This window comes from Campylobacter magnus (genome assembly GCF_028649595.1).
GTDB lineage: Bacteria > Campylobacterota > Campylobacteria > Campylobacterales > Campylobacteraceae > Campylobacter > Campylobacter magnus.
Genome location: NZ_JAQSLK010000004.1, coordinates 114,195 through 164,776, shown reverse-complemented (window position 1 = coordinate 164,776; position 50,582 = coordinate 114,195). Strand labels below are relative to the sequence as shown.

47 protein-coding genes and 1 tRNA gene are annotated in these 50,582 nt (G+C 38.2%); 25 read left to right on the top strand and 23 right to left on the bottom strand.

Annotated features, from left to right (window positions below; translation table 11 throughout):
* Nucleotides 1-263 precede the first annotated feature (263 nt).
* Together PTQ34_RS06340 and PTQ34_RS06335 are read left to right on the top strand one after the other, a co-directional pair.
* Nucleotides 264-407, top strand: coding sequence for a hypothetical protein (locus PTQ34_RS06340; RefSeq protein WP_273932693.1), 144 nt, complete (start codon nucleotides 264-266; stop codon nucleotides 405-407).
* Nucleotides 404-547: a hypothetical protein gene (locus PTQ34_RS06335; RefSeq protein ID WP_273932692.1), complete on the top strand. Its 144-nt coding sequence runs from the start codon at nucleotides 404-406 to the stop codon at nucleotides 545-547. Before PTQ34_RS06340 ends, PTQ34_RS06335 begins: the two co-directional genes overlap by 4 nt.
* 536 nt (nucleotides 548-1,083) lie before the next feature.
* On the opposite strand, the gene PTQ34_RS06330 is transcribed toward PTQ34_RS06335, so the two are convergent.
* The 8 genes from PTQ34_RS06330 to PTQ34_RS06295 all read right to left on the bottom strand — a co-directional run bounded on the left by PTQ34_RS06330 (nucleotide 1,084) and on the right by PTQ34_RS06295 (nucleotide 5,569).
* A complete protein-coding gene (locus tag PTQ34_RS06330) occupies nucleotides 1,084-1,248 on the bottom strand; it encodes a hypothetical protein (protein ID WP_273932691.1) in 165 nt (54 codons plus the stop codon).
* 403 nt (nucleotides 1,249-1,651) lie between these two features.
* The gene (locus tag PTQ34_RS06325) at nucleotides 1,652-2,809 is read right to left on the bottom strand and encodes a hypothetical protein (protein ID WP_273932690.1); all 1,158 of its coding nucleotides are present in this window, start codon (nucleotides 2,807-2,809) and stop codon (nucleotides 1,652-1,654) included.
* Entirely contained in the window at nucleotides 2,790-2,939 is a 150-nt protein-coding gene (locus PTQ34_RS06320; RefSeq protein ID WP_273932689.1) for a hypothetical protein, read from the bottom strand. The genes PTQ34_RS06325 and PTQ34_RS06320 overlap by 20 nt, the downstream gene beginning before the upstream one ends.
* Nucleotides 2,940-2,941: 2 nt before the next feature.
* Entirely contained in the window at nucleotides 2,942-3,211 is a 270-nt protein-coding gene (locus tag PTQ34_RS06315; RefSeq protein WP_273932688.1) for a hypothetical protein, read from the bottom strand.
* A 4-nt stretch (nucleotides 3,212-3,215) separates the two neighbouring features.
* A complete protein-coding gene (locus PTQ34_RS06310; RefSeq protein WP_273932687.1) occupies nucleotides 3,216-3,434 on the bottom strand; it encodes a hypothetical protein in 219 nt (72 codons plus the stop codon).
* A gap of 2 nt (nucleotides 3,435-3,436) precedes the next feature.
* Complete coding sequence (locus PTQ34_RS06305) at nucleotides 3,437-3,718, bottom strand: helix-turn-helix domain-containing protein (protein ID WP_273932685.1); 282 nt, start codon at nucleotides 3,716-3,718, stop codon at nucleotides 3,437-3,439.
* Between the two features lie 403 nt (nucleotides 3,719-4,121).
* Complete coding sequence (locus PTQ34_RS06300) at nucleotides 4,122-5,300, bottom strand: tyrosine-type recombinase/integrase (protein ID WP_273932684.1); 1,179 nt, start codon at nucleotides 5,298-5,300, stop codon at nucleotides 4,122-4,124.
* A 191-nt stretch (nucleotides 5,301-5,491) separates the two neighbouring features.
* Nucleotides 5,492-5,569 (bottom strand) — tRNA-Met (locus tag PTQ34_RS06295).
* Nucleotides 5,570-5,638: 69 nt separating this feature from the next.
* Between PTQ34_RS06295 and PTQ34_RS06290 the strand changes: the two genes are divergently transcribed.
* The 4 genes from PTQ34_RS06290 to PTQ34_RS06275 all read left to right on the top strand — a co-directional run bounded on the left by PTQ34_RS06290 (nucleotide 5,639) and on the right by PTQ34_RS06275 (nucleotide 8,112).
* Nucleotides 5,639-6,370: a hypothetical protein gene (locus PTQ34_RS06290; protein ID WP_273932683.1), complete on the top strand. Its 732-nt coding sequence runs from the start codon at nucleotides 5,639-5,641 to the stop codon at nucleotides 6,368-6,370.
* A gap of 8 nt (nucleotides 6,371-6,378) precedes the next feature.
* A complete protein-coding gene (locus PTQ34_RS06285; RefSeq protein WP_273932682.1) occupies nucleotides 6,379-6,585 on the top strand; it encodes a hypothetical protein in 207 nt (68 codons plus the stop codon).
* A gap of 653 nt (nucleotides 6,586-7,238) precedes the next feature.
* Entirely contained in the window at nucleotides 7,239-7,757 is a 519-nt protein-coding gene (locus PTQ34_RS06280) for a type II secretion system protein (RefSeq protein WP_273932681.1), read from the top strand.
* Nucleotides 7,758-7,989: 232 nt separating this feature from the next.
* A complete protein-coding gene (locus tag PTQ34_RS06275) occupies nucleotides 7,990-8,112 on the top strand; it encodes a hypothetical protein (RefSeq protein ID WP_273932680.1) in 123 nt (40 codons plus the stop codon).
* A gap of 121 nt (nucleotides 8,113-8,233) precedes the next feature.
* On the opposite strand, the gene ruvC is transcribed toward PTQ34_RS06275, so the two are convergent.
* Nucleotides 8,234-8,713 carry a crossover junction endodeoxyribonuclease RuvC gene (gene ruvC / locus PTQ34_RS06270; protein ID WP_273932679.1) on the bottom strand — a complete coding sequence of 160 codons (480 nt, stop codon included), beginning with the start codon at nucleotides 8,711-8,713 and terminating at the stop codon, nucleotides 8,234-8,236.
* Nucleotides 8,714-8,807: 94 nt separating this feature from the next.
* Between ruvC and dnaA the strand changes: the two genes are divergently transcribed.
* The 8 genes from dnaA (at nucleotide 8,808) to PTQ34_RS06230 (ending at nucleotide 19,509) form a co-directional block, all read left to right on the top strand.
* Nucleotides 8,808-10,115: a chromosomal replication initiator protein DnaA gene (gene dnaA / locus PTQ34_RS06265; protein ID WP_273931050.1), complete on the top strand. Its 1,308-nt coding sequence runs from the start codon at nucleotides 8,808-8,810 to the stop codon at nucleotides 10,113-10,115.
* A gap of 130 nt (nucleotides 10,116-10,245) precedes the next feature.
* The gene (gene dnaN / locus PTQ34_RS06260) at nucleotides 10,246-11,313 is read left to right on the top strand and encodes a DNA polymerase III subunit beta (protein ID WP_273932677.1); all 1,068 of its coding nucleotides are present in this window, start codon (nucleotides 10,246-10,248) and stop codon (nucleotides 11,311-11,313) included.
* 8 nt (nucleotides 11,314-11,321) lie between these two features.
* The gene (gyrB, locus tag PTQ34_RS06255) at nucleotides 11,322-13,634 is read left to right on the top strand and encodes a DNA topoisomerase (ATP-hydrolyzing) subunit B (RefSeq protein WP_273932676.1); all 2,313 of its coding nucleotides are present in this window, start codon (nucleotides 11,322-11,324) and stop codon (nucleotides 13,632-13,634) included.
* Nucleotides 13,635-13,654: 20 nt separating this feature from the next.
* The gene (locus PTQ34_RS06250; protein WP_273932675.1) at nucleotides 13,655-14,041 is read left to right on the top strand and encodes a DUF4878 domain-containing protein; all 387 of its coding nucleotides are present in this window, start codon (nucleotides 13,655-13,657) and stop codon (nucleotides 14,039-14,041) included.
* A gap of 713 nt (nucleotides 14,042-14,754) precedes the next feature.
* The gene (gene queF / locus PTQ34_RS06245; protein WP_273932674.1) at nucleotides 14,755-15,168 is read left to right on the top strand and encodes a preQ(1) synthase; all 414 of its coding nucleotides are present in this window, start codon (nucleotides 14,755-14,757) and stop codon (nucleotides 15,166-15,168) included.
* Between the two features lie 9 nt (nucleotides 15,169-15,177).
* Nucleotides 15,178-16,401 carry an HD domain-containing protein gene (locus PTQ34_RS06240; protein WP_273932673.1) on the top strand — a complete coding sequence of 408 codons (1,224 nt, stop codon included), beginning with the start codon at nucleotides 15,178-15,180 and terminating at the stop codon, nucleotides 16,399-16,401.
* A gap of 405 nt (nucleotides 16,402-16,806) precedes the next feature.
* Nucleotides 16,807-18,159 carry an MATE family efflux transporter gene (locus PTQ34_RS06235; RefSeq protein ID WP_273932672.1) on the top strand — a complete coding sequence of 451 codons (1,353 nt, stop codon included), beginning with the start codon at nucleotides 16,807-16,809 and terminating at the stop codon, nucleotides 18,157-18,159.
* Nucleotides 18,160-18,828: 669 nt separating this feature from the next.
* Nucleotides 18,829-19,509: a hypothetical protein gene (locus PTQ34_RS06230; protein WP_273932671.1), complete on the top strand. Its 681-nt coding sequence runs from the start codon at nucleotides 18,829-18,831 to the stop codon at nucleotides 19,507-19,509.
* A 453-nt stretch (nucleotides 19,510-19,962) separates the two neighbouring features.
* Here the strand turns inward: PTQ34_RS06230 and PTQ34_RS06225 are convergent, their stop codons facing one another.
* The 11 genes from PTQ34_RS06225 to PTQ34_RS06175 all read right to left on the bottom strand — a co-directional run bounded on the left by PTQ34_RS06225 (nucleotide 19,963) and on the right by PTQ34_RS06175 (nucleotide 33,896).
* Nucleotides 19,963-20,931, bottom strand: a complete 969-nt coding sequence (locus PTQ34_RS06225; RefSeq protein ID WP_273932670.1) for a DUF2603 domain-containing protein — start codon at nucleotides 20,929-20,931, stop codon at nucleotides 19,963-19,965.
* Entirely contained in the window at nucleotides 20,855-21,778 is a 924-nt protein-coding gene (gene argF / locus PTQ34_RS06220) for an ornithine carbamoyltransferase (protein ID WP_273932669.1), read from the bottom strand. Before argF ends, PTQ34_RS06225 begins: the two co-directional genes overlap by 77 nt.
* 113 nt (nucleotides 21,779-21,891) lie before the next feature.
* The gene (gene hemB, locus PTQ34_RS06215) at nucleotides 21,892-22,854 is read right to left on the bottom strand and encodes a porphobilinogen synthase (protein WP_273932668.1); all 963 of its coding nucleotides are present in this window, start codon (nucleotides 22,852-22,854) and stop codon (nucleotides 21,892-21,894) included.
* Between the two features lie 45 nt (nucleotides 22,855-22,899).
* The gene (locus PTQ34_RS06210) at nucleotides 22,900-23,523 is read right to left on the bottom strand and encodes a MotE family protein (protein ID WP_273932666.1); all 624 of its coding nucleotides are present in this window, start codon (nucleotides 23,521-23,523) and stop codon (nucleotides 22,900-22,902) included.
* On the bottom strand, nucleotides 23,513-23,944 hold the full coding sequence (locus tag PTQ34_RS06205; RefSeq protein ID WP_273932665.1) for a flagellar export protein FliJ: 432 nt from the start codon (nucleotides 23,942-23,944) through the stop codon (nucleotides 23,513-23,515). The genes PTQ34_RS06210 and PTQ34_RS06205 overlap by 11 nt, the downstream gene beginning before the upstream one ends.
* A complete protein-coding gene (locus PTQ34_RS06200; RefSeq protein ID WP_273932664.1) occupies nucleotides 23,941-25,200 on the bottom strand; it encodes an adenylosuccinate synthase in 1,260 nt (419 codons plus the stop codon). The genes PTQ34_RS06205 and PTQ34_RS06200 overlap by 4 nt, the downstream gene beginning before the upstream one ends.
* A 61-nt stretch (nucleotides 25,201-25,261) precedes the next feature.
* Nucleotides 25,262-26,104 (bottom strand): ATP phosphoribosyltransferase regulatory subunit, encoded by an 843-nt coding sequence (locus PTQ34_RS06195; RefSeq protein WP_273932662.1) that lies wholly within the window; start codon nucleotides 26,102-26,104, stop codon nucleotides 25,262-25,264.
* Nucleotides 26,105-30,247, bottom strand: a complete 4,143-nt coding sequence (locus tag PTQ34_RS06190) for a diguanylate cyclase domain-containing protein (RefSeq protein WP_273932661.1) — start codon at nucleotides 30,245-30,247, stop codon at nucleotides 26,105-26,107.
* A 210-nt stretch (nucleotides 30,248-30,457) separates the two neighbouring features.
* Complete coding sequence (locus tag PTQ34_RS06185; protein WP_273932660.1) at nucleotides 30,458-30,943, bottom strand: ankyrin repeat domain-containing protein; 486 nt, start codon at nucleotides 30,941-30,943, stop codon at nucleotides 30,458-30,460.
* A gap of 202 nt (nucleotides 30,944-31,145) precedes the next feature.
* Nucleotides 31,146-32,570 (bottom strand): catalase, encoded by a 1,425-nt coding sequence (locus PTQ34_RS06180; RefSeq protein ID WP_273932659.1) that lies wholly within the window; start codon nucleotides 32,568-32,570, stop codon nucleotides 31,146-31,148.
* A gap of 381 nt (nucleotides 32,571-32,951) precedes the next feature.
* On the bottom strand, nucleotides 32,952-33,896 hold the full coding sequence (locus PTQ34_RS06175; RefSeq protein ID WP_273932658.1) for an RluA family pseudouridine synthase: 945 nt from the start codon (nucleotides 33,894-33,896) through the stop codon (nucleotides 32,952-32,954).
* Between the two features lie 86 nt (nucleotides 33,897-33,982).
* On the opposite strand from PTQ34_RS06175, the gene purB reads away from it, so the two are divergent.
* Nucleotides 33,983-35,311, top strand: a complete 1,329-nt coding sequence (gene purB / locus PTQ34_RS06170; protein WP_273932657.1) for an adenylosuccinate lyase — start codon at nucleotides 33,983-33,985, stop codon at nucleotides 35,309-35,311.
* Nucleotides 35,312-35,520: 209 nt separating this feature from the next.
* Here the strand turns inward: purB and PTQ34_RS06165 are convergent, their stop codons facing one another.
* Entirely contained in the window at nucleotides 35,521-35,712 is a 192-nt protein-coding gene (locus tag PTQ34_RS06165) for a hypothetical protein (RefSeq protein ID WP_273932656.1), read from the bottom strand.
* 140 nt (nucleotides 35,713-35,852) lie between these two features.
* On the opposite strand from PTQ34_RS06165, the gene PTQ34_RS06160 reads away from it, so the two are divergent.
* The 5 genes from PTQ34_RS06160 to PTQ34_RS06140 all read left to right on the top strand — a co-directional run bounded on the left by PTQ34_RS06160 (nucleotide 35,853) and on the right by PTQ34_RS06140 (nucleotide 44,152).
* A complete protein-coding gene (locus tag PTQ34_RS06160) occupies nucleotides 35,853-36,845 on the top strand; it encodes a DUF4885 family protein (protein ID WP_273932654.1) in 993 nt (330 codons plus the stop codon).
* 184 nt (nucleotides 36,846-37,029) lie between these two features.
* Nucleotides 37,030-38,292, top strand: a complete 1,263-nt coding sequence (locus tag PTQ34_RS06155) for a (Fe-S)-binding protein (protein ID WP_273932653.1) — start codon at nucleotides 37,030-37,032, stop codon at nucleotides 38,290-38,292.
* A gap of 251 nt (nucleotides 38,293-38,543) precedes the next feature.
* Nucleotides 38,544-38,756 (top strand): 30S ribosomal protein S21, encoded by a 213-nt coding sequence (gene rpsU / locus PTQ34_RS06150; RefSeq protein WP_273931231.1) that lies wholly within the window; start codon nucleotides 38,544-38,546, stop codon nucleotides 38,754-38,756.
* 131 nt (nucleotides 38,757-38,887) lie between these two features.
* Nucleotides 38,888-40,237 (top strand): cytochrome c oxidase accessory protein CcoG, encoded by a 1,350-nt coding sequence (gene ccoG, locus PTQ34_RS06145; RefSeq protein ID WP_273932652.1) that lies wholly within the window; start codon nucleotides 38,888-38,890, stop codon nucleotides 40,235-40,237.
* 171 nt (nucleotides 40,238-40,408) lie between these two features.
* On the top strand, nucleotides 40,409-44,152 hold the full coding sequence (locus tag PTQ34_RS06140; protein ID WP_273932651.1) for a S8 family serine peptidase: 3,744 nt from the start codon (nucleotides 40,409-40,411) through the stop codon (nucleotides 44,150-44,152).
* Nucleotides 44,153-44,281: 129 nt separating this feature from the next.
* Here the strand turns inward: PTQ34_RS06140 and PTQ34_RS06135 are convergent, their stop codons facing one another.
* On the bottom strand, nucleotides 44,282-44,683 hold the full coding sequence (locus tag PTQ34_RS06135) for an HP0495 family protein (protein WP_273932650.1): 402 nt from the start codon (nucleotides 44,681-44,683) through the stop codon (nucleotides 44,282-44,284).
* Nucleotides 44,667-45,149: a cyclic pyranopterin monophosphate synthase MoaC gene (gene moaC, locus PTQ34_RS06130; protein ID WP_273932649.1), complete on the bottom strand. Its 483-nt coding sequence runs from the start codon at nucleotides 45,147-45,149 to the stop codon at nucleotides 44,667-44,669. The genes PTQ34_RS06135 and moaC overlap by 17 nt, the downstream gene beginning before the upstream one ends.
* A gap of 52 nt (nucleotides 45,150-45,201) precedes the next feature.
* On the opposite strand from moaC, the gene dnaG reads away from it, so the two are divergent.
* The 5 genes from dnaG to PTQ34_RS06105 all read left to right on the top strand — a co-directional run bounded on the left by dnaG (nucleotide 45,202) and on the right by PTQ34_RS06105 (nucleotide 50,529).
* On the top strand, nucleotides 45,202-46,923 hold the full coding sequence (gene dnaG / locus PTQ34_RS06125; protein ID WP_273932648.1) for a DNA primase: 1,722 nt from the start codon (nucleotides 45,202-45,204) through the stop codon (nucleotides 46,921-46,923).
* The gene (locus PTQ34_RS06120; RefSeq protein WP_273932647.1) at nucleotides 46,924-47,925 is read left to right on the top strand and encodes a 7-cyano-7-deazaguanine synthase; all 1,002 of its coding nucleotides are present in this window, start codon (nucleotides 46,924-46,926) and stop codon (nucleotides 47,923-47,925) included.
* A gap of 178 nt (nucleotides 47,926-48,103) precedes the next feature.
* Nucleotides 48,104-49,081: a tetratricopeptide repeat protein gene (locus tag PTQ34_RS06115; RefSeq protein WP_273932646.1), complete on the top strand. Its 978-nt coding sequence runs from the start codon at nucleotides 48,104-48,106 to the stop codon at nucleotides 49,079-49,081.
* Nucleotides 49,078-49,512 carry a ribonuclease HI gene (rnhA, locus tag PTQ34_RS06110; protein ID WP_273932645.1) on the top strand — a complete coding sequence of 145 codons (435 nt, stop codon included), beginning with the start codon at nucleotides 49,078-49,080 and terminating at the stop codon, nucleotides 49,510-49,512. Before PTQ34_RS06115 ends, rnhA begins: the two co-directional genes overlap by 4 nt.
* 459 nt (nucleotides 49,513-49,971) lie before the next feature.
* Nucleotides 49,972-50,529 (top strand): type II secretion system protein, encoded by a 558-nt coding sequence (locus PTQ34_RS06105; RefSeq protein ID WP_273932644.1) that lies wholly within the window; start codon nucleotides 49,972-49,974, stop codon nucleotides 50,527-50,529.
* Nucleotides 50,530-50,582 lie beyond the last annotated feature (53 nt).

Genomic DNA, 50,582 nt, shown 5'->3' with positions numbered 1-50,582 from the left:
AATAATTTTAAATAATAACAAAAAAGCCTAAAATTATTGCTATTTCGTCATTTCAGTAAGTTTGAATAATTTTTGATAAAAGAATATTTTTGTGAAATGGTGCCTAAGGGGTTTTAAGCATTGAATACCCTCTAAATACCATAAAAACATTATTTCAAGCGTCTAATTTTTTCAATATACCCGCTAAAATACGAATTCCCACCGCCATTTACTATTATTTACTATTGCTAATTTTATCATAATTTCTAAAATAAAATCGGTTTTTGGCTTATACTTGGTGGAGATTTTTGCTAGGTGTGAAAATCTTTTTTTTCACTGCCATACACTCGCAAAAAGTGCCAAATTTGGCTATTTTTTTTAAGGTTAGCGTGCTTTTTGGCTTGGATATAATCTCAAAAAGGGTGTGAAAATCTTTTTTAAAATGCGACTATTTCATCATTTCAGGCTATTTTGTGTGTCGTTTGTATTGAAAACTACAATTTTCAATACAAAAAATTATAAAAGTCCTTCAAATGATGAAATAGCCGTGCTTTGTGGGCTTTGTTAATTTTGTCTTTTTTGCTTTAAGGTTTAGAGATTTTCACACTTAGGGGTGGTCTATGTGAAAATCTCACGGCTATTTTGTGAATTTTTTTAATGGTTTCAAGGCTTGTAGAATTATAGCAAAAAATCTTAGGTTTTATACTAAAAAAGCAAAAATTCTTTTTCAGTGGTTAAAGCTCGCTCGCTCTCTTACTCTTATGTTAGATTGCTCTTAGTCTAGGAGCGTGCTAATGCTGTGGCAAATTACTCTTAGTCTATGCTTTCCCAAATGTTGCTTATTCTTTCCCAAATATACGCTTAAATGCTTGAATACTCGCTTTTGTCCTTTGTAAAAGCTTTCCACTTATGCTAGATTGCGCCTTGATTGCGTAGGTGCTATGTATGTTTTCGCAAATGCTGTGTATATTGTCGCAAATATAGGCGCAAATGCTGAAATGCTCGCTTTTTGCTTTTGCGACAATTTATCCCTTAATGCTGTGGCAAATCTCTCATAAAAGCAAAAATCTCTTTTAAGCTATCTAGCAGGCTCGCTAATCGCTTTCAGCCCTTTTGCCTTATGTTGTATCGCATTGCTATACTTTTAGCGATTGTAGCGAGCGATTTTTTTAATGCTTTTTGCGTGGTATGAGTTAAGGGCTGTTTTTGTGCTTTTGAAACTACTATTCCAGCTAATGCTGTTTTTATGGTGCTTTGAGATAGTTTCACTCTATGAAACTATGATGAAACTATTGAAACTAAGTTTCTTTTATTTGCGTGTATATCGTGCTTTGAGATAGTTTCACTCTTTGAAACTACTATTTTTAAAAAATGATGAAACTACTCGCAAACGCTGTTTTTATGGTGCTTTTAGGGCTGTTTAGTTTCAATAGTTTCAGCTAGTTTCAAACAATGAAACTATTCTTAAATGCTGTTATTTTCGTCTTTGCTCGGTTTCTTAGTTTCAAGTTTCTTTATTTTTTTTTTTTTTTTTTTTTTTTTTTTTTTTTTTGAATACTATATTAAATAAAGGGTAGCTTAATAAGACAAAAATTGTCTTATTAAGCTACTTTTAAAATATAACCTAGAATTCATAAATAAGAATTCTAGGTTTATGAGCTTTTAGCTGTGGTTAGTTTGCTATCGGTTCATAAATGACAGGCTCGCTGTCTAGCTTTTTGCTTTTGAGCTTGTAGTAGGTATTTACGCCCTTTTTGTATGTTTCTATGAGCGAGCTAAACTCGGTGGTATCTTTGAGCCTGTAAAGCTGTGTCTTACTTATTACACTCTCTAACTCGCTCGCAGTCTTATCGCCTTTGCTTAACTCTGCTCTAATCGCTCGCAGTGCTTCATTTTGGCTGTCGGTAAAGCCGTCCACGCTATCCAAATAATCGCATTTGAATAGCCGTTCACCCAGTGGAGCAGTCAAATCAAAGCTAAACGCAAAATAATCGCCGTTCCCGTGTCTATCCTTTGTAGGCTCTACATTTAGCAAATCTTGGTTTTTTAACGGCTTTGATATCAGTGTAAAATAGTCAGTTTTGCCTTCTAACTTATGAGAGCCTGCATAGTTTCTTTTTCCTGTGCCATTGTCTTTGGTTAGGTGGTTTAGGTAGAATATAGACGCCCCTTTGTTTGTGAGCGGTCGTAAAATGTTAAAGAAAATCGGTTGAATAATCTCAGCTTTCCCAGCGTCAAACAAATCACTAAGACTATCTATAACAATAGCAGTGTCTTTTAAGTCGATATCGCTACTAAGTAGCACAAACTCTAACAAAGCCAAAAAATCGCATTTATAAATGAGCGTTTGAAGTCTATCGGCTTTGCCTTTTAGCTCGCTGTATAAAGGCGCATTTATTCCACTTTCTAGCTGTTCGGCGGTGTGGTTTTTTTCTAGCGTGGCAATGTCTGCTTTTATGTTTGCTAGCTCGTTTTGGCTTTGTGTTAAGATTATCTCATCAGTAAGCACAAAAAAGCTGTCTAGCTGTTGGATGAATTGCGCTTGATTGCGCTTTTTTAGCGTGGTGTAGTTATTATCTAGGTCTATCCAAATCACGCTTTTTAATTGCTGTGTGTGTAGCAAATAAAGCATAATTTCATTTAATACTAGACTTTTTCCAGTGCCAGCCTTACCATTTAGCGCATTTATGCCTGTCTTTGTAAAGGCGTAAAATGTAGAGAATTTGCCACTCTCTTTGAATTGAAAAAACTCTTTTTCTTTGTTTATTTCTAGTTTTACCATCGTAGAAATCCCGCCTATAAAGTTTAGGCTATTGCTTTGTAATTCCATTGTGTAGCCTTTCAGCTTTTGCCTTGTTTTTGCTTATCAGCTCATAATATCGCCGTGCTATTATTTCGGCTCGGTAGCGTGCTATAATCTCAGCGAATACGCTATTTTTAATGTTGGTTAGAATATCCATTTTTAGCCTTTGTGGTTGAGGTTCATAAGCTCTAATAAATCGGCGTGGTCTGCTTTTAAGTCTTTGATTGTTTGTCTTAGGCTCTCAATTTCGGCTTTATAAAAAGCATTTGCGCTACAAAAAGCCCCCCTTGCTTTTAGCTCGGTTTGTAATTCCATATCGTCAAAAGCTTTTAGGATATCCCTACGGCTTTCAGCGGTGGCGGTTATGATTGTGTTTTTTATGCTGTTTAGCTCTTTTATTGTAAGCTCGTTTTTTGCCTTGATTTCCATTGTTTTACCCCTTTATTCTTTTTTCTAATTCTTGGTTTTTAGCTATCACGCTAGCGCATTTGCTAGCTAGTTTTTTGGCGTGCTTGTTGGCTAATGAAGTAGGGCTTTTGCCACTGGCTTTTTTTTCAGCGTCTTTGACTTCATAGTAGAAAATAGCCCTTTGCTCTATATCTTGGCTAAATAGCCAGTCTAGCACGCTTTTTCTATCGTATAAGTCTAGCATTGCTAGCCCCTTACCATATTGCGTTCAATCCACGCTAGCACATCGCTCTTTTTGTAGCGTATGCTTTTGCCAGCCTTGAAAAATGGTAAAAAATCAGCTCGCAAATTACCGTCTTTGTCTTTATTATAGCTGTCAAATCTCAGCTTAGCTAGGTAAGAATTGCTTACTTTTAGGATTTTTGCGACTTCGTCAGTGGTCAAAAAATCGTTTAAATCAGCATAAAAATCAAGCTCTTTTGGCTCTCTTGTTTGTGTAGCGTGGTCTAGATTTTCTTTGTTACTCATTGTATATCCTTTGTTTTTGGTTTTAATTTGTTAAATTGATTTTGCTTGCTTTGTGCCAAAAAAAAGGATTTTAGGTATAGAATAGAATAAGAAGTAATTTAACATAACTTAAAAAAATGTAATAAGAATACAATTTTTAAGTTTATATTGACTAAACTTAGTATACAATTACTATACCAAAAAAGGATGCTTATTTTTTGGCTAATCGCTTAGTGAAGTGTTCCAGCACTTTACTAAGCACTCTTTTAAATTATCTCACATTTTTTTCCCTTTCTATTGGTTTTTAATTTTACTCGCAATTATAGCGAATTCTTTATTCTTAATGAATTTTACCTAGAATTATAATGTTTTTTTACTAAGAAATCTAATAACTTTTTCTTAATTCTAGTTTATTTTTGTCATTCTAGTCTATCTCACCTAGCAAATCAGCCCAAAACTGATATAACTTAGCTTTTAACCTTTCAAAATTGGCGTGATTGTATGAGCGTGCGACGCTATCGCCTATCTTATGAGCTAAGCACGCTTGAATAATATTATCGCTTAGCCCGTGTTCGTCTTGTCTATCGTTTAAAATAGTGGTAAATGTAGCCCTTACGCCGTGAGCTGTAAAAATATCGCCGCTATATCCTAGCCTTTTTAACATTGCATTTATCGCATTTTCGCTAAAAACTCCGCCCTTTAGACTTTTGAATATATAGTCAGTCTTTTTGTGAGCGTGGACGCTTACACGCTCCAACATTTCCCTTATTTGCCTGCTTAATTGTATGGTGTGAGCCTCTCTCATTTTCATTTTATGCGCTGGTATAGTCCAAATTCCTTTTTCTAGGTCTATCTCGCTCCATTGCGCTAGCCTTGCTTCACTTGGCCGAGTAACATTATATAAAAGAAAAATTGCTAGCCTTTTTAAGGGCGGTGTAGCTCTACTAGCTAGAATTCTTTCTTTTAGCTCTTTTACCTGTGCTAGCTCGCTAAAATAGCTTATGTGCTTTGTCTTTATCTTGGTAAAAAGTGGTTTAATTGCTATTTTGCTAGCTTGATTGATTTCGCAATAATTATATAAAATTGCGTGATTAAATACTGCTTTTAGCACGCCTAATGCTTTCTTAAAGCTCTCTTTTTTTTGCTCTTTTAGGTAGTCGTCTAACGCTCGCATAATATCGCCTGTGCTTATATCTCGCATTCTTTTATTCTCAAAGTCTACAAAATACGCTTTATTGTAGTAATCCCAGCGTGAGAGTGTATCGGTAGCGGTGTGGTCTATTTTGGTAGATATCCACTCTTTAAACACTGCTTTAAAAGTGATTTTTAGGTTATGCGCAGTGGTTTCTTTTGGTATGCTCTCAATTTCAGCCCTTTTGATTTTTGCTAGCTCTCTAGCTTCTTTTAGCGTGATTTTTCCCAGCTCACCTAGGGCTTTGCTAATACGCTTTCCACCATAGCCAAAAACTAGGTTAAATAGCTTTTTGCCATTTGGCTGAATAGTAAGGTAAAGCCCTGCGCCGTCGTTTAATAGGTAAGCTTTATCCCTTGGCTGTGCTAGCTCGCATTGCTTTTGGTCTAGCCTTTCAATCACTTTTGCCATAATCTGCCTTATGATATACGATATTAAAAAAATCTAATATACGCACTTAATATAAGTTTTTTGAATTATAACATAAAAATAAATTGTAATATACAATAATTTTAAATAATAACAAAAAAGCCTAAAATTATTGCTATTTCGTCATTTCAGTAAGTTTGAATAATTTTTGATAAAAGAATATTTTTGTGAAATGGTGCCTAAGGGGAGACTTGAACTCCCGACCTCCGGCTTATGAGACCAGCGCTCTAAACCAGCTGAGCTACCTAGGCACAAATTAAAAATAGAAAGGTTATTTTAAACAAAATTAGCTTATAATTTGCTTTAAAAAAGGAGAAAAAATGAAAAATTTCTTATTTACAATTCTTGGTGGCTTTTTAGCCCTTATTGTTTTCGTGCTTGGCTCGCTTTTTGGCGAGTTTGTAAATGTGCTAAAAGGCTCACAAAGCTCACAAAGCTCTAGTAGCGAACTAGTGATAAACGAACAAATCAGCGCTAGTATAGAGGCTACGCCTGATATTTACATCTCTTATCCTAGCTTTTATGCCAAAAATATCAGCGATGATGATAAAAGCATGATAAATGCTCATTTTAGCGGTATTTTAACGCTTGTTAAAGAAAATGGGCTTTGCACAGGCGGTGCGTATCAAACCTATAATGAAATGAATAAAGATGGTCTAAATTCGCTCTCGCTTAGCTCTGAGTTAGCTTGTAAGTTTAGCGCTAACAAGCTAGAACAATACAACAAACTAATCGCTGATATAGAAAATCTAATCAAATCAAGCGTGGTAAAACTTCATCTAACTGCGATAAATCCAGCATTTAGCGCTGAAGCTGAGGCAAAAAATCAAAGCGAGCTAAAAAGCGCACTTAGCGCAGCAGCCACTAACGCAGCACAAAATCTAAGCAGCGATTTTAACAAAACTTGCGTTTTAAATGAGCTAAACTTTAATGGTGCTAGCTACTACCGCACAAGCCTAGCAGAGGGTGGCGCAGCAGCAAAAATCTCAGCCCCAGAACTAAAAAGCAAAAGCCTAAAAGCTAGCGCAGACGCAAAATATATTTGTAAATGAGGCAAGGCGTGAGAGCGATTATAGCGTCATTTGCGCTGTTTGTTTGTGCTTTTGGAGGCGAGGTTGATTTTTTGCAAAATGACTGCATCAACGACTGCATTAAGTCGTATTTGCCACAAAAACCAAAACCAAAGCTAAAAGCCAAAGATAAAGCAATGTTTAATGGCATTTACAACAACTACCAAGCAAAAGACAGAGTAGAAGGCAAAATGTAATTCTAGGAATTCTAGATTTGGCTTAGGAATTCTAGTTTTTGGGGGTTAGGGGGTATTTTTAGCTTTTTTATAGTTTTAGGAATTCTAGAATTCTCGTCATTGCGAGGCTTTAAAAAAAGAGGGAGCAATCTCGTTCAAAATTCCGTCATTGCGAGGGAGAATTCTAGATTTTAGCGGGGTTTTAGGGGCGGCAGCCCCTAAGGGTTTAGGGCGTAGCCCTTATAAAATTTGCGAGCAGTGGGGCTTGCCCCACTAAAGCGAGCTAAAAAAGAATTCTAAAATTCCGTCAAATTCGTCATTGCGAGCGAAGCGAAGCAATCTCATTCAAAAATTCCGCTTAAAATTCCGTTCAAAATTCCCTAAGCATTGTGTCATCCCCCGACTTGATCGGGGGATCTCATTATAAATAAATTTAGAATTTCTATAGAGATCCTCGGGTCAAGCCCGAGGATGACATAATAGGGAATTCTAGAATTCCTAGTAAAATTTTAGAATTCCCTAGAATAAATTCTAGAATTCCCTAGCAAAAATACTTTAACAAAAAAAATACTTAATAAAACATTAACAAAAGCAAAAAAATAGCTTATTTTAAGTAAAATTTAATAATTAAGATAGTAAGATTGCGCCACATTTAACATTTAAAGGAGTTAGCCATGAAAAAGGGCTTTACAATGATAGAGCTGATCTTCGTGATCGTTATATTAGGAATTCTAGCTAGCGTAGCTATCCCTCGCCTTGCTGCTACAAGAACTGACGCTGAAGTCGCAACTACTGTCGCTAACCTACGCACACTACTAAACGACGTTGCTAGTTACTATGCAGTAAAAGGTGAATTTGGTGCTACTGTTAAATGGAATGAAATTACAAATGTGCCTCTAGAACATGCTGATAGACCAGCGACTGCCAGTGGTGCTGACAATGATGGTATCCTAAAAGTTGGTGGTGAAAACTGTATCGCTATGAAGCTAGTAGATAGACCTGCCACTGGCACTGCACCAGCTTACATTGTCTTTGCTAAAAATAGCACAAATAAAAACAGAGGTGTTTGCAAAGAAGTTCTAGAAGCAGATGTTGTACAAGCTTATTTTGACTCAAGAATAGAAGTACAAGGTCTTGTTTTAAACAATGATAAAGGTGCTATAGCTATCGGCTCAAGCACAACAATTTATTAACAAAAATCATAAGCTAAAATATTTAGCTTAAAAAGCTAGGGAATTCTAGAATTCTTAATTCTAGAATTCTAGAATTCCGTGTGAAATTCTAAAATTCTAAGAATTCTTTGTGATGAGATTGCTTCGCTTCGCTCGCAATGACGGAATTTTTAAATGAGATCCCCCAGTCAAGCTGGGGGATGACATAGTAGGGAATTCTAGAATTCTTAATTCTAGAATTCTAGAATTCTTTTTGATGAGATTGCTTCGCTTCGCTCGCAATGACGGCTATTTTAGAATTCTAGAATTCTTTGTGATGAGATTGCTTCGCTTCGCTCGCAATGACGGAATTTTGAGGAATTCTAGAATTCCCTAAACTAGAATTCCTTAAAATAAAAAATACCCCCTAACCCCCAAAAAGCCTAAGAATTCTAGAATTCTTTGTGATGAGATTGCTTCGCTTTGCTCGCAATGACGGAATTCTAGAATTTCATTTTCTAACGCACAGAAAAAGAATGCGCTAGCGCAATGGCAATAGCATCTGTTATATCAAGAGGCTTAATCTCTTTTTGAATTCCCAAAAAACGCCGTACCATAAAGCTTACTTGCTCTTTTGCTGCCTTGCCATTGCCAGTAACTGCCTTTTTTACTTGCAGTGGCGTGTAGGCTGTGAATTTTCCGTGAAGTTGCATGATTTTAAGCAAAAGCGCACCACGAAATTGCGCTAGTTTTAGCACGGTTTGAGGATTATATGCATAAAATATATCTTCGATTGCGACCTCATCGATTTTATGCTGGCTAAAGATGAGATCAATTCCCTCGCACATCTGCGTGATTTGATATTCTAGACTTTCTTTTGTGATTTTTATTAGCCCAGCTTCAAGTAGCTTTTTTGAGGATGAGACGCCGCCATTTCCACGCTCTAAAAGAGCATATCCGCAGTTTCTAGTGCCAGGGTCTATGCCTAAGATTATCATTGATTTTCCTAATTTTTTTTAGATTATAATAGACTTTTTTTTAAAATTTTGTTAGAATAAGGCTATTTTTTATATTTTCAAAGGGTAAAAATCTGTGTTAGAGGTCGCAAATAGCGTAATAGCAAAGCTATCTAAAAGTGAAGCTAAAAACTACATTTCGCAAATAATTTTTGATGAATCACGCTCAAATAGCTCTGAGGTCGTATTTATCGCACCAAATGCTTTGGTGGCAAATTATATCCGCACAAAATTTTCTAGCCTGATAGCAAATACCTTTGAGAGCCTAATAACACATAAACCAGCTATAAAAATCATCTGCGCTAGCAGCCAAGGCGAGCAAAAAAAGAGCGTACTTCTAGCCCAAAATAAGCAAAACCGCGCCCAAATCTACGAAAACTACACCTTTGAAAACTTCATCGTAGGTCATAGCAATCAGTTAGCCTTTCAAGTCTCACAGATGGTGGCGACAGAACCTGGCAAAAAATACAATCCGCTTTTTATCTACGGCTCAACAGGCCTTGGCAAGACACATTTGCTCCATAGCATCGGCAACTACGCATTAAATCATGGTCAAAATGTGATCTGCGTGACATCAGAGCAGTTTTTTAACGACTTTGTGGTAAATGTGCAAAACAAAACCATGCAAAAATTCAAAGAAAAATACCGCACCTGCGATATTCTTTTAATCGATGATGTGCAATTTCTTGCCCAAGAAAAATCAGAAAAAATTAGAGAAGAGTTTTTTCACACCTTTAACGACCTGCGTGAAAAAAAAGCGCAAATCGTGCTAACTAGCGATAATCCACCAAAACTTCTAAAAGGCTTTGAAGAACGCCTTGTAAGTAGGTTTGAAAGCGGTCTTATAGCAAATATCACCCCACCTGAGCTTGATACCAAAATCCGTATTATAAAGGCAAAATGCGAGTTTGACGGTGTTAGCTTGGATAATGAAACGATTGATTACATAGCTACAAATATGGGCGATAATATCCGTGAGATTGAAGGTGCTTTGCTTAGCTTAAATGCTTTTGCTAGGCTAATGAGCCAAAAAATCACTTTGGAATTTGCTAAAACTGTGATAAAAGATCAAGTAAAAGTGCAAAAAGACAGCAGCAGTATTGATGAAATAATAGCACTTGTAGCAAGTAATTTGAATGTGAAAATCTCTGAGATTAAATCAAAAAGTAAAACTAAAAAAATCGTAGAAGCAAGGCGCATTTGCATCTATCTAGCAAAGAGTTTGACACCAAACTCAATGCCAGCTCTGGCTGTGAACTTTGGGCTAAAAGATCATAGTGCTGTTTCACATAATATCAAAAAAATCAATGAGCTTATGAATAACGACTCAGTTTTTAAAGCTAAAATTGAAGAAATAAAAAACAAAATCTTACAAAAACGGTGAAATTATGTGAAGAGAATTTAAAAGTTTTTCACGCCTAAAATGTAGGAATTCTAGATGTTTTAAGTAGATTTTCACATTTTCACAGGACACAATAACAGCAAAAAAATAAAACTAAATAAAAGGACAAAAAATGAAGTTTACAATAAAAAGACAAGTTTTAGAAAAATACATTTCAAACTTGAATTCCTTTACTGAAAAAAAGGATCAAAGTGCAGTAAACTCACATATTTACTTTAAAATTGATGAACAAGGCTTGGTGCTAAAAGCTACTGATAATGAAATAGGTCTAGAATACCTAGTAACTGATGTAGAGCTAAAAGAAAGCGGAGAAGCCACAGCGCATGGTAAAAACTTGCTTGATATCATAAAAAATCTAAAAGATGGAGAAATCACACTAAGTAGTGAAAATGATAATTTACATGTAAAGCAAAATCGCTCACAATTTAAAATAGCAATGCAAAGAGCAAGTGATTTTCCATTTTTCCCTAGCTTAGAAAATAAAGATAAATTTGATATAAACGCAGGAATTCTAAGCCAAAGTCTAAAAAAAGTAGAATACTGCATAGACCCAAATAATCCAAAATATGAGTTTACTGGTGCTTTGCTTGATATAAAAGAAAATGGCATGAACATAGTAGCATCAGATGGCAGACGCCTAGCAGTATATGAACTAAATATAAGTGCTGGCAAAAACATAAAAATCATCATCCCAAAAAGAGCAATAACAGAGATACAAAAACTACTAACTCAAAATATAGAAATTTTCTATGATGAGACGATTTTGATGGCTAGGGCTGAGAATTTTGTATTCTTTACAAAGCTAATTAACGGCACATATGCTGATTATGAAAGGCTGATTAACTCAAACTTTGCTAACAAAATCACGCTAAATCGTAATGAAATAATAGATGGTATAAAAACAGTAAAACTACTAAGCGAGGATATAAAAATCAGTTTTAGCAAAGAAATAATAAACTTTTCAACTCAAAACCAACTAGGTGAAATCGCTCAAACCGAAACCGAAACAAATCTAGAAATCGCTGGGAATTACGATATAAAAGTAAAATCAAAAAATATCCTAGATTTTTTGGGGGCTATTGAGAGTGATAGCTTTGAGTTTAACTACAACGATGCTGGCATGCCAATCATGCTAAAGAGTGAAAACCTACGCATAATGATAGTTCAAGTATCTAAATAAGGCAAAATATGGAACACAATTACGGAGCAGATAATATCAAGGTCTTAAAAGGCCTAGAAGCAGTTCGCAAACGCCCTGGTATGTATATAGGCGATACAAATATCGGCGGTCTTCATCACATGATTTATGAAGTAGTGGATAATAGCATTGATGAGGCAATGGCTGGCTTTTGTGATACTATAAATGTAACTTTAACGCGTGATGGCTCAGCAAAAATCAGCGATAACGGCCGTGGAATTCCAGTAGCCATGCACCCAACTGAAAAAATCAGCGCAGCCACTGTCGTTTTAACCGTGCTTCATGCTGGTGGTAAGTTTGATAAAGACACTTATAAAGTCTCAGGTGGACTTCACGGCGTGGGCGTCTCAGTAGTAAATGCTCTAAGTAAAAAGCTGATTTTGGATATACAGCGAGATGGATATTGCTGGCATGAGGATTTTGCAGCTGGAATTCCCCAAAATGAACTAAGCCAAGGCGCAGCTACTAAAAAAACTGGCACTTGCGTGGAGTTTTGGCCTGATGATAGTATATTTGAAATAGTAGTTTTTGATAGAGAAATTCTAGCAAAACGCTTTGCAGAACTTGCTTATCTAAATCCAAAAATTACCATAAATTTCAGCGATGAAAGAGATGGTTTTAAAAAGAGTTATCATTTTGAAGGCGGTCTTACTAGCTTTGTTACTGATATGAACAAAACTAATGCACTAAGCAAGGCTGTAAGCTTCTGCGGCGGCGAAGATGATGTGATAGTAGAGTTTGCGCTTCTTTATAATGAAAGTTATAGCGAGAGCTTACTAAGCTTTGTAAATAATATAAAAACTCCAGATGGTGGAACGCACGAGGCTGGATTTAGAGCTGGGCTTACAAGAGCGATTACAAACTACATCGCAGCAAACGCAAGTGCTAGAGAAAAAGATACCAAAATTACAGGCGATGATGTGAGAGAAGGACTTGTAGCAGTAATTAGCGTAAAAGTGCCTGAGCCACAATTTGAAGGGCAAACAAAAGGCAAGCTAGGATCAAGCTATGTAAAGCCAATCACGCAAAAAATGGTTTTTGAAACCTTAGTAAAATACTTTGAAGAAAATCCAAACGAAGCAAGAGCTATAATGAATAAAGCTCTTTTAGCAGCGCGTGGTAGAGAAGCAGCAAAAAGAGCTAGGGATCTTACTCGCAAAAAAGACAATATAAATAGCGTAGGCACGCTGCCAGGCAAGCTAGCAGATTGCCAGAGTAAAGAAGCTAGTGAGTGCGAGATCTACCTTGTAGAGGGTGATTCAGCTGGGGGTTCAGCTAAGCAAGGCAGAGATAGAGGATTTCAAGCTATCTTGCCACTTCGTGGAAAAATCCTAAATGTAGAAAAATCACGCCTTGATAAAATTCTTCAAAGCGAAGAGATAAAAAATATGATCACCGCCTTTGGCTGCGGGGTGGGTGAGGAGTTTGATGAAAACCGCCTAAGATATCATAAAATCATCATTATGACCGATGCTGATGTGGATGGCTCACATATTCAAACCTTGCTTCTCACATTTTTCTTCCGCTTTTTGACGCCGATAATAGAAAAAGGCTATGTATATCTAGCCCAACCGCCACTTTATCTATACAAAAAAGGCAAGAAAAAAATCTATTTAAAAGACGAACGAGCCTTAAATGAGTTTTTAATTGAAACTGGCATAGAAAGCCGTGAGTTTGAGGGCGTGGGCGGTGCTGATTTGATTGATTATCTAAAACTTGTGGCGCAATACCGCTCTATGCTAAATGAGCTTAAAAAACGCTTTAATATAATAAGCGCGATCCGCCATATGATAGAAAATCCTGATCTTATCGGATTGCCTTACCCTGAGCTTTTTGATGAGATTAAGGCTAAGATTGAAAGCGATGGATTTAATATACTAAATAGTTATCTAAATGATGATGAAATTCGCATTTACGCACAAACTGCAAACGGACTTGAAGAGCTTGTAATTAGCGATTTGCTCTTTACAAATGCGATTTTTGAAGAGGCACTTCACATTCATAGCAAGATGAAAGAGCGTGGCTTAGACCTTGGCTCTGATCCGGTTGCTATATTAGATGAGATAGAAGAAAGTGCAAAAAAAGGAGCAGATATACAACGCTACAAAGGTCTTGGCGAGATGAATCCAGACCAACTGTGGGAGACAACGATGAATCCTGAAAATCGCCGCTTACTTAAAATCAGCATAGAGGATATGCAAAAAGCCAGCGATATTTTTGAGTTATTTATGGGCGATGAGGTAGAGCCTCGCAGAGACTACATCCAAGCCCACGCAAAAGATGTCAAGCACCTTGATGTATAAGTAATTTTATAGATTTTAAAATGAAGTTTACAAGATTACTTCTTATTGCTATTTTGACATTTTTTATTACTTGTGGGCAGGACTCACCAGAGGATGTGGCACTAAATGCTATAAAAGCATTGATTTCAGGTAATGATAAAAAGCTAAGCGAGTATTTTGCTCTAGATGAAGTAACAAAAAGCCAAGGTGAACAAAACGCTATAAAAAGCAAGCTAAAAGAAACTAGCCAAGAACTTCAAGAAAAAATAGCCAAAAACGGCGGCTTAAAAGACATACTAGTGCTTAATAGCACAGATGAAGATGATGGCATAGTAGTAGAAATAAATATGCTTTTTAATAACGAAAATAGCGAAAAAAGCCAAGTAAAATTAGAAAAAATAAATGGCAGATGGGCTGTAAGCTTTTAGCTTTGTATAACTAGAATTTCTAGCATAAATCTAGAATTCCCAAGTAAAAATCACTAGGAATTCTAGAATTCCAAAAAAAAGACAGCCCCTAACCCCCAGAAAATCTAGAATTCCCCCAAAAACGCAGATAAAGCAATTCCAGATTTTAGTGGGGTTTTAGGGGCGGCAGCCCCTAATGGTTTAGGGCGTAGCCCTTATAAAATTTGCGAGCTAGGCTAGATTTATCTAGCCTAAAAGCGAGCAAAATTCTAGAATTTCTAAGCAAATTCTAGAATTTCCTAAAAATTCTAGAATTCCCAAGGCAAAAACACCAAAATTCTAGAATTCCTAAGGCTAAATTCTAGAATTCCTACGCTAAATTTGTCTAAGAATTCTAGAATTCCCCCAAAAACGCAGATAAAGCAATTCCAGATTTTAGCGGGGTTTTAGGGGCGGCAGCCCCTAATGGTTTAGGGCGTAGCCCTTATAAAATTTGCGGGGCTAGGGGCAAGCCTCACTAAAGCGAGCAAAAATCTAGAATTCCTAGAGGCTTTTTGCGTTTATATCATTTAAGAATTCTAGAATTCCATATAGAGATCCCCTAAAGGGGCTGGGGGATGACATAGTAGGGAATTCTAGAATTCCCAAGGCAAAAACACCAAAATTCTAGAATTCCCAAAACACTAAATTCAAAAATTTATGCTAAAATCACTAAAAAATCAAAAGGAAATAAAATGCGCTATGGTGAAGAAATAATAAGCAATTTTGATGTAAAAAAAGACCTTGAGCTGTGGGAGAATTCCAGCCCTAACGACTATTTTATCCATATCACCTTGCCTGAGTTTTGTGCGCTTTGTCCCCGTTCTGGCTATCCTGATTTTGCTACAATCAGCCTTAGTTATGTGCCTGATAAGCTAGTTGTCGAGCTAAAAGCGATAAAACTATATATAAATAGCTTTATGCACAGGCACATCAGCCACGAAAACGCTGCAAATGAAATATACAACACGCTTTTTAACGCTTTAAAGCCAAAATACATGGAGCTAAGAGCTGATTTTAACCCTAGGGGCAATGTTAATACCATAATCGAGCTAAACTCAAATCAAAGCGGACAAACTAGCTATAATATCCAAAAAAACACATTTTAAAGAGCAAAAATGATAAATCCTAGCTTAATTGAACATATTTTCAAAGCCGCAAGCATAAGTCGCTGGAATGACTATCCAAAAATGGTTGATATTAACGAGCTTGATAAACAAGCCCATAAGGTGTTAATTGCGTATTTTCTAGCTAAGCTTGAAGGGGATATTAACATGCGAGTTATCGTAGAATACGGCGTTTTTGAGTTTTTAAGCCGTGTTGTAGTAACTGATATTCGCCCAGATGTGCTCCACTACATCCAAAAAAGCAAGGCTAGCGAGCTAAACTCGTGGATAAAAACACAACTTGATAAAATCATTGATAGCGAAAATGAGCTGTTTAAAGAGCGGCTTGATAACTTTTTTAAAGGCGATGATACTTATAAAAAAGAGCGTCTTATCCTAAAAGCTGCTAGCTACCTGGCTACAAAATGGGAGTTTGCGATAGTATATCAAACTAGTAAGTTTTTAGAGGGCATTGATGAGCTAAAAGCAAAGGTAGATGAAGAGATTGAAGATTATTTTGAGCTAGGTAGTATAAAAGAGCTTTTAGCTAGCACAAAGCTTTCAAAGCTAATTGATTTGTGTGGTCGCTTGCGCTTTCAAAGGCGCTGGGCGCAAACACAGCGAATTCCGCAAACAAATGTTCTAGGACATATGCTTGTGGTAGCGATTTTTTCGTATTTTTACAGCCTTGAAGTAAAAGCTTGTGATAAAAGACTTGAAAATAACTTTTATTGCGCTCTTTTTCACGACTTGCCAGAGTCACTTACAAGAGATATTATAAGCCCTGTTAAATACGGTGTAAAGGGGCTTGATGACATCATCAGCGAATATGAAATGAGACTGATAGAAGAGCAAATTCTCCCCCTTGCTCCAGCTAGAATTCGCTCAGAGTTTGCCTACATTTTAGGCGTGCGAAAAGATGGAAATAAGCGCATAAAAAGCGAGTTTGAAAACCGCATAATGCCAAATAACGAAAGCCTAAGCCTAAGTGCTGCGCTAAGTCAGTATAATACAAACGAATACAACGCAATTGATGGTAAAGCCCTAAAATGCTGTGACCGCCTAGCTGCGCTTATTGAAGCAGGACTATCGATTAGCTATGGTGTTCAAACCACCGAGCTAAAAGAGGGCTTTAAACAAACTTATAAAAAATTTGTAGAGAGTCCCACTTGCGAGGGAGTGGATTTTAAGGCGGTTTGTGATACTTTTAAAGAGCATTTTGGCTTAGAATTTTAGAACTTAAATATTTAGGCTCAGCTTGCGGACGCTTTTTACGAATTCTTGCTTGGACAGCCCAGCTTGTTCTGGCGAAACTTCTACGGCAGTTTCCTGCGCAAGCCGCCGATTTGTTTTAGTGACTTGGGCGGCTTGCTTGAAATTCTACCGCAGAATTTCGCCAGCCACTACCGTGGACACAGCCCCACGGCTAGTCCTGCGCAAGAATTCGTAAAAATCGCCTCACAATCTTGGAGCCTAATTGTGGTGTATTTATATGAATTTTAATTTTTATAAATTTATAAGCGAAGTGGCTAGAGAGATAAGTCCTAGCCTTTAACTTCAAGATTATTATAGCAAAAATACTAAATTTTTGTATAATTTTACTAAAGAATTCTAAAATTCCCTAAAAATAAAAGAAAGCAAATGAGTAAGCATCCAGATATTTCAACTTCATTTAAAGCGATTTTTGCGCTGCTGTGGCCGCAAGTGCTGATGATGTATGTTATCTGCGTGATGAATGTAGCACCTATTTGGGCAGCTGGCAAGATGAGTGCTGATGTCTCAGCTGCGCTTGGAGTAAGTATGCAAATGCTCTTTTTATTAGGCGTTATCAATATAGCCTTAAACTCAGGAGCCACCGCAGTCATCAGCCAGTCCATAGGTGCTAAAAAACTTGATAGAGCTAAGTTTTATGTCTTTATGACCTTGCTTTTAAACGCTCTTTTTGGCGTGGGCGTGGGCGTGCTAGCTTATATTTTCTCTGGGCAGATTTTTGCGCTTTTGGGGCTAAAAGGTGCGGCGCTGGATATCGCAAATGAGCTGTGGGCGGTGCTGCTTTTTAGCCTGCCTTGTAGCTTTTTGTTTAACTCAGCTATGGTGGTATTTCGCTCGTTTAGAGAGGTGATTTTGCCACTTATCATTACTATTATTGTTTGTGCTTTTTATTTGTTTTTTATATTTAAGCTTAGTTTTTCTCATTTTTTCATGGGGCGTGAGTATATGGGTTTAGCCTACTCAAATCTTATCTCTCAGGGCATTGCGGCATTACTAGGTGCTTTTGCGCTAATAGCAAAAGGGCATATAAGTGCTTCTTTTTTGCCTTTTGCTTGGCTACGGCTTGCCATGCCAAAATTGCTAAAAACAGCACTTCACTCAGGGGCAACTAGCATAGTTTGGCAAGCTGGTTATATTACTCTTTATGCTATTGTGGGTTTTTTGCCACTGCACTCAAACGAGGCCTTGGGCGGACTTGCCTCAGGGCATAGGGTGGAGAGCTTTATATTTATGGTAGGCGTGGCATTTCACATGAGCGCTAGCGTGGTCGTTGGCAACTGCTTAGGTGCAAAAAGAGCGGCTGAAGCTAGGCGAATTGCCGCTATTTTGGTATTTAGCGGGGCGGCTGTGATGAGCGTGGTAGCAGGAATTTTGTGGTGGTTTATGAGCGATTTGGCAGCTTTCATGAGTGATGATGGCTTGGTGCAGTTTTACATCGTAGAGTATCTTAAATACAACTTTTTAAGCACGCCATTTTCTATCATTTCTACTATTTTTGCTGGGGTGATGATAGGGGCGTCTGCGGCGCATTTTAACTTACTTATTTTTGGGCTTAGCTTTTGGGTTATTCGCATACCGCTAGCTTATGCGCTGGGGCATTTTGTATGGGGAGATGCGACTGGGGTTTTTGTAGCTATGCTTATCTCTCAGGTTATCCAAACAGCACTTATGCTTTATGTTTTTTACCGCGTTGATTGGACAAAATACGCTTTAAAGCACTAGGAATTCTAAAATTCCGTCATTGCGAGGGAGTAAAGCAGAGGGAGCAATCTCTAGGGAATTCTAGAATTTGCTTTTAGGAATTCTAGAATTCCTAAGCCTTGTGTCATTGTCCGGCTTGACCGGACAATCTCTATAAAAATCCTCCGACTTGCGTGTTAGTGTGTCATCCCCCGACTTGACCCTAGGATCTTATCATAAATAAATTTAGAATTTCTATAGAGATCCTCGGGTCAAGCCCGAGGATGACATAGTAGGGAATTCTAGAATTCCTAAGATAAATTCTAGAATTCCCTAAGGATGAATTTAGAATTCCTAGAGATTGCTTCGCTTCGCTCGCAATGACGGAATTTTAGAATTCCCTAAGATAAAAATACCCCCGCACCCCCAAAAAAACTAGAATTTCATATAGAGATCCCCCCAATGACTGCGAGGGCTAAATTCTAGAATTTAGCTTAAAAAGTTCTTTTTTGCTAAAATGCGGATTTTGGTTTTTTAGAAAATGATTGTTTGGTTAAATTCTAGAATTTATAGAGATTGTCCGGTCAAGCCGTACAATGACAATGCGTGGGTTGTTGCTTTGTTTTTGTTGTGGCAATGTGAGACTGAATTCTAAATTTAGAATAAAGTTATAATAAATGGTTAGATTACTCTTTTTTAAAAGGTAGTATTTTGTTAGTTTTGATTTTTTTATTTTTTCTAGGTTCTTTTATCTTTTTAATTTTGATTTTCTCTTATTGTTGGGCTGTGATTATATTTAGGCTTTTTGGCACAGATAGTAAAAGAGATAAAATTATTAGATTTTTTATTTACATAGCTATTTTTTATTTTGCTTTTAGTATTTGGGGTTTTCTTATTGATATATTTATAATTTTATGGATTAAGGATTTTAAAAGTAAGGCTATTTATTTTCGTTTAAAGTGGCTATTAGGTAATGTTATATTTGCTTTATCAATTCCTGTGTTTGTATATACTGCTTGGCAAATAAATATTCCTCAAAATATTTTTTTAAATATAGGTAATTTGCTATTAAATCAAAATGGTTCTAGATTTGAAATTGTAGATAAAAATTTTAGCAAAGAAAGCGATTTTTCTAGACAAGATACAAGGGAATTTTTGCTTTGTAACGAGAGGGGAGAATTTTGCCCTTTATTTAGCCTAGAATATCCTATTTTTGACATATACGCTGAGTATAATGGAACTAAAAAAAATATCGCAAAAGAATATGCGGTAGTCTATAAAAATAGCTATATTGTCCGTTTGCTAAAATATCTTATGCCAAGTAATTACTACTTAGAATATAGTGTAGGTGATTTTGAATATATAAAATTTAAATTAAGGAGTAATCAATGAGTAACAATATCTCATTAAACGAAGTAAAAAATGGTGCCTTTTTGGCTAGTGAAAGTTATAAACATGCTGTAGATAAAATTGAAAATTCCAAAACTGAAATTTAAAAAATGGAATAATCACCAACCCTGCTACAAATTCTAGTTTTGAAGTTATCGACCAAACAGAATCTGCTAATGGTTTTAGCACTACTGTATTTAGAAATCCCCCAAAGAGGCTGAGGGATGATATAGTGGGGAATTCTAGAATTCCTAAGGCAAGGCAAATCTAGAATTCCTAGAGATTGCTTCGCTTCGCTCGCAATGACGAATTTAGGGAATTCTAGAATTCCCTAAGGATGAATTTAGAATTTCTAGAGATTGCTTCGCTTCGCTCGCAATGACGAATTTTAAGGCTTAATAATGAGATTGCTTCGGTCGCTTTGCTCCCTCGCAATGACGCAGGGAATTCTAGATTTTATTCTCCAGCAATAAAGCTTGTCATATCCACAAAAAGATTTGGATGTTCTTGCTTGATTTTAGCAATTAGCTTCTCAAGGTCTGGTTCTTTGGCAAAATTACCGCGCGCTAGCTCGTCCATCGCCACACGCCAAACATCACCAAAATCAATAGGCATATGCTGCCAAATGCTGCGCTCCAAGCGTAGCTCAAAGCTTTCTTTTTGAGCTGTGCGCAACATGCGAAAAACCATATCCAAAATCTCAGCTGGCATAAATATATAAGGCTCTTCGTTTTTTATCGCAAACCACGGAGATTTAAAGTTTTTCGTGCCATTTACGATGCGAACTCTAAGCTCGTTTGAGCTAACTTCTTCTATATCAAAAGTGATGCGCTCTCTATCGCTGATGCCAAGAGTGTGGCTTATGTTTTCAATGATTTTTAGCGAGTTTATGAGCTTTTTGCTAGTGGAGTCGCTTTTTGCTAGTTCTGTGCTTTTTTGATTGTTAGCTTTTTTTATGCTATCAAAAGCATGAGCGCTACTTGCTTTTTGGCTCTTGGGGCTACTTTTTTCTATAGCGCTTTGGCGTTTGGCTTTGGCAGGATTTTGCCTAGGTGTGATTTTTGGCTTTTTTAGCTCTTCATTTTCCACGCTAGTAGGCAAGCCAAAAGTGCTAGTTAGAGCCCCTATATTCTCAGCTTTTTTAGTAGCTATTTTACTCTCAGTTTTGCTAGCTGGCTTTTTAGTAGCAGTTTTTGTGGCTGTTTTAGCAGCAGGCTTTTTAACAGCAGTTTTTGTACTAGCCGTGCTACTTTTGCTAGCGGCAGCTGACTTTTTGACAGCAGATTTAGCGGCTGTTTTAGCGGCTGGTTTTTTAACAGTAGTTTTTGTAGTTTTTTCGCTCATTTTTTCACCTATTTTGATCGCACCAGACCATGATGCCTTTTTGGGCGTGAAGGCGGTTTTCAGCCTCAGCAAATATCTCATCAGCATGGCTTTCAAACACCTCTTCGCTCATCTCATATCCACGATACGCTGGCAAGCAGTGTAAAAACACGCTTTTTTTGCCACTCATCTCCATTAGCTTGCTATCTATACAAAAGCCCTTAAAATCAGCGATACGCCCTTCTTTTTCATCTTCTTGCCCCATTGAAATCCAAGTATCAGTTACTACTACATCAGCGTTTTTTATAGCTTCTTTTGGCTCATTGCTTAGGCTGATTTTTGCACCACTTTGCTTTGCCCAGCTCTGCGCTATTTCAAGCACTGCGCTACTTGGCTCGTAGCCTTTTGGCGTAGCGATTGCTAGCTCAAATCCTAGCTTGCCAGCAGCTTCAATGAAGCTATTTGTCATATTATTTCCATCGCCTATGTAGCACATTTTCATCTTTTCTATATTTAGGCCAAGCTCTTGTAAGGTTAGCAAATCAGCCATGACTTGAACTGGATGAAAATCATCGCTAAGCCCGTTTATCACAGGCACGCCTGAGTATTTAGCAAGCTCTTCAAGGTCGCTTTGTTTATAGACGCGCGCCATTATCATATCCACCATGCGACCAAGCACACGCGCAGTATCTTTTACTAGCTCACCTCGCCCTAGCTGGATATCCTTTGAGCTAAGAAAAAGCGGATGCCCGCCAAGCTCGATCATACCAACCTCAAAGCTAACTCTCGTTCTAGTTGAGCTTTTTTCAAAAATCATAGCTAATTTTTGATCTTTTAAATAAGGCTTAAATTCCCTTGCCTTAGCTTCTTTTTTTATCTTGCTAGCAAGCTCTAAGATGCTTAAAATTTCAGCCTTGCTAATATCTGCAAAATTTAAAAAATGTCTCATAGTAAGCCTTTTAGTTTATAATCATTGTCTTTTAACTCATTTAAAATTTGAAAATTATTAGAAAAAATAATTTTCATTTGCCACTTGCTGTTTTGTGTAGCTGCGTGCTAAAACTACAAAATTTTTGCCACTTCTTTTGCGTGATAGCTTATTATCATATCAGCTCCGGCTCTTTTTATACCTAGCAAGGTCTCCATCATCACTTTTTCATAATCAATCACGCCAAGTTTAGCCCCAGCTTTTAATAAAGCATACTCGCCACTTACATTATACGCGCAAAGCGGCAGTAAGCTACGCTCTTTTATATCACGGATGATGTCTAAAAAAGCAAGTGCTGGCTTTACCATTAAAATATCAGCGCCCTGAGCTTCATCTTCTAGGCTCTCTCTTATTGCCTCAAAGCGGTTTGCGCTATCCATTTGATAGCTTTTTCTATCCCCAAAGCTTGGGGCTGACTGCGCCACATCACGAAATGGACCATAGTAAGCACTAGCAAACTTCGTAGAATACGCCATCACAGGCAAGTTCTCAAAGCCATTTTCATCCAAAGCCTCCCGCAAACAAGTAATAATTCCATCCATCATTCCACTTGGTGCTATCATATCTGCGCCGTTTTTTGCGTGGATTAGGGCTTGTTTTGCGCTGATTTCTAGCGTGGCGTCATTATTCACAGAGCACTCATCTAAAACTCCGCAGTGTCCGTGATCTGTATATTCACAAAAGCAAAGATCAGTAATAACAAGCAAAGAGCTGCCAAACTCAGCCTTTATAGCCCTTAGCGTGCGAGCGATTATCCCATCATCACTTAGAGCGTCACTGCCTACGCTGTCTTTTAAGCTTGGAATTCCAAAAAGCAAAATGCTCTTTATCCCAAGGCTTTTTAGCTCGTAGCATTCTTTTAAAATCTCATCAATGCTAAGCTGAAAAACGCCTGGCATGCTTGCTATTTCATTTCTTACCCCCTCTCCTTCAACCACAAAAAGCGGATAAATAAAATTATCCAAATCAAGTCTAGTCTCACGCACTAAATCACGCACCAAAGGATTTAGCCTAGTTCTGCGAAGTCTATTAAACATTTTTGCTCCTTTTTATAATTATAGCAGAGGAAATTCTAGAATTCCCTAGTTTGTGCTAGCATTTTCATCGCCATTTTGCGATGAATTATCTTTGCTAGAATTTTCATCAAAAATCTTGCCTTCTTTTATAAGATTTGTTAGCTCCACAGCCTTAGCAGCGTCCATTTTAGCTAGCACGGCTGAGATTTTCTTTGCTTCCATGCGGTATAGTAGCTTTGCAGCGTCTGTGGCATCCATAGCGCCAAGCACCTCAGCGATTTTTCCATCTTTCATTTTGACATAGGCTTCAAGCATTTTGTCGTTATTGCCTTTTTTTAGCTCGTTTAAAATCGCTTCATTTTTGGCTAGCATATCGGCTACTTTTGCCTCGCTTTTAGCATTTGCCTCACTTATATTTTGCTCTTTTTGAGCAATTAGCGCAAGTGTGGCATTTAGCTCGGCTTCTTTGGCTAAAAGCTGAGCTTGGCGCTCATTAAATAGCCGTTTTGTAGCCTCCCTGTAGCTATCAAGCTCTGATTTTGCGGCTTCTAGTTTTTCATATTCGCTTAAAATCTGCTCCCTTTTTTGCGCTGTGATGATCTGCTCATCTGCGCCAAAACTAAAACTAAAAGCACAAAATAACAAAAATAATCTAGAATTCCCCAAATTAAAAAACACCTTAAAACTCATTTTCTTTATTCCTTCTAAAATACCCCATAACAGCGATTTCATCAAGCTGGGCTTGATTTTTCTTTTCAATCTTTTTTAGCATATTTTTTACTTCTGTATTGTGTAAAAACTTTATTTTCTCGCATTCTTTGTAGGCTTCTTTATACTCGTTTTCTAGTTCTGTGATTTTGCCATTTGCTGCGATGATTTTTTGTTTTAAAAGCTCGCTTTCATCGATGCGCTGTGCGTGAGTAAAGCTAAAAAGCTGCATAGTGCCAAAATCGCCTGAGCTAGGGAATTCCTCGTGCGCTAAATCATCTTTTATGCTAGCAAGCTGGGCTTCAAGCGAGCTTTTGTGTGAACGAGCATTAAAAAGGCGAATTTCAATATCGCTCATTTTTTGCTCTTTGATTTTTAGCACGGGGCTGTATTTGCTTTTCATCTTATTATAGTGTCGTTTCGCTCTGGGCTAGTTGAGATTATACCTACTTTTACGCCGGTTAGCTCTTCAATTCGCTCTATGTATTTTTTAGCATTTGCTGGTAGCTTTTCAAAGCTGCGAATGCCTGCTATACTATCCCAGCCATCCATTTCTTCATAAATAGGCTTAGCATTTTCTAGATCACTTGGGAAGTAGTTTATGCGCTCTCCTTTATACTCGTAGGCTACGCAGATTTTGACCTTAGGCATACCATCAAGCACATCAAGCTTCATCAGCGCAAACTCATCGCAACCATCTAGCCTAGCTGCATATCTGGCGCACACAGCATCAAACCACCCAGTACGACGCCGCCTGCCAGTTGTAGTGCCAAACTCCCTACCTACCTCACAAAGCCTATTGCCGTCGCTACCAAAGTCCTCGCTAGGAAAGGCTCCATTGCCCACTCTTGTGGTGTAGGCTTTTACTATGCCTATTACTTTGCCTAAATCTTTTGGGCTTAGTCCAAGACCTGTACAAGCCCCAGCAGCAATAGTGCTAGAGCTAGTCACACACGGATATGTGCCATGGTCAATGTCAAGCAAAGTGCCTTGCGCTCCCTCGCACAGCACCTTTGCGCCGCTATCAAGCTTGCTCCAAAGCAGCTGAGTGGTATCAGCGATAAATGGAGCTAAGATATTTTTATACTCGCTAAACTCTTTTTCTAGCTCGCTTTGATTTGGGAATTCTAGATTTAACGAGCTAAAATACGCCTTGTTTTGCTCAAAATCAGCTATGATATCGCTAGCTAGCTTAGCTGGGTTTAATAGCTCGCCTACTCTATGACCTGTGCGACTGATTTTATCGCTGTAGCTTGGCCCTATGCCTTTTAGCGTAGTGCCTATTGCGTTTTTGCCTTTGGCTGCTTCTTTTGCCTTATCTATTTGAGAGTGAAATTCTAGATTTAAATGCGCTCTATTTGAGATAAAAAACCTACCCTCAAACTGCGAAATATCGCCAAATTGCTTTAACTCTTCAATTAGCACGGCTGGATTTAGCACGACGCCGGTGCCGATTATATTTGTAGTATTTTTGTGTAAAATTCCGCTTGGCACCAGATGAAGTGCGTATTTTTTCTCACCCACTACGATAGTGTGACCTGCGTTATGTCCGCCGCCACTACGACAAACTACATCGTAGTTTTGGCATAGCATATCTACGATTTTGCCTTTGCCCTCATCGCCCCACTGGATACCTATTACTAAATCAGCTTTGTTCATTTCTCATCCTTATAAAGTTATTAAAAATCTAGAATTTCTAGGAATTCTAGTTTTAGGAATTCTAGAATTCCTTTGTCAAACTCTCTATTAAATTATCACAATGCACAGCAAAACCTGCGCAAGTAAGAGCTTCTATCTCATACACGCCGCCACTTGCTAAAATGCTATTTTCTTTTAAAAATCTAAAAAACAGCCCCTCATAATAGCGCATTTTTGAGTAATAAATAGGCGCATAAACAGCGTTTTTATAGTCTTTGCCAAGGCTAAGCATAAGCTCTAAGCTATCTTTTAGCTCTGCTGGGACTAGACTTAGAAGTGCTTTTATATCGCTTTTTGTGCTAGCTTTTACAAGTGCGCTTAGCCAAGGGATATTTTTAGCTAGCAAAATTTCTATGCGACCTTGTTCAAATACGCTCATATCAAGCCCTAAAAGCTCGCACAAAATATGAGGAATTCTCATATTTGAAATCTGTAAATGCGTGCTAAGCTCAAGCTTAGAAAGTAGTTCATCAGCAATGCTTACACAAAGCCCAAGCTCACTGCTACCAAGCATCTCAGCACCTATTTGATAAAACTCCATGCTAGGATAGCAAAAAACAGGCTGGATATAAAACCACTTGCTCTGATTTTGCCCTTTTAGACGGCGCGTGGCTATACGAACGACATCAATGGTAGAATCACCCCTTAGGCTTACTTCATGATTGCTCTCATCGCTTAGGCGAAGTAGCTTTTGCTCTTTTAGCCCAAAGCGCTGATGATAGCTAAAAAACGGCGTGATAATCTCGCTAAAGCCCTTTTCTTCTAAAAGCTCGCTAGCAAGTCTTTCAATACGCCTTTTTATCTTTGCGCTCTTGCCAAAATACAGCCTTGAGCCGCTGGGAATTTCATGCTCGTATATTTGCATTTACTCTCCTGATATTAGGTTTATGAGCCTGTTTTGCTCGTTTATGATCTGCTGTTTGATTGCGCTGATGTCGATATTTTCATCAGCTTTTAGTGTGGTTTTAAGCTTTAGGGTGTTTTTGATTATTTCATTTGCATCATCACAAACAAAAGCTAGATCCTCATCTTGCGCTTCACGCAAGCTAGCAAAGGTATTTTCATACTCATTTTTGTTAAATAATTTTAGGTTTTTGTCATTTATTAGCTGCAAGATACTCTCAAGCTCATAAGACATAAATATCAAAAATTTAAACAAATTTATCATGCTTGTTTTGCTTTTTGAATCACTGCTAGCAAGTTGTGTGAAAATATTTTCTTTTTTTGATAGTTCAAGGGTAGCTTTATTAAGCTCCCCGCCACTAACAGCCGGATATATAAAATCACCTGTCATAAACTCAAATCCTATCAAAGAAAGAATTTTAAAGATTTGAGCATTTTCTACATTTTTGGTACAAAGGATTTTATTCTCAGCCTTACAAGTAGCTAACATATCGCTTAGCTTGTCTATGATACCAAGTTCTTTTAATAGCCCTTTTGTATAAGCTCTAGTTACACGCATATTGCTTACTTTTAGCTCGCTTGCTAGCTCTATTGTCTTCTCATCTAGCTCATCTACCATAAAATCAATGCCAAACTCTTTATATCTATTTACCACCTCATTTACTTCGTTTGCAGGATTTCTCATAGTAAAGATATCATTAACTAGAATTCTCATATTACCAAGGTATTTATCCTTAGCAAATTCTTTAAACTTTCTATAAAAAGCATTTGAGTTTAGCTGAGATATAGGGATGTTTATATAAATATTTACATCATATAACCCATTTTTTCTAAATGCTTCATAAGCAGATTTTATAATCCAAATATTTAGGTCTACAAACCAGTATTTTTGGCTTAGCAAGTTTGAAAGATCGCTTGCACTTAGTTTGGTTTTAGTATCTTTTAGATTTATGCTAACTTCAAAAGCAGGCACTTTTTTCCTTGCTATATCATAAATTGGCTGATAAATAACGATAAAGTTTTCTTCATCAAAGGTCTCAAAGCGAGAAAGCAGGTCTTTATACTCTTTAAATATCATAGCACTAGTATCGTTAAACTCATAATAGCGGTTTTTGCCAGCAAGCTTGGCTTGATACATAGCCCAATCAGCTTGTTCTAATAAAACATCAGTATCTACAATATTACTTTGCGGATAGTAAGTTATACCTATGGTTGCGCCTATGTAGACATTGTAATTACCTATAATAAAGGCTCTGCCTATGCGGTCAATTATTTCATTTGCTAGCTTGCGGACATCGTTTAGATCATCAAAGTCTTTTATAATAAGCACAAACTCATCACCACCAAGGCGAGAGACTATATTACCTTTATGCTCCATTATTGATACCATGTCGTTTTTCTTGTGTACTATGGTTTCTAGTCTATTTCCTACAAGCTTTAGCACCTCATCGCCACAGTTGTGTCCGTAGGTGTCATTTGCTGCCTTAAAGCCATCAAGATCCATAAAAAACAAAGCAAATTTTTTATTATTTACAGTAGCTTCTTCTATATTTTCCTCAAGCAGTTTTAGGAACTTTCTTTTATTTGGAAGTCCTGTTAGTGCGTCGTAATAGGCTATTTTTTCTAGCTCGTTTTCTTTTTGTTTTAGGTTTGTGATATCAGTTGAGATACCGATATAATTTGTGATTTTTCCGGTTCTATCACGCACTGCTGAGACACTTAGGATTTGTGGGAATTCTGTGCCGTCTTTGCGGATATCGTAGATTTCACCTTTCCATGAGCCTGTTTTTTCTATAGATTTCCACATGTTTTTAAAGAAATCTTTATTATATCTGCCCAAGTTTAGCAGTGATGGGTGCTCGCCAAGCACTTCATCTTCGCTATATCCAGTAGTATCTGTAAATGCACTATTTACTTGTATGATATTTGTTCGCTCATCAGTGATTATAATGCTTTCTTTTGAGTTATCAAAGATAGTTGCTAGTAGATTTAGTCTAGCTTCTTCTGTTATTTTATCGCTGATGTCTTCTAGTACGCCTAAGACGACTTCTTTTTCTTCTTCGTCTTTGGTTTTTATCTTAGCAAAGTGCCCTTTAAACTTCAACCACACATCTACTTGTAGCCTTGAAGTAGCTTTTAGTTCTATATCTATGGTGTGTTTGTGGTTTTTTATGGCTTGTTCGATTTCTTCTATTAGCAAGTCTACATAGTTTTTTTCTATGTATTTTGGCAGGATTTTTGCTGTAAGAGCGGTATTAAGCTTATCTTGTCCTAGCAAGTCAAAAAAGCTAACAGGCAAGTCAAAAAGCCCAGTTTCGACATCGTATTGCCACGCCATGAGCGAGCTTCCTTGTAGCTGTTCTCGCTGCAACTCTAAATCGCTTTTTAAAGCTCTTAGTTCTTTATATATGCTTGAAACATCTCTAAAATACGCATAAGCCCAAATATCCCCACTAGCTCTTTTTTTATCATCTAAAGGCTCAAATCTCATTATATGCCATACTTTTTGTCCATTTTCTCTATTGATTTGTAAAACATCATCAATCACAGCATCTGAGTGAGAGTTAAAGTGTCTCTCAAGGTCAGCTAGCTTACCTTTATCACTTATAATATCGCTTAAGCGCAAGGTTTTTTGGATGATATATTCTCTATTATATCCTAGGGTATCTATTATATTTTGCGTTGCGCCGATTACTTCTAGTTTTTTATTTAGGCTTAGGATTAGACAAGGCCCTGTTTGTGCTATATTTACCATATCTTTGATCATAGAGTGCAGGCGAATAATATTTGTTAAATCATTTATCACATACACATGAAAAGCCGCTAGGTCTTTTATCATATGTCCACGGCTAATGCTTACAAATCTGCGCTCGCCAAAGCGAGTTTTATGAACATGAACAACATCAACCGAGTTTGTAAAATCAGCCAAATACGATGAATACAGGCTCTCATCTTCTAAATCAAAGAAGTTTTTAGTAAGAAACTCATCTTCGCTGTATTTATAAAACTCCAAAGCAGCGTTTGAACAAGATACTATTCTATCATCCTTAGCATTTACATAAATTATTATCAAATCACTGCTTTCAAACAAAAGCTCGTGTTCGTTTTTGTAAAAGCCTAGGTCTTGTTCTAAGTTTTTGATATTATAAAAAATCCTAGATAAGCGGTCATAAAACTTTGAAAAATCGCTATTTTGCCCAAAGTCTTGGACGATAAATTTGCCTTTTTCAAAGTTTTTTAAGAAAACTTTAAATTGGCGCAGTGGCACAATAATGTAGTTTTTAATATAAAAAAACAACTCAGCCAAAATAAAAAACAAAAGAGCTAAACAAACAAATATCAAAACGCCAACTAATAAATATCTTTTAAAAATCTCAGATATTTTTACATCTGAAAACACAGCGATTTTTAGATTTGGCAGGTAATCTACTGCGTAATACACCCACGCATCCTTGCTTTTAAAGACGCTAAAATCAGCATGGGAGTTTTTCCAATCATCATCCAAACTAAGCTCGTCATAAATATTTAACCAAGCATTATCATTTACTCCATCATAGATAAAGCCATCTTTATCCACCATATAGCTATTTTTAGATCCATTAAGCACCAAGCGAGCTATTTTTTTGATATTTAGTAGCATGATTGCGGTTTTATCACCAAGATTATAGGCTACTAGTTCGTAGACTTCGCTATCTTTGTTATCATCGTAGGCAAATTTATCTATTAGAATTTCACCACTCTCTAACTCGCTTAGCAAGAAGTTTGGCTCTACTATATAATCATCATTTCTTGTATAGGAGTTTAGTATTTTATGATTTTTATCTAGCAAATAAACAGCATGCAAAAACTCATGATTTTCAAAAAGCATGCTAGATCTTTGCTCTAAAGTATTGCTAGCTAAACTTACTTTTAGCTCGCGAAGTGCGCTATCTATGCTGCTTACTAGCAAGGTTGAGTAGTGCTCATTTTTTAGTTTTAGCTCGTTTTTTTCTTGGTTTATTGCCATATAAATTACTATCACAATAAAAAAGATAGTAAAAATAGAGCTAAGTACAAGAGTGCTATAAAATCTTTTTAGCAAGTTGTGTTCTATTGTATTATTCATAATTTTGCCTAATTATTTAACTATAAAAAATGCCTTAATTTTAGCAAAAAAATAATATTTTGTAGCTTAAATACTTTATAAGTTAAAAGTGAATTTTTTAAATATTTGTGGGAATTTTAAAAAAGGTTCTAAGGAATTCTAGAATTCCTTAGAATTCCCTAGAATTTTTCTAGAATTCTAGAATTCCCTAGGCTTGGGGAATTCTAGAATTTATTTGCTAAATAATTTTAAAATCTTTGCGCTTATGCGTTTAAATAGTGATTTATTTGTGGTTTTTTCTAGCAAATACTGCGCGATATCACTGCGCTTAAACATAAGAGCAAAGCTATAAGGCGTTAAGCCCATGCCGTTATTTGCATCAATATCAGCTCCATTTTCTACTAGCAGTTTTACCATTTCAAGATCACCCTTAAAGCACGCGCCAGCAAGCGGAGTTTGTCCCCTGTCATTTCGCTCATCCACATTTGCACCATGATTTATTAGCATTTGTGTGGTCTTAAAAGCACCATTGTAGCTAGCAAGCATTAGCAGAGTATTGCCTTTGTGGTTTTTTAGATTTACAGGCAGACCTGCGTTTATCATTTTCTCAAGTTCTTTGCACTCATCAGATCTTGCCATATTAAAAGCCATCTGGCAAAGCTCTTCGTAGCGTTTTTCTTCTTCTTTTGTGATTTTGTTATTTATTTCTTCATTCATTTTTACTCTTTTATGCTGTTTAAAAATCATAGCATTTATGATCTAAAAATTCTAAAATAATTCTATAAGTTTAAAATCTAAGAAATTTCAAAATTATAGAATTCTAGAATTCTAGAATTCCAAAAACTAAGGAATTCTAGAATTCTTGCGATTTTAGCGCCCAGCAGGTTGCCCAGCAAAATAGGCGCACAAAATAAATCGATTACTTGCCTAGCGCTTTACGAACGCCATTAGCATACTCTGGGCTAATTTGCTCAAATAGTCCAAGTGCTCTATCAATTATTTTTTGCTCTACGCCGTCCATGCTCTCAGCGATGTTTGAGTATAGTCTTTCTTTCTCATCGCTTGGCAAGATTTTATATAGATCGATTGCACCCATGAAATCATTATCATGTTGATCGTATTTATCAGCTGCACCCTCAATTGCCAAAGCTGGCTCAAGGTATTTTTTATCCTCAGTAGGTCCATTATAACTATTTGGCTCGTAGTATACACCGCTTTCTACATTGTAGCTGCCATTATTCATGCTACCACCACGGTAAGAGTTATTTACCTCTACAATTGGTTTATTGACTGGCAATTGTTGATAATGCACACCTAGGCGGTAGCGTTGTGCGTCTGGGTAGCTAAAAGTTCTAGCTTGTAGCATTCTATCAGGGCTTATGCCGATACCTGGGACTATATTACTTGGGCTAAATGCTGCTTGCTCTACTTCGTTAAAGTAGTTTTCAGGGTTTTTATTTAAGGTCATCACACCAACTTGAATTAGTGGATAGTCTTTGTGTGGCCATACTTTTGTTAGATCAAATGGGTTAAATGGGCACGCTTTTGCTTGTGCTTCTGTCATGATTTGAATTTTAAAATCCCATTTAGGAAAATCGCCTTTATCAATCGCTTCATATAGATCTCTTTGGTGGCTCTCACGGCATTTACCGATAAGCTCAGCAGCTTCTTTGTTTGTTAGGTTTTTGATACCTTGGCGAGTTTTGAAGTGGAACTTAACCCAAAATCTCTCACCTTTATCATTTATAAGACTATAAGTGTGAGAGCCAAAGCCGTGCATATGGCGGTAGCTAGCTGGAATTCCGCGGTCACTCATTAGAATCATTACTTGATGCATTGTCTCAGGATTTAAGCTCCAAAAATCCCACGCTGCGTTATTTGAACGAAGATTTGTGCGAGGGTCACGCTTTTGGCTGTGGATGAAATCAGGGAATTTAAATCCATCACGGATAAAGAAAGTTGGAGTGTTATTTCCCACTAAATCCCAGTTTCCTTCTTTTGTGTAAAACTTAATGGCAAAGCCACGAACATCACGCTCAGCGTCCGCTGCACCAGCCTCGCCTGCTACTGTTGAGAAGCGGATGAAAAGTTTAGTTTTCTCGCCTTTTTTAAATAGACTTGCTTTTGTGTATTTGCTGATATCTTCTGTGATTTCTAGCTCGCCGTATGCGCCAGAGCCTTTTGCGTGAACTGTGCGCTCTGGAATTCTTTCTCTGTTTTGAAATGCTAGTTTTTCAAGTAGCATGTAGTCTTGAAGCAATACTGGACCTCTAGGGCCTGCTGTAAGGCTGTTTTGATTGTCGCCGATTGGATTGCCGCTTGCTGTGTTTAAGATTTTACTCATCTTATTCTCCTTTAAATTTGATTTGCGAAATTATACTAAGCTTTTATAAAATATTTTCTAAATAATAATTTTTATTGATAACAATTTATGCTTATCTAAATATCTTTTTAAAGCCAAAACCCTGCGCTAAAAAGCTAGGGAATTCTAGAATTCCGTTTAAAATTCCGTCAAAATTCCGTCATTGCGAGCGAAGCGAAGCAATCTCTATAAAAATCCCCGCCTTGCGTGTTCTGTGTCATCCCCCAGCTTGAGCTGAGGATCTCTATACGGAATTTTAGAATTCCCTAGCGCAGAGATCACCCGGTCAAGCCGGGTGATGACACAAGGTTTGGGAATTCTAGAATTTATTCTAGGGAATTCTAGAATTTATTCTAGGGAATTCTAGAATTCCTTAGCTGAGAAAATCTCATAATGCTGCCCTCTAAAATCAAAAACCAAGCCCTTTGCGTGTAGCATTAGCCTTTTTGCGCCTGTTTTTGCCACTCGCTCGGCCTCACTCATTTTATTATCTAGAATTCTCTCTATATCGCTTTTTTCTAGATTATAAAGTGGGTCGCCTAAGATTGCGTGTCCTACGCTGTGTAAATGCAGCCTGATTTGATGCTGTCTGCCAGTAAGCGGATAGCATTCTACAAGCGTGGAGTTTTCTAGGAATTCTAGAATTCTTAGCAAAGTAACAGCCCTTTTGCCTTTTGGATTTATCTCCATTTTTTGCTTTGTATGCCCAGCTAGAGGCCCAAGGCTCATACTTTTATCGATTACAAAGCCATTAAAATCACTTAGGAATTCTAGTTTGCCAAAAAACTCGTCAAAATTTTCAGCGCAAAACTGCCTTAGCCCTGCACTGCGCAGATCCCCACGAACGAGAGCAAGATAGCTTTTTAGTACCTTTCGCTCTTCAAAAAGTGCTTTTAGCTCTTTTGCTGAGTTTTTGCTCTTTGCTACAAGTAAAAGCCCACTAGTCTCAGCATCTAATCTATGCGCCACGCAAGCCTCTCTTCCGTATAAATGCCAAATCTCATCATACATATTATAAGGGCTATTTCTGCCATTTGGGTGCGAACAAATGCCGCTAGGCTTCTCAAACACGGCAAAATCGTCTGTTTCAAAAACTGGCTTTAAACCTTTGGGATAGCAAATATAATCAATCATAAAAAGCTCGCCGCTAAAAAGCTGATTTTTTGTCAAAATTCCGTCATTACTATTCAAAATTCGCCCTTTATCGCAGAGATTTTGCGCTTTTTTCATGCTAAAGCCAAGGCGCTTTAATGCGCTAAATACTCGCTCGTTTTTGGCAAAGCCGATTTTTACAAGTTCGTAGCCCAAATTTATCCTTTAAAAGTAAAATTAAAGCGTGATTTTAATATAATTTTAGCTAAATTTTAAAAAACTCAGCACAAAAAGGGGCAAAAATGGTAGAAAGATACGCAAGAGAAGCCATGAAAAGCAAGTGGAGCATTCAGGCAAAATACGATGCTTGGCTAAAGGTAGAGCTTGCAGCCGTTAGAGCGTGGAATAAGCTAGGGCTTATCACGGACGCGGACTGCGAGAAAATCCAAAAAAATGCTAAGTTTGACATAGCACGCATTGATGAGATAGAAAAGACCACAAAGCACGATGTGATCGCTTTTTTAACAAGCGTGAGCGAGAGCTTGGGAGATGAGAGCCGTTTTGTTCACTATGGCATGACTAGTAGCGACTGTATAGACACCGCCGCCGCTTTGCAAATAAAAGAAAGCTTGGAGCTAATTTTAGCCGACATTGACGAGTTTTTAACAGCCCTAAAAGAAAGGGCAATGGAGCATAAAAACACGCTCATGGTAGGCCGCAGCCACGGAATTCACGGAGAGCCGATAACCTTTGGGCTTGTGATTGCTATCTGGCATGATGAGATAAAAAGAGCAAAAGAGCTGCTAGAACACGCTAAAAAGGTAATCAGCGTAGGCGCAATCAGTGGAGCGATGGGAAACTTCGCTCACGCACCATTAGAGCTAGAAGAGCTAGTCTGCGCTGAGCTTGGACTAGACTGCGCCCCAGCCTCAAATCAAGTAATCCAAAGAGACCGCTACGCTCAGGTAATGAGCGCCCTAGCCATCCTAGCTAGTAGCTGCGAGAAAATCGCTGTGGCTGTGCGCCACTATCAGCGCACCGAAGTTTATGAGGCTGAGGAGTATTTTAGCCCAGGGCAAAAGGGCTCATCAGCCATGCCACACAAGCGAAATCCAGTTCTAAGCGAAAACATAACAGGGCTTTGCCGCATGATACGAAGCTACGCTACGCCAGCGTTAGAAAATGTCGCTTTGTGGCACGAAAGGGATATCAGCCATAGCTCAGTGGAGCGTTTTATCCTGCCTGATGCTTTTATCACCGCTGATTTCATGCTTGGGCGCATTACAGGGCTAATTAAAAACCTAGTCGTATATCCTGAAAATATGATGAAAAATCTAAATTTAACCGGTGGGCTAGTGTTTTCTCAGCGCGTGCTTTTGGAGCTGCCAAAGCGTGAGATAAGCCGTGAAGATGCCTATAAAATCGTGCAAAGAAATGCTATGAAGGTCTGGGCTGATTTGCAGCAAGGCAAAAGTGCCTTAAATGACAAGGGCGAGAGCTTGTTTTTACAAAATCTGCTTGGCGATGAGGATTTGCGTGCTAAGCTTAATGAAAATGAGATTAGAGCGTGTTTTGACTACTCTTACTACACCAAAAATGTAGATAAAATCTTTGCTAGGGTGTTTTGTTAGGCTGGTTAAATAGGCTGGCTCAGCTTTTTTACTCTTTTTTACGCTCACAGCTTGCGCAGCCCAGTCGCTCTGCGAAAACTTTTTTGGCAGTTTTCTTCGCTATCGCTTGAAATTCAGCCAAAAAATTTTCGCAGCTGCTGCCGCAGACGCTCCTCCACGGCTAGCGCTACGCTGCGAACGCAAAAAATAGTTAAAAAATCTTGGAGCCTTTATTTAATAGACTGGCTTTTTGCTGCTGCGGCTGTGGGTGAAGATGCGTTTATTTTCAAGCCCACAGCAGCAAAAGCACTAAACCAAGCTGTTTTTATATCTTTTTTTTCTAAATTATCATAATACTTAAAAGCAAACGCCAAAATACCAGCAGCAAAAAACAACACGCCTAAAAGAACAAATCCACTCATTTTTATCCTTTGAGAAAATTATAGCAGTTTTGGATAAAATTTTGGAGCAAAATAAAAAATTCACAGCGAATTCTGGAATTCCCTAAACTTTATTTTTTTTTGCCGATATATAATCTAGAATTTACTAAAAAGACTAGAAAATGGCAGAACTAGGATACTACAACTACTACAATGTAAAAGGCAGGCTAAATGTAGATAAGCCCCTTGATACCTACGCTAAGCGCATGGAGCTGCGAAATGGCGATGAGCTAAACGCTAATAGCACCGACCCAAGCAAAGGCGTAGAAGGGCAAATCCGCAAATTACAAGAGCATTTAAACGACACAGCCGCCGCAAACCGCGCGATATATAAGGACAAAGAAAGCTTAAAGCTTGGATTAAAGAAAAAATACTTTGGCGATGAGTATAACGCTGTAACTTTCAAATGGCGTTGGGACGAACATAAAGAGCTTTTTGCTATGTATGAAAACGAGCTTAGCATGAGTATGTTTGGGAAGATCTCAAACCTAGCTGACCCACGCATAGTCCAAGGTGGCGAGAGCTTTGAAGAGGAAGAAAATCGCCTAAATAAAGAGCGCCAAAGTGCTATCTCAGCGCAGTTTGGCAAACTTCTAGCAAATAACGGCGTAGAAAATAACGGCGCTTTGCTAATAGACTTTGATATTTATGAAATGAAAGCGGTGGTAAGTGGCAGCGAAAATAGCGATAATAACGGCAAAATAGCTAGCCTTTTAAACGAGCTTGGTGGTGGCAAAAACGCAAGGCAGCTATTTTATTTTGCGCTAAAAAATAATGGAGTTTTAAGCGATGAGAGCCAGCAAGAAAGCCTACATAAATGGCGAGCTGTGAGTAATTTTGCTGATTTTACTGGGCTTGATTTAAGGGATTTTAGCCTTAAAAATGGCGAGTTTGTAGGTAAGGACGGCACAAAGGCACTTGATTTGCTTAAAGTTGGCGTAGCAAATAGCTCTACGCCGGCTGATTTTAAAGGCGTGGCGTATGAATACGCAAAGGGCTTTATAGATGAAATGGCAAGCCTTGGCGGACTTGAAAAAGTGCCAGATCTAAAAGTATCTATCGCCTATGATAAAGAAAGCGGCTTTTACGCTCCAAAGAGCGATTTTTACGCTTAAACGCTAGGGAATTCTAGAATTCCTAAGTAAAATCTAGAATTCCTAAAATTCCTAAATAAAAAATACCCCCTAACCCCTAAAAAACTAGAATTCCCTAGAATTTACTTTTAAAAAAATCTATTATTTTAAGGCTGGTTTGAACAATTCTTGCTAAAATTGCTAAAATTTTTTTCAAAGAAAAGTTATGCAAAAGTTTGATTTTAGTGCTATTAGCGATATGTGCGTCAAATGCGGTAAGTGTAAGCCAAATTGCACCATTTTTAAAATCAGTGGCGATGAGGTGCGAAGTCCAAGGGGATTTTTAGACCTCATCGGTGCGTATAATCGTGGAGAGATGAAGCTTGATAAGAACGCAAAGAGCATATTTGAGAGCTGTTTTTTGTGTACAAACTGCGTGGAGGCCTGCCCTGCTTCGCTACCAGTGGATGAAATGATAGAAAATGTCCGCTTTGATCTAGCGCAAAAATACGGAATTTCGTGGTATAAAAGGCTGTTTTTTTACCTGCTGCGCCACCGCTGGGTCATGGACTTTGCTGCTCGCCTTGGCTATGTGTTTAAAAGCTGCGGATTTAGAGAGCATGATAATGATACAATGCAGCCAAAGTTCGCTCTACCTATGCTAAAAAAAGAGCGCCTTTTGCCAAATCCTAGCAAAAAATCTTTTCTAAACTCTCACCCTGAGATAATAAAAAACGGTGAACGCCAAGTTGGCATTTTTATAGGCTGCATGGCAAACTACGCCTACACTGATACCGGAGAGGGTCTGCTAAAAATTCTAAAAGAGCTTGGCATTTCAGCGCATCTTATGAAAAAGCAAGTTTGCTGCGCTGCGCCTGCGTATTTTACCGGCGATTTTGCCACCGTGGAGGCAAATGCGAAAAAAAATATTGCGTATTTTGAAAAAGTGCTAGAAAGCTGCGAGGCTATAATCTGCCCAGAGGCTACTTGCTCTGCTATGCTAAAGGTAGACTACGAGCGGTTTTTTGAGCATGATGAGCACTGGAAAGAGCGAGCTAAAAAGGTGATGAGCAAGCTCTATTTGGCGACTGAGTATTTTGTGAAATTTACTAATCTAGAGCAGATTTTGGAGCAAAAGACAGCCGGCAAAGAAAAACTCTCCCTAGTCTATCACGACCCTTGCCACGCAAGAAAAATGCAAGGCGTCTGGCGCGAGCCAAGAGCGCTGCTTTCACGCATTTTTGAGCTAAAAAACTCTGGCGATGAGACTAGCTGCTGTGGCTTTGGTGGAGTAACTACGCAAAGCCAAAACTACCACCTAGCAAGGGCTGCTGGGCTAAGCAGGGCAAATACACTAAGCAAAGCTGGTGCAAATGTCGTAAGTGCCGAGTGCTCAGCGTGTAAAATGCAGCTAAACAACTCGCTAAATCTAGCTAGCAGCGAGCTAAGATGCAAAAACCCTATTGAGCTAATTGCTTCTGCGCTATAAGCTTTGGGAATTCTAGAATTCCTAAGGCGAATTCTAGAATTCCTAAGTAAAATTCTAAAATTCCTAATCTAAAATTCCTAAAAAGAACCCCCCCCCAACCCCCAGAAAAACAAAGGAATTCTAAAATTCCTAGAGCAAAAACAGCTAAAAATCTAGAATTCCTAAGGATAAATCTAGAATTCCTAAGGCAAAATCAAGCTAAAAAAGGCTAAAATCCGCACTCATTTTTTCAAAGAAAGGTGGTGAGTTCTTTGCCAGGTGTAAAGGTTCATCAAAACGAGAGCTTCGACGAGGCTTATCGTCGCTTTAAAAAGCAAACTGACCGCAATCTTGTGGTTACAGAAGTGCGCGCACGCCGCTTCTTTGAGCCTATGACTGAGATTCGCAAAAAACAAAAAATCGCAGCTCGTAAGAAAATTCTTAAAAGGCTCTATATGCTACGCCGTTATGAAAGCCGCTTCTAAGAGGCTTTTTGCTTAGTAGCAGGGGTAGATTTTTCTACCCCATTTTTTATTTTACATTAAAAAGTAACTTTATTACAACAAAATTAGTCTTTTTTTGCTACAATGTCAAGATTTTTTTTAAAGGATTTGCTATGACTTACGCAAAAAAACGCTATTTTACCTACGCCTTAATCACGATTATAACGCTAGTTCTGCCCTTTATCCGCATTGATGGCAACCACTTTTTCTTGCTAAGCTTTGATCACAAAAAGCTAAACATTCTCTTTACTAGCTTTGATATGCAAGAGCTGTATTTGATGCCATTTTTGCTGGTGATTTTCTTTCTTAGTATTTTCTTTATGACTACGCTTGGTGGTCGTGTGTGGTGTGGCTGGAGCTGTCCGCAGACGATATTTAGGGTGATTTTTAGAGATTTATTGCAAACTAAGATTTTTAAAATCCGTGGCAATATAAAAGACAAACAACGCCCAAGCAAAAACTATCCAGTTCGCAAGGCTCTAAGTATAGCGATTTTTGCCCTGATTGCCTTTGTGGCTGCTAGCAACCTGCTTTGGTATTTCGTGCCGCCTGAGGATTTCTTTGCTTATCTTCAAAACCCAGCCGAGCATAAACTGCTTTTTGGTATAGTAACTGGCTTTGCGCTATTTCTTATCTTTGATGTGTGCTTTTTGGCTGAGAATTTCTGCATTTATGTCTGTCCTTATGCTCGCATTCAAAGCACGATGTTTGATCACGATACCATACAAGTAATTTACGATGAGAGGCGTGGCGGACGCGTGTTTGATGGTGCTGCAAAGCTTGGCAAAAAGCCGGTAGCTGGCGAGTGTATAGGCTGTGAGGCCTGTGTGGCTGTGTGTCCTACGCACATTGATATTCGCCGTGGTATGCAGCTTGAGTGTATAAACTGCCTTGAGTGCTCTGATGCCTGTGCTGCTGTAATGGGCAAAAAGGGCGAGCCAAGCCTGATTTCATGGACTTCTGCACACTCGCTAGATACTGGCAAGAAAGTTCAGTATTTTAGATTTAGAACTATTGCTTATATGGTGATTATTTTAGCATTTGCTATAGCTCTTGGCTTTATGAGTACTAAAAAAGAAAACATGCTACTAAACATAAACCGCAACACCGAGCTATATCACATCGTAGCTGATGGTGAAAAAATAAGAGTACAAAACGCCTATACCTTCCTTATCCAAAATACAGATAATAAAGCGCATTCTTATACATTTAGCCTTAGCGAGCCAAGAATAGAGTTTGTAAGACCAAAAAACGAGATCAAGCTAGAAGCAGGCGCAAAACGCAAAATAGTCGTTATTTTGGAGACAAAAGAACGCCTTATAGAAGAGAGTATGCATGATACGCCTATGGATATTACTATCACAGCAGTGGCTAGTGATGAGCCTGAAAGAGTAAGAGTAGAGCGTCATACTCGCTTTGTCTATCCAAAAATGAGCGAAATAGAAAAGGCTATGAAAAAATAGTTTAGCCACTTTTTGCTAAGGAATTCTAAAATTTAGCTTAGGAATTCTAGAATTCCGTCTAGAATTCCATCTAGAATTCCTGGGGGAATTCTAGATTTTACCCTATAAATTTTATTCTTTATTAAAGTTATAGATAGTAAAATTTATCAATACACAATTTTAGGTAAAATCATGAAAAAAGAAGTATTTTTAATAGCAATTAGTGCTAGTATAGCCCTAGGGGCAAATAATCAAAAAGATTTAGACTTGATAAACGCAAGCGCAGCTTATGATCAGGGTATAACAGGCTCAGGCGTAAAGATTGGCGTTATAGACGGTGCTGCTAGAGATGATGTAAGTCTTTTGCAAGGCAAAGTAAACGATCAAATGTTTTCAAAATATAAAGGAAGCACTTATAAGCCAGATTACACAGTAGATACACATGGTACTCATGTAACAAGCATTATAGTAGGAAATAACTTAGGAAATGATGCTCCACATGGTGTGGCTTACGGAGCTACAAGTTATAACTTACAAGTTACTGGTAGAAATACAACTGGAAGCAACTCGGACATTGAAGTACCTTCATCAGATAAAATATATTCTTATTTTATGGATAATGGAGTAAGTGTTATAAATAATAGCTGGAATTCTAAGATTTATCCGTTAGTTGGCATGGACGGAGAAATGGGTTATCATCCATTGTATATATCTACTGATGCCAATTCCTGGATAGAACAAGCTTTTTACAAGTCAAAAGAGATAAAAAGTTTAGTACAAATATCAGAAGAAAATAAAGCTCTTGTGGTTTTTGCTGCTGGAAATGAAGGTATGAGCTCTCCTGGTTTGTTTGCTACGCTACCTTCTTATAATGAGAAATTGCGTTCTTTTTTAGTTGTTGGGGCTGTTGATAGCGATAAAATCAAAAAAGATGGCGATAAACTTGTTTTAAATGGAGCAAGCGTTCCTTTATTTAGCAATGGATTTAAAGGCTCAATAAATTATGCTTTAATGGCACCTGGCAATAATGTCATAGCAGCAAATGCTGCTTATGGTTTGCGTGATGTGCTAGGCAAAACAGATAAAAACGAATTTATTGCAATTAGTGGAACAAGTCAAGCCACGCCTTATGTATCAGGAGCGGCAGCTTTGGTACAAGAAAAATTTCCGTTTCTTAAACCAAACCAGGTTGCCGATGTTTTACTAAGCACCGCAAATCAAAATTTCAAAAAGCCAAAAGTAATCGTAAAGAAAACTACTACTGGCGAAGGTTTAAAAAGTAAAACTTATTATACCGTATTCTATTTAGATGATAATGAAATCCCAATGAAGAATGGTCAAGTAGATACGGCTCAAGTTGAAAAAGACTTAGACGCAGAGGGATATTATTGGAGAGAATCTTGGGGTGCTATTCAAGCTAGTAATATAAATCAATTTAAAGACCCAGAATATAACTGGATTCAAAAAGCTAGCTGGCAAGAGGTTTTTGGACAAGGAATTTTAGATATAGGTAAGGCTATGGGTGGTATCGGCAAACTTGATGCCAACCGTATGAGCGACAAAGATATAGATTCTGAAAATTCTAAACAAGCTCTTTACACATTGAATATAGAAAAAAATCATGGTCAAGTAATTTTTAGCAATAACATCTCTCAAAGATTATGGGAAGATAACACACATGAAAAAGATGCTGTAAGTAAACCAATAAAATTACCAAATGTAACTCAAATAGGTATAAAAAAAGATGGTGATGGCACACTACTCTTGAGTGGTAATAGTGATTACAAAGGAGACACTATAATAAATAATGGTGAGTTAATACTGAGCGGAAAACTTATAAGTTCATCTGTATTTGCTAAAAATTCAAGCATTTTTACACTGCAACAAGGCACAGTAAATAACAATGTAAATATTAGTAACAATGCTATGCTTAGAGGTATAGGTAAAATTGAAGGCAATTTAATAAACTATGGTATTGTAAGAGCTGGTTTTTACGATGACAAAGACTCATCTAGCAGCCTCGATACTTTAAGAGTAGGTGGGGAATATAGTCAAAGGGGATCTAATGCTATATTACAAATTGCTTTTGCTAAAAGCGATTTAAATAGTAAATTTATTGCCAAAAATTATGATATACAAGATGGTGGGCTGCAATATGTGCCACTACACAATGCTGATAACTTAATTCAAAAAGGTGAAACAATAACTGTAAATTTGGACGATGGTCTAGTTCAGCAATTTGGAAATTTTAAAATTTCTGCACTTTCTACAAACTTATTAGCTTTTGATATGCAAGAAGACGGAAAAAGCTTTATAGCCAGAGAAAGAAATGGTAACGAACAAGGCAGAGGCTTAGATAAAGGGCAAGTAAAGCAGCCAACACCAACACCACCAGATGGTGGTGATAGCTCAGGTGGTGCAGACGGCACTGGCACTGGTGGTTCACAAGGTGGCGGCAGTTCAGGCTCTGGTTCGCAAGGTGGTTCAGGTAACACACCAACTAACCCAAGCCAACCAGCTCAGCCAACTCAACCAAGCACGCCAACTCAACCTAGCCAACCAACCCAACCAGAAGAGCAGCCTAACCAGCCACAAAACCCAAGTGGCAACACCGGCGATAATAACCAAAATAATAACGCCGGCGCAGGTAACCAAAACCAAAACAACCAAAACCAAAACAACCAAAACCAAAACAACCAAAACAACCAAAACAACCAAAACAACCAAGCAGAGCAAATAGCTGCTCAGCAACTAGCAGGGCAACAAGCAGTAGCTGCTGCTGTTTTAGCTGCTGCCCCAGTCGCTCCAAGCAGTCCTGATGCTCCTATAAAAGCACTTCAAGGCTTGCTTAATAATGCTGCTACTCTAAGTCCACAGAGCACCGCTGCCCTAGCCCAGCTAGACAACTTGCCTAGCGAGCAGTTTAGCGACGCTCTAAATGCTATGAAAAACACACCAACAAACACAAACATAGACTCTATTGATACAATGCAAAAAGACTTAACTATCAAAAACGCTCTATTTTTAATGGATCCAGCTAGCTCGCTTGGCTCACTAAATACTTCTAGTTCTGTATTTGCGCCAACAGCAGCCTTTGGCGATGAGTATCTAGGCAAGGTTGATGATGTGTTTATAAAAACAGAACTTAGCGCAGGTATAGCCTACCGCCACACCGACCACGATAATTACAAGCAAAACTCTTATTTGCTAGATTTGCAAGCCAAAAAAGCTCTTAGTGATAGCACCTTGCTAGGTGGCTTCATCGGTCTATCTCACTCAAAGACTGAGGATGATCTAAGCGACACCAGATCAAATATGTTTAGCCTAGGGCTTAGCCTAAATCACAATTTTGATAGCTTTGGCGTGCTTTTGGGGGCTAGTGCTGGTATGAGCTTTAACCGCTATGAACAAAGCATAAAATATCTAAGCAACGCAAAAAGTGATGCAAACTACAAAAACTACTTTGCTAACTTTCAAGGCGGCGTTTATAAAAGCTTTAAGCTAAGCGAGAACCTTAATTTTACGCCTATTGCGCTACTAGATTATAGCGTGATAAGGCAAGATAGCTTCTCTCAAAGCGGAGCTCTGGCAAAAAACTACGAGGCAAAGACCACGCACTTTGGCAGGGGCTGGCTGGGCGCAAATCTAGTTTATAACACTGAGCTAAATAATAACTGGCGCTTTAATGCTAGCCTTTTTGCCTTTTATTGGAGAAAGTTTAATAACAAAGATATAAATCAAAATCTAAGCTTTGTTGAAGCTAGTAATCAAAAGTTTTTAGCAAATACAAGCAGAAGCGAGAAGCAAGGCTTTTATGGTGGCGTTGCTCTTGGTGCTAGCAAGGGCAATAAGTTTTTTCGCATTAGCATAAGTGATGAAAAAGCAAGAGCTTATAATCAATATGAAATCATGCTAAGGGCTGGGATAAGCTTTTAAAGCTTTGGTGTAGGAATTCTAGAATTCCATCTAGAATTCTTGGGGAATTCTAGAATTCCTAAGGCTTTTTTAAAACACGGTTTGAAAAAATCTAGAATTCTATCTAGAATTCCTAGGGAATTCTAGATTTTATAGCACAAAAGCACAAGCCGCTTTTAGCTTGGCAAAAATCTCTAGTCTTTCATTTTCGCTTCGCACTAACAAGTTTAGCTTAAAGCTTTTATATTTAGTGTTTTTATTGCTTGCTGTAAGTTTATGCTCGCAGATACCAAGCGTGTTAGCAATCAACTCTTTTTCATCTCTATCAAGTGGCACAAAAATCGTATACTCCCAAATAAGAGGATAATCAATCTTTGGCTTAATATCAGCTAAGCAAGTACTAATGGGAATTCTAGAATTTCTTGCTAAATCTTTGACTAAATTTTGGGCTAAATTTTTGGCTGTTTTAGCGGTATCGGCTGAATTTTTAGCTAAGTTTTTAGCTGAGTTTTTAGCTGTTTTAGCAGCAGGGTTTTTAGCTGTTTTGCTCACGGCGCCACTCCCCACTTTTGCCACCACTTTTATACTCTAAGCAAATATCCAAAATCTCCATGCCTTTCTCAGCCGCTTTTAGCATATCATAAAGATTTAAAAGCCCTATGCTAACAGCGCTAAGTGCCTCCATCTCTACGCCTGTTTGTCCGCTAGTGCTAACCTTGACCCTTAGCTCAAAGCCAGGCAAATGAGGCAAAGCTATAAGCTCTGCGTCCGTGCCTGAAATCAAAATAGGATGAGCCATAGCAATAAGCTCGCTGGTTTTCTTTGCTCCCATTATTGCTGAGATTATAGCGATTTGTTCTACTGGGCCCTTTTTGCCCTGACCACTCAGGGCTAGCTCAAAGGTGACTTTGCTCATTTTTATACGCCCAGAGGCGATTGCTAGACGCTCGGTGATATTCTTTGCGCCGACATTTACCATTTTTGGATTGCCATTTTCATTTATATGTGTTAATTTCATAAGCAAAATTATAGCAAAATTATGCTATTTTTACTCACAAAAGAGTAAAAAAATGATAGAACAAAAAAGTATAGAGCATTTAAGAAATTCCATTGATATAGCTGATGTGGTGGGTGCTTATGTAAGCCTAAAACGCTCAGGCTCGTCTCTTGTGGGGCTTTGTCCTTTTCATGGTGACAAAAGCCCTAGCATGCATGTAAGCTCAAATAGAGGTCTTTATCACTGCTTTTCTTGTGGGGCTGGAGGCGATGCGATAAAGTTTGTCATGGAATACGAAAAGCTAAGCTACCCACAAGCTATAGAAAAGCTTGCTAGTATGTTTGGCATAGAGCTTGAATACAGCAATGAAAAAACACAAAAAAAAGATAATAGCCTAAAAGAAATTTTAGAGCTTTTAAACAATTATTATAAAACCGAGCTTTTTAACCCAGCAAATATTGCTGCGCTTAATTATCTAAAAGAGCGCGCTTTAAGCCCTGCAATGATAGAAAAGTTCGAACTTGGCTGGGCACCGCCAAGCCAAAACACTATAAATTTACTCCAAAAAAACGAAATAGAAGCTATTAAAGCCTTTAGCGCTGGCGCGATAAAAAATAGTGAGCGTGGCGTATACGCAAGCTTTTCAAACCGCATAACCTTTCCAATCTATAATCATATAGGCTCTATTGTGGGCTTTGGTGGACGCACCATCAGCGACCATCCAGCAAAGTATATAAACAGCCCTCAAAGCGAGATTTTTGATAAAAGTCGTGTGCTTTATGGCTATGATAAGGCAAGAGCGGCTATTTTTAAAAGTGGCGAGGTGATCATTTGTGAGGGCTATATGGATTGTATTATGCTGCATCAAGCTGGCTTTTTTAACGCTGTGGCTGTGCTTGGCACCGCTCTTACGCCAAAGCATTTGCCACTATTAAAAAAAGAAAATATAAAAGTAATTTTAAGCTTTGATAGCGATACAGCAGGTCAAAATGCCGCACTTCGCTCAGCTGAGCTGCTAAGTCGTTCTAGCATAGATGGCAAAGTGGTATTGATAGAGGGCGGCAAAGACCCAGCCGAGCTAGTAGCAGCAAATAGACAAAGCGAGCTAGCAAGCCTTTATAAAGGTGGAGTGGAGCTAGTAGAGTTCGTGCTAAGAAAAAAAGCAGCTGCGATGAGCCTGCAAACGCCCATGGATAAAATAAAAGCCCTTGATGTTTTGCGTGAGTATTTAGGGGCTTTAAGACCTGAGATTATCAGCTTTTACGAGCCCTTGGTAGCACAGATTTTGGGTATAAATCCGCATGACTTTTCACTTAAAAAAAATGTTAAAATTCCGCAAAATAATCAAAACTGGGGCATAAATAATAATTTTAGAAGCTTTAAGCCATTAAGGAATTCTAGATTTAAAGCCCCACAAGATGAAATCCCAAACCCCCAAGCCTATATCCAAAACACAAATAAGCGTGATATCCTAGCCCTTAGCGTGCTAAAAAATATCTTGCTAAATAATGAGTATAAAAAAATCGCTTTGCCGCTTCTAAATGCGCAGATGTTTAAGGATGTTAGGTATTATAACGCTTTTGTAAACGGCGATGAGAGTGTTTTGCGCAGCTTGGAGCTAGATGAGAGCTTGGAGCTTTATGACGCAAAACAGTTTAAATCAGCTCTTAATAGGCTGGTTTGTTCTTTTTTAGAAAGTGAGAAAAATCGCATCGCAAATAGTAGCGAGGATAATAAAGCTGCTAAAATAAGAGAACTAACCATAGCAATAGATAAACTTAAAAAGGAAATGTAGATGAAAGCACTTGCGCTTTTTAGCGGTGGGCTTGATAGCATGCTAGCAATTAAGCTTATTACAAATCAAGGCATTGAGGTTCATGCCCTGCACTTTGATATAGGATTTAGCAGGGATGAGAATATGCTAAAGACCTTAGAGCGTAGGGCAGCTGAGGCTGGGGCTAGTTTTGAGAGAGTAAATATCACAAATAAATATTTGCGCGATGTGCTTTTTAGCCCAAAATACGGCTACGGAAAGGCGTTTAATCCTTGTATTGACTGCCACGGATATATGTTTAAGACAGCTATTTGTCTGCTTGAAGAGCATAAGGCTAGCTTTGTTATCTCTGGTGAGGTCTTAGGACAGCGGCCTATGAGCCAAAGAAATGAAGCGATGAATCAAGTAAAAAAGCTCTCAGGCAACGGCGAGATTATTTTGCGCCCACTGTGTGCTAAGCTGCTGCCACCAAGTCTGCCTGAGCTAAGAGGCTTTGTAGATAGAGAAAAGCTTGAAGCAATAAATGGTCGCTCAAGAGCTCGCCAAACCGAGCTAGCCACGCTCTTTGGCTTTAGCGAGTGGGCTAGTCCTGGTGGGGGCTGTCCCTACACAGATCAAGGATTTAGTGCTAGAATTCAAGACTGGATGGCACACGAGGGCAAGGGGCGAGAGATGGACGAGCTTGACCTTCAAAGTCTGCGCTATGGCAGGCACCTGCGACTTGAAAATGGCGCAAAGCTGATTATAGGGCGAGATGAGAGAGAAAATAACTCACTTTTAGAGCTATTTAACTCTGGGCTTAATAAGCAGTATATGAAAGCGCAGATTGATAACTTTACAGGTGCTTTTGTGCTAGTATCAAAAAGTGCTAATGAGAGCGAGCGTGAGCTCTCAGCACGCTTTGCGCTTACTTATGGCAAAAGCGAAAACGGCAAATGCTACGAAGTAAAAATCGGTGATGAGCTAATAAATACTAGCGCATTTGCTAGCAAAGATGAGGCAAAAAAATATCTAGTGGGCTAGGGAATTCTAGAATTCCCTAAAATTCCGTCATTGCGGAATGTCCGTCATTGCGAGGGAGCAAAGCGACCGAAGCAATCTCATTTATTAAGCCTTGAGCGAGATTGCTTCGGCTTTTTCAAAGCCTCGCAATGACGAAATTTTGGACGGAATTTTAAAATTCCCTAAATAAAGGCAGAAAATGGACTTTTTATTTATTGATGCAAGAGATCCGATTTTTGGGCTGATTATACTGGTGCTAAGTGTCGTTGTGGTGGTGATTTTTAGCTACTTTTGGGGTGTGTTTTCTCGCAAAAGCAAAGATGCTAGCATTGATAAGTTTTTAGCCAAATTCAGCCAAGATGATAGCAAAATCATAGAATCCCTAAGCAGCCTAGAAAGCCCTGAACTAGCAGTGATTGCCACGGGTTTTGCCAAGCTTGGCGACTGGCAAAAAGCAGCTAATTTCTACGAAAAAGCTATCAAAAAAGCAGGGCATGATGAAAAAATGCTCTTGCTAGGCGACCTTGGACTTGCCTACATAAAAACAGGCCTATTAAAAAACGCCAAAGACTGCCTTGAAGAGCTACTTGGCGCAAAGCCACGAGATGAGAAGGCGCTATTTCATCTGCTTTTTGTCTACGAAAAATTAAAGGATAAAGATGGGATTAAATCCTGCCTTGATGCGCTTTTTGCTTTGGGGTGCTGTGATGATGATTTGCGTGCTTATATCGGTGCTAGCGAGCTTTTATCTGCGGCCCTTAGCACTGGGGATAAAATCACAGCCCTAAAAACCCTACCCCAAACAGCGCTTGTTAAAAGATATATTTGCGAGCTAAAAAGCAAAAACTACGAAAAGCCAAGTGCTGATGAGTTGCCGCCCTTACAAATGTGCGCTGATCTCTTTGATCTAGATACTTTGAGCGAGTTTTGGAACGAGTTTTTCACAGATGAGCAAAATGGATGTGAAAATCTTAAGTTTAGCATAAAGCTAGCTAAACTTGCCAAAGAAAATAACCTAGGGGCAAAATTGGAGTTTAAATACACCTGCTTAGCTTGTAAAAACGAGCTTCCGCTGTTTTTTGCTCGCTGTCCAAAATGCCTAAAAATCGCTAGTGTTAAGCTAGATGCCACTTTGAGACAAGATGAGAGTTTTTCACAGCAAAAGGGGGATATGTGAAAAAAGTGCAGATTTTTTGCGATGGCAGCTGTCTTGGAAACCCTGGAAATGGCGGCTGGGCGTATATCCTACGCTACAAAGAACACGAGAAAAAAGCAAGCGGCGCAAAGGCTAATACCACAAATAACCAAATGGAGCTAAGTGCTGCAATTAACGCTTTAAAGGCACTTAAAGAGTCTTGTGAAGTGGAGCTTTTCACAGATAGTAGCTACACGGCAAAGGGCATAAACGAGTGGCTAGCAAAATGGCAAAAAAATGGCTTTAAAACCGCTAGCAAACAACCTATAAAAAACCAAGAACTATGGCAAGAGTTAGCAAAGCTGCTTGCTTTTCACAAGGTAAAAGCGCAGTGGGTAAAAGGGCACGCAGGACACGCAGAAAACGAGCTTTGCGACCAAATGGCTAAAAGCGAGGCTCTTAGCTTGAAATAAAATTTGCTAGGGAATTCTAGAATTCCTTATTTTTTGCTTCGCATCCGCTGGTTGGGGGTTAGGGGGTATTTTTTACTTAGGAATTCTAGAATTCTAGAATTCCTTAAAGAGAATTCCTTAAAGAGAATTCCCTAAACTAGAATTCCTTAATCTAGAATTCCCTACCGTGTCATCCTCGGGCTTGACCCGAGGATCTCTGCTCTAGGAATTCTAAAATTCCGTCCAAAATTCCGTCATTGCGAGGAGTGAGTAAAACGAACGACGAAGCAATCTCGTTCAAAATTCCGTTCAAAATTCCCTAGAATAAAATCTAGAATTCCATAGCAAAAATACTTTAACAAAAAAAAAAAAAACGCTTAATAAAACATTAACAAAAGCAAAAAAATAGCTTATTTTAAGCCAAGTTTAGTAATTAACATAGTAAAATACCGATTCATTTAATATTTAAAGGAGTTAGCCATGAAAAAGGGCTTTACAATGATTGAGCTGATCTTCGTGATCGTTATCTTAGGAATTCTAGCTAGCGTAGCTATCCCTCGCCTAGCTGCTACAAGAACTGACGCTGAAATCGCAGCTACTGTAGCAAATATCCGCACATTTTTAAGTGATGTTACTAGCTATTACGCTGTAAACGGTGAATTTGCTAGAGATTTTAGTGTAATGACAAATGTAAAATTTAAAAATCTTAGTAATAGGAATGGTGGCTCTTACGGTATATTAGAGATTGGTAAGGCTGACACTGATAAAGATTTAGACAGTTGTCTACAAATAGGAGTTGCAGAAGATGATAAGGGTAGAGGAATTGTTTTTTTTCTGCCAGTTTTACAAAACAATAATACTGTTTGTAAAGCAGTTTTGAAATCTGCTCCAATGCAACAATTCTTAAAATCAACTGTATCAACAAATATTACTGGATGGAATGGCACCCGAAGCTGTACAGGTTATAATGAAAATGAAACGGATGAAAAAGTTAGTGGTATGGGCTGTATAGAAATCAGTTCAGGTGGTATATACTAAAGTAAATAACGCTGACAACAAACCTCAAAACACTTTATAGTAATTTAAACAAT

What these genes read in the sequence shown, in the direction of transcription:
- PTQ34_RS06325 (WP_273932690.1), bottom strand. Translation starts at nt 2,809, where the DNA reads ATGGAATTACAAAGCAATAGCCTAAACTTTATAGGCGGGATTTCTACG.
- PTQ34_RS06320 (WP_273932689.1), bottom strand. Translation starts at nt 2,939, where the DNA reads ATGGATATTCTAACCAACATTAAAAATAGCGTATTCGCTGAGATTATA.
- PTQ34_RS06315 (WP_273932688.1), bottom strand. Translation starts at nt 3,211, where the DNA reads ATGGAAATCAAGGCAAAAAACGAGCTTACAATAAAAGAGCTAAACAGC.
- PTQ34_RS06310 (WP_273932687.1), bottom strand. Translation starts at nt 3,434, where the DNA reads ATGCTAGACTTATACGATAGAAAAAGCGTGCTAGACTGGCTATTTAGC.
- PTQ34_RS06305 (WP_273932685.1), bottom strand. Translation starts at nt 3,718, where the DNA reads ATGAGTAACAAAGAAAATCTAGACCACGCTACACAAACAAGAGAGCCA.
- PTQ34_RS06300 (WP_273932684.1), bottom strand. Translation starts at nt 5,300, where the DNA reads ATGGCAAAAGTGATTGAAAGGCTAGACCAAAAGCAATGCGAGCTAGCA.
- PTQ34_RS06290 (WP_273932683.1), top strand. Translation starts at nt 5,639, where the DNA reads ATGAAAAATTTCTTATTTACAATTCTTGGTGGCTTTTTAGCCCTTATT.
- PTQ34_RS06280 (WP_273932681.1), top strand. Translation starts at nt 7,239, where the DNA reads ATGAAAAAGGGCTTTACAATGATAGAGCTGATCTTCGTGATCGTTATA.
- ruvC (WP_273932679.1), bottom strand. Translation starts at nt 8,713, where the DNA reads ATGATAATCTTAGGCATAGACCCTGGCACTAGAAACTGCGGATATGCT.
- dnaN (WP_273932677.1), top strand. Translation starts at nt 10,246, where the DNA reads ATGAAGTTTACAATAAAAAGACAAGTTTTAGAAAAATACATTTCAAAC.
- gyrB (WP_273932676.1), top strand. Translation starts at nt 11,322, where the DNA reads ATGGAACACAATTACGGAGCAGATAATATCAAGGTCTTAAAAGGCCTA.
- PTQ34_RS06250 (WP_273932675.1), top strand. Translation starts at nt 13,655, where the DNA reads ATGAAGTTTACAAGATTACTTCTTATTGCTATTTTGACATTTTTTATT.
- queF (WP_273932674.1), top strand. Translation starts at nt 14,755, where the DNA reads ATGCGCTATGGTGAAGAAATAATAAGCAATTTTGATGTAAAAAAAGAC.
- PTQ34_RS06240 (WP_273932673.1), top strand. Translation starts at nt 15,178, where the DNA reads ATGATAAATCCTAGCTTAATTGAACATATTTTCAAAGCCGCAAGCATA.
- PTQ34_RS06235 (WP_273932672.1), top strand. Translation starts at nt 16,807, where the DNA reads ATGAGTAAGCATCCAGATATTTCAACTTCATTTAAAGCGATTTTTGCG.
- PTQ34_RS06225 (WP_273932670.1), bottom strand. Translation starts at nt 20,931, where the DNA reads ATGAGATATTTGCTGAGGCTGAAAACCGCCTTCACGCCCAAAAAGGCA.
- argF (WP_273932669.1), bottom strand. Translation starts at nt 21,778, where the DNA reads ATGAGACATTTTTTAAATTTTGCAGATATTAGCAAGGCTGAAATTTTA.
- hemB (WP_273932668.1), bottom strand. Translation starts at nt 22,854, where the DNA reads ATGTTTAATAGACTTCGCAGAACTAGGCTAAATCCTTTGGTGCGTGAT.
- PTQ34_RS06210 (WP_273932666.1), bottom strand. Translation starts at nt 23,523, where the DNA reads ATGAGTTTTAAGGTGTTTTTTAATTTGGGGAATTCTAGATTATTTTTG.
- PTQ34_RS06205 (WP_273932665.1), bottom strand. Translation starts at nt 23,944, where the DNA reads ATGAAAAGCAAATACAGCCCCGTGCTAAAAATCAAAGAGCAAAAAATG.
- PTQ34_RS06200 (WP_273932664.1), bottom strand. Translation starts at nt 25,200, where the DNA reads ATGAACAAAGCTGATTTAGTAATAGGTATCCAGTGGGGCGATGAGGGC.
- PTQ34_RS06195 (WP_273932662.1), bottom strand. Translation starts at nt 26,104, where the DNA reads ATGCAAATATACGAGCATGAAATTCCCAGCGGCTCAAGGCTGTATTTT.
- PTQ34_RS06190 (WP_273932661.1), bottom strand. Translation starts at nt 30,247, where the DNA reads ATGAATAATACAATAGAACACAACTTGCTAAAAAGATTTTATAGCACT.
- PTQ34_RS06185 (WP_273932660.1), bottom strand. Translation starts at nt 30,943, where the DNA reads ATGAATGAAGAAATAAATAACAAAATCACAAAAGAAGAAGAAAAACGC.
- PTQ34_RS06180 (WP_273932659.1), bottom strand. Translation starts at nt 32,570, where the DNA reads ATGAGTAAAATCTTAAACACAGCAAGCGGCAATCCAATCGGCGACAAT.
- purB (WP_273932657.1), top strand. Translation starts at nt 33,983, where the DNA reads ATGGTAGAAAGATACGCAAGAGAAGCCATGAAAAGCAAGTGGAGCATT.
- PTQ34_RS06165 (WP_273932656.1), bottom strand. Translation starts at nt 35,712, where the DNA reads ATGAGTGGATTTGTTCTTTTAGGCGTGTTGTTTTTTGCTGCTGGTATT.
- PTQ34_RS06160 (WP_273932654.1), top strand. Translation starts at nt 35,853, where the DNA reads ATGGCAGAACTAGGATACTACAACTACTACAATGTAAAAGGCAGGCTA.
- PTQ34_RS06155 (WP_273932653.1), top strand. Translation starts at nt 37,030, where the DNA reads ATGCAAAAGTTTGATTTTAGTGCTATTAGCGATATGTGCGTCAAATGC.
- ccoG (WP_273932652.1), top strand. Translation starts at nt 38,888, where the DNA reads ATGACTTACGCAAAAAAACGCTATTTTACCTACGCCTTAATCACGATT.
- PTQ34_RS06140 (WP_273932651.1), top strand. Translation starts at nt 40,409, where the DNA reads ATGAAAAAAGAAGTATTTTTAATAGCAATTAGTGCTAGTATAGCCCTA.
- moaC (WP_273932649.1), bottom strand. Translation starts at nt 45,149, where the DNA reads ATGAAATTAACACATATAAATGAAAATGGCAATCCAAAAATGGTAAAT.
- dnaG (WP_273932648.1), top strand. Translation starts at nt 45,202, where the DNA reads ATGATAGAACAAAAAAGTATAGAGCATTTAAGAAATTCCATTGATATA.
- PTQ34_RS06120 (WP_273932647.1), top strand. Translation starts at nt 46,924, where the DNA reads ATGAAAGCACTTGCGCTTTTTAGCGGTGGGCTTGATAGCATGCTAGCA.
- PTQ34_RS06115 (WP_273932646.1), top strand. Translation starts at nt 48,104, where the DNA reads ATGGACTTTTTATTTATTGATGCAAGAGATCCGATTTTTGGGCTGATT.
- PTQ34_RS06105 (WP_273932644.1), top strand. Translation starts at nt 49,972, where the DNA reads ATGAAAAAGGGCTTTACAATGATTGAGCTGATCTTCGTGATCGTTATC.